This window comes from Micrococcus lacusdianchii (assembly GCF_023155805.1).
GTDB lineage: Bacteria > Actinomycetota > Actinomycetes > Actinomycetales > Micrococcaceae > Micrococcus > Micrococcus lacusdianchii.
In genome coordinates this window covers 107308-151418 of the sequence record NZ_JAKNUW010000006.1, presented here as the reverse complement: position 1 = coordinate 151418, position 44111 = coordinate 107308, and the positions used below count along the sequence as shown (strand labels likewise).

Here is a 44111-nt window from a genome sequence, read left to right as displayed (position 1 = left end):
GGCGCCCACGGCCCGGCTCGCGGCGGCGGCCGCCTGGCTGCACGCCCGGGCCGGGGCCGAGCAGGCCCGCGCCGGGCGGATCACCACGGCCACGCTGCCGGCCGCGCTGGGCGCGCGCGTCGCGCGCCTGTGGTGGCCGGATGACGCCGAGCTGGAGGCCGTCCGATGAGCCTCGCCGACGTCAACCCGGCGGACACCGAGCGCGCCGTACGCATCGACCTGGCGGCCGTCCGGCACAACGTGGGCGTGCTGCGGGAGCGGATCCGCCGCCCCGACGGCAGCCGGCCGCTGCTGACCGCCGTCGTCAAGGCTGACGCCTACGGCCACGGCGGGGTGGCCGTCGCGCGCGCCGCCGCGGCCGCCGGCGCGGACCGGCTCGGGGTGGCCCACGTGCGCGAGGCCCTGGCCCTGCGCGCGGCGGGGGTGCCCCTGCCCGTGCTCGCGTGGCTGCACACCGGGGCCACGGACTTCGCCGCCGCGGTGGAGGCGGAGGTGACCCTCGGCGTCTCGGGCTGGGACCTCGACGCCGTCGCCGACGCCGTCCGCGGGCTGCGGGCCCGTGGCGGGGCCGGACCCGAGGTCCGCGCGGTCCTGCATCTGAAGGCGGACACCGGCCTGGGCCGCCACGGCTGCACGCCCGAGCGGTGGCCCGCCTTCGTGGCGCATGCTGCCGAGCTCGAGGCCGCGGGCCTCGTGCGGGTGGAGGGCGTGTTCTCCCACCTCGGCGTGGCGGACGAGCCGGACCGGGCCGCCGAGACCACGGCGCAGCTGCTGCGGTTCGAACGGATGGCCGCCGAGGCCGCCGAGGCGCTCGGCCACCCGCTGCTGCGGCACCTGGCCAACACGCCCGCCGCCCTCGCCCGGCCGGACACGCACCTGGACATGGTGCGCGTCGGCCTGGGCCTGTACGGGCTCTCCCCGTTCGCGGACGTCACCGCCGCCGAGTTCGGACTGCGCCCGGCCATGTCCCTCGTCACCGTCCTGGCCAACGTCAAGGCCGTCCCCGCCGGGCAGGGCGTGTCCTACGGGTTCCGCCACGTCACGGCGGAGCCCACCACCCTCGGGCTCGTGCCCCTCGGCTACGCCGACGGCGTCCCGCGCGTCGTCGAGGGCACGCGCGTCCACGTCGGCGGCCGGACCGTCCCCGTGGTGGGCCGCATCGCGATGGACCAGTTCGTGGTGGACCTCGGCCCGGACGCCGCGGACGCGCCCGGCGACGCCGTCGAGCTGTTCGGACCGGCCTCCGGCATTCCGGTGGAGGAGTGGGCCGCGGCCGCCGGGACGATCAACTACGAGCTGGTGACCCGCATCGGGGGCCGCGTGGACCGGCAGCACGTGGACCCCACGCCGACCCAGGAGGCCCGCCCATGAGCGACCACGCGATCCCCGCCCCCGGCCCGACCCTGCCGGAGCCCGTGCTGACGGCGACGGTCCCGCTCGAGGGCGCCGACGGCACCCGGGCGTTCGGCCGCGCCCTCGCCGGGGTGCTCCGCGCCGGCGACGTGCTGATCCTCACGGGCGACCTCGGCGCGGGCAAGACGACCTTCACCCAGGGGCTGGCCAGCGGATTCGGCGTGGCCTCCGGCGTGGTCTCGCCGACGTTCGTCCTCTCCCGCGTCCACCCCGCCCCGGCCGACGCCCCGGCGGGCACCCCGGACCTCGTGCACGTGGACGCGTACCGGCTGCGCTCGGCGGGGGAGCTCACGGACCTCGACCTGGACGCGAGCGTGGACCGCTCCGTGACCGTCGTCGAGTGGGGCCGGGGCATGGCCGAGTCCCTCGCCGGGTTCCCCGAGGACCCGGACGCCTCGTGGCTGGACATCGAGATCGTCCGGGCCCGCGGGGGTGAGGACGCCCCCGCCGCCTCCGCGGGGGAGGGCGAGGACGGCATCGTCACCGACTTCTCCGACGAGGACGGAGGCCAGGCCGAGGAGCTGCGTTCGGCCGTCGTGACCGGCCGCGGCCCGCGCTGGGCCGGCGTCGTGCTTCCGTAGACTGGCCGCCATGGCCCTGCTCCTCGCGATCGACTCCTCCGCCGCCGCCTCCGTGGCCGTCCTGCGGGACGGCGAGCCGCTCGCCCGCTGGTCCACGGAGGACACCACGAGCCACGCCGAGGTCCTGGCGCCGGCCGTGCGCCGGGTGCTGGGCGAGGCCGGCGTCACCGGCACCGCGCTGGACGCGCTCGCGGTCGGCGTCGGCCCCGGACCCTTCACGGGGCTGCGCGCGGGCCTGGCGACGGCGGCCGCCCTCGGCCTGGCGTGGGACGTGCCCGTGCACGGGGTCCGCAGCCTCGACGCGCTCGCCCACGCGGCCGGCGTCGACGCCTTCCGCCACGGGATCGAGGAGTTCGTGGTCGCCACGGACGCCCGTCGCCGCGAGGTCTACTGGGCCCACTACGCGCAGGTCGGCGGGCAGCCGACGCTGCTGCACGGCCCCTTCGTCTCGCCGGCGGACGAGGTCACCCCGCTGCCCGTCTACGGCGCGGGGGCCGGGCTCTACCCCGAGGCGCTGCGCGCGGTGCCGGGCTGGGAGTCGGCCACGCCGTCCGCCGTCGGGGTGGGGCAGGTGGCCGAGCTCGCCCTGCGGCGCGGCCGCGGCCTCGTGCCCGCCGAGCCGCTCTACCTGCGCGAGTCCGACGCCAAGGTCCCCGGCCCCCGCAAGCGGGCGGGCGCGTGAGCCCGGCCGAGCCGGCCTCAGCCGGCGACGGGCGCCCCGCCGAGGACGGGCACGGGCTGGCGCCCGGGTACCTGCTGCGCCCCATGACCGTGTGGGACATCCCCGAGGTGCTCGCCCACGAGGCCACGCTCTTCCCGCTCGACGCCTGGCCCGCGCACTTCTACGAGGAGGAGCTCGCCCAGACCGGCCCCGCCGGCGGACGGGACGCGCACGGCCGCCCGCCCACCCGGGACTACCGCGTGGTCGTCCGCGACGTGGACGCGCCCGGCTCCGCGGACGACGACGGCCCCGCCCCCGGCGAGATCGTCGGCTACGGCGGGATCATGGTGGTCGGCGACGTCGCCGACGTGCAGACCGTGGGCACGGTCGCGGCGGCGCAGGGGCGGGGGATCGGGGCGGCCCAGCTGCGCTGGATGGCCGCGGAGGCCGCGGCGCGCGGTGCGAGCTCGCTCATGCTCGAGGTCCGGGCCTCCAACGCCGCCGCCCGGCGACTCTACGCGCGCCACGGATTCGAGGAGCTGCATGTGCGCCGCCGCTACTACCCGGGCGGCGAGGACGCCGTGATCATGCGCAAGGCCCTGTGACCGGGCCGTTGCGGTTAGAATGTGACTTGAGACATATGGCCGTCTGTCGTGGTCCAAGCACTTAGGAGACTCATTGGAGCCCAACCATCGTTATTCAACTGGGATCGTCATCACCGATTCATCGGATGTCAAGATTATGGGAGGCTCAATCTCGGGGATGCATCGAGGGGTCGACGTGAGCCGCTCGAGCGAGGTCGATATATCAGGAATGCGAATCACTATTGACCCGGCGAACGAAGGGCCGGTGGAGGAAGACCCTTCGGATGGCCTCTAGACGAGGGTGGCTCGCCCAGAACCGTGATGCCCTATTCACGGCCCTAGGGCGTGTTGCTAAAGGAGGGTAGTCAGCCAGTGCAGTGTCGCTGCGAGGCTGAGCCCGGCGTGATAGTTCCGGGCGTACTTGTCCGAACGCATCGCGATCCCTCGCCACTGCTTGAGCCGGTTGAAGCACCGCTCCACGACATTGCGTCCCCGGTAGCGCTGGCGCTGGTCTTCACCGAAGTCGATCGACCGGCCCGGGCGTCTGCGCCGGTGCGTGATCTGATCGGCCCGCTCGGGGATCGTGGCCGCGATGCCATGCCGGCGCAGCCAGGCCCGGTTCGCCTTCGAGGGGTAGCCCTTGTCTGCAATCAGGCGGTCAGGCCGTATCCGGGGCCGCCCACGGGCCCCGGCAACGCTGATCTGCTCCAGCGTGGTGGCCAGCATCGAGGTGTCCGCGACCTGCCCGCCGGTCACCACGAACGCCAGCACCCTTCCCTTGCCATCACAGACCAGATGAGACTTCGTCGTCAGACCGCCGCGGGAGCGACCGATGGCATGATCAGCCGGCTCGTCCGCTGATCTCTTGTCGTTCATCCAGGCCCCCTGTGGGGCGGGGCAGGGTCGCCCCGTGCTGGTGGACGCGCACGATCGTGGAATCGATCGAGGCCACCCAGTCCAGCTCGCCAGCCTGCTGTGCCATCGACTGAGTACGCTCGAGCACCTGCTCCCACACGCCCTGTGCGGCCCACCGGTTGAAGTTCTTGTAGATCGTGTTCCAGTTCCCGAACCGCTCGGGCAGGTCCCGCCACGGAGCCCCGGTGCGGAAGCGCCACGCGGTGGCCTCGACCACCGCGCGTCGATCCACCGGAGGACGCCCGGTGGTCTTCGGGGCAGGGAACAGTGGGCCAATCACAGCCCAAGCCTCGTCCGAGATGACATCACGCGACATGACCCCAGACTCGCGCATCCACGTCCCCGAACCCTTTAGCAACACGCCCTAGGGATTCTGGGGCCTTTTTTAGTCGGTCTGGTTACTGGCCAAATGCTCGAGGCGCTGATTTTCGGGGCCCTACTGATTGTCTTGATAATCGTGTGTCGATGGATGGTGCCCAGCGCGCGGATGGCGAGGAAAGAATCGGACGTCCCTACTGGTAGGAGCAAGAGTGACTCTCGCGCCGCGATTTCGGTCAAAGACTCCGCAAGTGCTCGTATCGAGAACAACAAAATCACCGGGCCGGGCCCTGCAATCCAGGCGGTGCGTTCGAAGGATGTGCATATCGCCCGAAATGAAATCGAAAAGACGGATTAGCCGAATCCGCCGCAAGCCCCTGTGACCGGGCCGCTCACTAGACTGGAGCCCATGCCCACCGCCACCGTAGCCCCCCTCGTGCTCGGCATCGAGTCCTCCTGCGACGAGACCGGCGTCGGCGTCGTCCGCGGCACCGCCCTGCTGGCCCACGAGGTCGCCTCCTCCGTCGAGGAGCACGTGCGCTTCGGCGGCGTGATCCCGGAGATCGCCGCCCGCGCCCACCTCGAGGCCCTCGTGCCCACGATCCGCCGCGCCCTGGACGCCGCCGACGTCACCCTCGCGGACCTCGACGCGATCGCCGTCACCTCCGGTCCGGGTCTGGCGGGCGCGCTCATGGTGGGGGTCGCGGGGGCGAAAGCGCTCGCCACGGCCCTCGGCACGCCCCTCTACGGCATCAACCACCTCGTTGCGCACGTGGGCGTCGGCATGCTGGACGGCGTGCGGCCCGCGCAGTGGGACGACCTGCCCGCGGACCTGGGCGCGCTGCTCGTCTCCGGCGGGCACACCGAGATCCTGCGCGTGGGCCGGATCAGCTCCGAGGTCGAGCTGCTGGGCTCGACCATCGACGACGCGGCCGGCGAGGCGTACGACAAGGTCGCCCGGCTCATCGGGGCGGGCTACCCCGGGGGCCCCGTGATCGACCGGCTCGCCGCCCAGGGCGACCCGACGGCCTTCCGCTTCCCGCGCGGGCTCACCGCGGGCAAGTTCGTCGGCAGCGCCGAGGAGCCCGGCCCGCAGCGGCACGACTGGTCCTTCTCCGGGCTGAAGACCGCCGTCTCCCGCGCCGTGGAGCAGTTCGAGGCCCGCGGCCTCGAGGTGCCGCGCGCGGACATCGCCGCCTCCTTCCAGGAGGCCGTCGCGGACGTCATCACCGCCAAGGCCGTCCGCGCCTGCCGCGAGCACGGGCTCACCCACCTGATGCTCGGCGGCGGCGTCGCGGCGAACTCGCGCCTGCGCGCCCTGCTCGCCGACCGGTGCCGCTCCGCCGGCATCGAGCTGACCGTCCCGCCCGTGAACCTGTGCACCGACAACGGGGCGATGGTCGCCGCGCTCGGCGCACGCCTGGTGCGCGACGGCGTCGCCCCCTCCGACGCGTGGTTCGGCGCGGACCCGGGACAGCCGGTCGAGGTCGTCAGCGTCTGAGCGCGCCCGGCCTCTTGCGGCCACGCCCACGCGTTCCGTAGACAGGGCCCATAACCGGTCATGATCACCCCCGCCCCGAGTCCATCTCCGCCGCCGTGGACGAGCAGATGCTGGAGGACTTCCTCAATCAGCACCTGCTCGGCTCCCGCTCCGGTGTGAAGGCGTTCCGCGCCGCCGAGCAGACCTGGGCCGGCACCCCGCAGGAGGCCGCGCTGTGCCGCCTCGGCGACGCCGTCCAGGACGACCAGGACCGCCTCGAGGCGCTCATCGGCGAACTGGGTCTCCGCACCCCGCTGGTGGACCGGGCCGCCGGCGCGGCGGCCGAGGTCGGCGGACGCCTCAACCCCGTGAACGCGCTGCGCACGCGCGGCTCCGGCTGGACACAGGTCGAACTGGACCTGCTGCAGGGGATGCTCCAGGCCAAGCTCTCTATGTGGCGCGTCCTCGAGCAGCTGGCGCCGCACCTGCCGGCGGTCGATGCCGCCGAGATGCGCGGGCTGTGTGAGAAGACCGCGGAGCAGCGGCGTGGGGTCGAGCGCATCACCTCCGAGACCCTCGCGGGCCGGTTCCTGGCCGGCTGAGGCCCGGGCTACTCCTCGCCCGTCTGATGCTCCCCGGACCGACCGCCGTGCACCTCGGCGGGCAGCTCGTCCACCGGCGCGACGACGACGTCCTGCAACTTCCAGTCCAGCGCGGCGATCGCGTCCCGCAGCGCGCAGCAGCGGCCCACCGTCACGTCCGCGCCCTCGTGCGGCACCACGAACATCTCGACGTGGAACACGTGGCCCTCGTCCCGGACGCGGGCGCCCGCGTGGCGCACCCACGGCTCCGCCCAGGCGACCCGCTCGGCACGGTCGATGAGCGGGTGCGGCCGGGCGCCGTCGATCGTGGCCGCGCGGCGGTTCGCCAGGTTCGTGACGGCCTCCTTGAGGTTCTTCCAGCCGTCCAGCACGATGCTCACGCCCACGAAGATCGCCGCAGCGGAGTCCGCCCACCACCAGCCCAGGCCGATGCCGGCCACGCCGACGATGGTGGCCACGCCCGTCTGCCAGTCCGCCTTGTTCATGTCCGCGTCCGCGTACAGCACGCGGTCGTGGAGCTGCTCGGCCAGCTTGAGCTTCTTGTGGCCGAAGATCATGGGCCCGGGCACGGACAGGGCCATCACGGCCATCATGAACCAGCCCTGCCACACGGTGTGCCCGAACAGGTCGAACGTGCCGATGGGCGGGTGCTCCGCCAACTCCCGCCTGCGCGGCCTCCTCGCGGACCGCTGCCGCTCCACCGGGATCGAGCTGGTGGTGCCGCCCGTGGCGCTGTGCACGGACAACGGGGCCATGGTGGCCGCGCTCGGGGCGCGCCTCGTGGCCGACGGCGTCGCCCCCTCGGACCTGGCCTTCGGCGCGGATCCAGGCCAGCCGGTGGGCCTGGTCAGCCTGCCCTGACCAGCGGCGATGTCCCGCAGCCCGGCCGCCAGACCTTGCACGGGCGGCGTCGCCTGCGTAGACCGGAGGGCATGACCCAGACCCGCCGCATCGACGACGACACCCTCTCCGACTACCTCGTCCAGCACCTGCTGGGCTCCCACAGCGGGGTGAACATGTTCCGGGCCGCGGCCAGCACGTGGAAGGGGACCGAGCACGAGCGCGCCCTGAAGGACATCGCCGGGCAGATCCTCGAGGAGCAGGAGCGCCTGGAGCGCCTCATCCGCGAGGTCGGCGGCCGGGTTCCGGTCTCGGCCCGGGCCGTCGGCGTCGCCGCGCGGGTCGGCGGCCGGCTGAATCCGGTGAACGCGCTGCGCTCCCGCGGCAGCGGGTGGACCCAGGTGGAGCTGGACCTCCTCCAGGGCGCCCTCCAGGGCAAGGCCGGCATGTGGCACGTGCTCACGGATCTCGCCCCCCACGACCCCCGGATCGACGAGTCCGAGATGCGCGAGCTGTACGACGCCGCCCAGCGCCAGCAGGCGGAGGTCCAGCGGATCGCCGCGGCCGTGCTCCAGGAGCAGTTCCTGCGCGCCTGACCCGGGCTCCCACCGGGGGAGGACGGCCACGAGGGCGTGGGGCGGGGAGGACCTACTCGCTCCCCTTGGACTGCTCGTCGCCCCGCGTGCCGCCGCGGACCTCCTCCGGCAGCTCGGCGACGGGCACCACGACCACGTCCTCGAGCTTCCAGTCGAGTGCGGAGATGGCCTCCCGCAGCCCGACGCAGCGGCCCACGGTGACGTCCGCGCCCTGCTGCGGCACCACGAACATCTCCACGTGGAACACGTGGCCCTCATCTCGGACGCGGGCGCCCGCATGGCGCACCCACGGCTCCGCCCAGGCGACCCGCTCGGCACGGTCGATGAGCGGGTGTGGCCGGGCGCCGTCGATCGTGGCGGCGCGGCGATCCGCCAGGTTCGTGACGGCCTCCTTGAGGTTCTTCCAGCCGTCCAGCATGATGCTCACGCCCACGAAGATCGCCGCAGCGGAGTCCGCCCACCACCAGCCCAGGCCGATGCCGGCCACGCCGACGATGGTGGCCACGCCCGTCTGCCAGTCCGCCTTGTTCATGTCCGCGTCCGCGTACAGCACGCGGTCGTGGAGCTGCTCGGCCAGCTTGAGCTTCTTGTGGCCGAGGATCATGGGCCCGGGCACGGACAGGGCCATCACGGCCATCATGAACCAGCCCTGCCACACGGTGTGCCCGAACAGGTCGAACGTGCCGATGGGCGGGTGCTCCGCCGTGACCAGGCCCAGGATGGAGTCGCCGACGAGGACCACGCCCATCACGGACAGGGCGACGGCGGCCACGAGGTGCCCCACCCCGACGGACCGGTGAGAGCCGTAGGGCCGGGCCCGCGTCGGGGCCATGCGGGCCACGCGCAGGGCGACGAGGAACGCGATCGGCGGGATCAGGGAGAGCAGGTCCTCGATCCACGCGGCACGCATGGCCTGCGAGGAGCCCATCACGATCGCCACGAGGACGATCGTGACCACGATCACCCCCAGCGTCGCCCATTCGAGCCGCTTGGCCTGCTGGACCACGCGCTCGATCTCCGGGGACAGCTCCGTGGCGCCGAACCGGCGCCCGCTCGGCCCCGTCTCCCGGGTGTCCCGCCGCGTCATCGGGCCTCCTCCGCTGCGCGCTGGTCGAAGTACGCCTCGAGGGCCGTGAGCATCTGATTCTCACCCAGGGGCACGGCCATCACGAGCTTCACCGACTCGCCGTCCGGGCCCTCCGCCTCGGCGTAGTCGCGGGTGATGCTCCCGTGCGACGTCCACGGGAACTCCTTGGTCAGCCCGCCGACCACGAGGTCGAGGTCGCCCTTCTTGAGAGCCGTCATGAGCGCCTCCTCGCCCGAGACCGTCCACTCGATCGTGGCGTTCCGCTCGGCGGCGAAGGCCCGGACGAGGTCCGGCTCGCTGCCGCGGGGCTCGGGCCCGGTGGCGTCCACGTAGGGCGGATGGTGGGACGCGCCGACGCGCAGCACCCCGCCCGTGACGCGGTCCAGAGTGCCGTCCGGGTCGGCGGGGTAGCCGGAGGACGTGCAGGCGGCCAGTCCGGTCCCCGCCGCGGCGAGGACAGCGGCGAGGACGGAGCGTCGTGTGGCCGGCATGGCCCTCATTCGATGGGGGAGTGGGATCGATGGCCTGCGTTGCCGAGGCCCTCGCGCCCGTCCAGGTGGTCGAGGACGAGGCGGACGGCCTCGCGGGCGTCGGTGCTCGGACGCCAGCCGGTCGCCCGCCGCAGCGCGGACGTGTCCATCACCGGGACTGCGGCGGCCATGTCCACCCAGCCGGGGTCGGTCGGCTGGAGGCGCGCGCGGTAGGTGAGCGCGGCCAGGGCCCGGAACACGCCCACCGGCAGCTCCAGGATCCGCTTCGACCCCAGCACGGTCCCCATGGTGTGCGCGTCCAGCACCGGGTCGGCCGCCACGTTGAACGGGCCTCCCGCGCGATGCGCGATGACCTGCCAGTACGCCTCCGCCACGTCCTGGGCGGTCAGCGCCTGGAAGCGCAGGCCCAGCGGGAACGGCAGCAGCGGGGTGCGCAGGCGCGCCACCAGCGGGGCCGGCACGAGGTCGCCGAGGAAGTAGTCCTTGATCTCGGGGCCGGCGCCGGCCTGGAAGATCAGCCCCGGGCGCAGGCGGGTGACCAGCATGCCGGGGTGCTCCCCCTCCACGTCGTCCAGGATCGACTCCACCTCGGCCTTCTGCGAGGCGTAGTGGGACGTGGGGGTGCCGGTGGTCGGGTGGGACTCGTCGACCGGGCGGTCCTTGGGCCCCGGTCCGTAGGCGCCCACCGAGGACGCGTAGACCAGGTGCGGCACGCCGGCGGCGGCGGCCGCCTCGAACACCCGTCGGCTGCCCTCCACGTTGACCGCGCGCAGGTGTGCGCGGTCCCGGTTCGGGCGGATGACCCACACGAGGTCGACGACGGCGTCGACCCCGCGGAACAGCTCCTCCAGGAGCGGACCCGCCGCCGGCTCGCCGATGTCCAGGCGGTGCCACTCGACGCCATCGTACGGGGCGCCGCCCCGGTCCGGGCCGCGGCGGCTCACCCCGACGATCTCCGTGGCCTCGGGCGCCTCGTGCAGCCGGTGGAGCAGAGCCGTGCCGACGTTGCCGGTGGCACCCAGGACCACGATCCTCACGGCTTGAGTACCACCTTGATGCACCCGTCCTGCTTCTTCTGGAACGTCTCGTACATCGCCGGGGCGTCCTCGAGCGGGGCCGTGTGGGTGGTGAGATCCAGCACGCCGAGCGGGTCGGACGGGTCGTCCACGAGCGGCAGCAGGTCGTCGATCCAGCGCTTCACGTTGCACTGGCCCTCGGTGAGGGTGATCTGCTTGTCGAACATGGTCAACATGGGCATCGGGTCCTGCATGCCGCCGTAGACGCCGCTCAGGGACACCGTGCCGCCGCGGCGGACGGCGTCGATCGCGGTGTGCAGCGCGTTGAGGCGGTCCACACCGGAGGTCTTCATGGCCGCCCGGCCCACAGGGCCGGGCAGGATCCCCACGGCCTGGTGCGCGGCCTTGGCCACGGGGGAGCCGTGGGCCTCCATGCCCACGGCGTCCACGACGCCGTCCGGGCCGCGGCCGCCGGTGGCCTCGCGCAGCAGCTCGGGGACCTCGCGGCCGCCCCAGCCCTGCATGTCCATGACCTCGACGCCATGACGCGCGGCCATGTGGCGACGCTCGGCGACGGGGTCGACGCCGATCACGCGGTAGCCGAGGTGCACGCCGATGCGGGAGGCCAGCTGGCCGATGGGGCCGAGGCCGAGCACGGCGAGGGTGTCGCCCTTAGAGAGGTTCGCGTACTGCACGGCCTGCCACGCGGTGGGGACCACGTCGGAGAGGAACAGCCACTGCTCGTCGGGGCCGGTGTGGGGGACCTTGATGGGCCCGTAGTCGGCGTGGGGGACCCGCAGGTACTGGGCCTGGCCGCCGGGCACGGAGCCGTAGAGGCGGGAGTAGCCCAGCAGGGCCGCGCCGGAGCCCTGGGAGCGGACCTGGGTGGTCTCGCACTGGGACTGCAGCCCGCGCTCGCACATCCAGCAGCGGCCGCAGGCGATGTTGAAGGGGATCACCACGCGGTCCCCGGGCCGGATGTGGGTGACGGCCGAGCCGACCTCCTCCACGATGCCCATGGGCTCGTGGCCGATGACGTCCCCGGCGTCCATGAACGGGCCCAGCACCTCGCAGAGGTGCAGGTCCGAACCGCAGATGCCCGTGGAGGTCACCCGGATGATCGCGTCGGTGGGCTCCTGGATCCGCGGATCCGGGACGTCCTCGACCGAGACGCTTCGCTTCCCCTGCCATGTGAGTGCTCGCATGGACGTCATGCTAGGCGGTGCAGGCCGCCGGGGTGAAGGCCCGGGGCGCGGCGCATCCGCACTGGTCAGGCCGGGGAGGCGGGGGCGGACCGCGGGCTCAGGGCCGGGCGTCGACGCGCAGCGAGCGCAGGGTGCGTCCGGCGGCGTCGAGGACGACGGCGCGCAGCGGGGCCACCGTGTCGCCCGCGTCCGCGCCCTCGGCGGGGGGCGCGGCGGCCGCCTCGCGCTCCACCCTGCGCTGACGCTCGGCGGCGGTGCCGTCGGCCATCATCGTGCGCACGTGGGCCAACTCGGCCTCGCACTCCAGCTCGCGGGCCACCGGGGCCAGACGGTCCAGTTCGTCAGAGAGGTGCTCGGCCACCGGAACCGTGGTGCCCGCGGCGTCCATGATGACCTCGGCCTGCATGCCGTAGCGCGCCGCCCGCCACTTGTTCTCCGCCACGTACCAGGGCGGGAGGATCGCCGGCGGCTCCTGGCCGCGCTCGAGACCGGCGGAGAGGTCGTGCACGAGGCACTGCGTGAGGGCGGTGACGGCGGCGATCTCCTCGATCGTGGCCATGCCGTCGCACGCGCGCATCTCCACCGTGCCCAGGCGGGGCACGGCGCGCACGTCCCAGCGGCACTCGGTCGCGTCGTTCACCATCCCCACCTGCACCATCTGCTCGAGGCACCGCTCGAAGTCCCGGTAGTCCTCGAACTGGTGGGGCAGCCCCGCCGTGGGCAGCTGCTGGAACACCTGCGTGCGCTGGGACTGGTAGCCGGTGTCCCCGCCGGCCCAGAAGGGGGACGAGGCGGACAGCGCCAGGAAATGCGGGAAGCGGTTGACCAGGCCGTTCACCACCGGCATGGCCTTGGAGACGTCGTCCAGGCCCACATGCACGTGCACGCCGAAGATCAGCATCTGCCGCCCCCAGTACTGGGCGATCTCCACCACCTGGTTGTAGCGGTCCTTGTCCGTCACGGGCTGCAGGTTCGGATCCCCGAACGGGTGGGATCCCTGGCAGTACAGGTGCATCCCGCGCCGCTCGGCGGCGTCCAGGATCCCGGAGGCGATGCCCCGCAGCTCCTCGGCGGCCGAGCCCACGGTCCGGTGCACCCCCGTGACCAGCTCCACGGTGTTCTGCAGCATCTCCGCGGTGACGTGCGGATGCTCCTCCTCGGGCCCCAGCCCCGCGGTCTGCAGCGCCTCGGCGATGACGTCGGGTGCCTCGGCGCGCAGGTCGCCGGTGGCCGCGTCGACAAGGGCGAGCTCCCACTCGATGCCGAGCGTGGACTGCGAGGAGGCGGCGAAGGGAAGGGTCATGGCGTCATCCTAGGGTGGAGCCATGGCCCGTTCCCAGCGCCCCGCCCGCTCCTCCCGCCCGCGCCGCCCCCGGACGGACGGCGCAGGCCGGGCCCCCGGGCCGCGCGCGGCCGACTCCGCCACGGACCCGACGCGCCTGGGCCCCGTCCTGGAGCCGGAGGGGCGCGCCCTCCTCGACACCCTGGGGGACGTCTCCGGGCAGGACCTGCTGGCCCTGTCCTCCCGTCTGCGGGCTGAGGGTCATCCGCCTGAGCGCGTGGCCGCCGTCCTGACCCAGGCGGGGCTGCGCGCGAAGGGCCGCGCCCGGCTGGGCGACGACGTCGACCGCCTCCTCCTCACCCGTGACGGCCTCGAGCAGGCCACACGGCCCGTGGTGGCCGACCTGCACGCCGCGCGCCTGCATGCGGCGGGCGTGGGCCGTGTCGTGGACCTCGGCTGTGGACTGGGGCTGGACGCCCTCGCCTTCGTGCGGGCTGGGCTCACCGTGGCGGCCGTGGAACGGGACCCGACGGTGGCCGCGGCCGCCGCTGCGAACCTCACCCCGCACCCGGGGGCGCGCGTCGTCGTCGCGGACGCGGTCGCCTGGGCCGCCGAGCACCTGGGCCCCGCCGACGACGCCGCCTCCGCCGTGTGGCTCGACCCGGCCCGGCGGCGGATCGCCGGGGCCGAGCGGGAACGCGTGTTCGACCCCGAGGCGTTCTCCCCGCCGCTGTCCTTCGTCACATCCCTGGCCGCCCTCGGGCACACCGTTGGGGTCAAGCTGGGCCCCGGGATCCCGCACGAGGCCCTGCCCGCCGACGCCGAGGCGCAGTGGATGAGCGTGGACGGGGACGTGACCGAGGCCGCCCTGTGGTTCGGGGCGGCCCGGCGTCCCGACGTGCGCCGGGCCGCGCTCGCGGTGGACACCCGTGCGCCGGACGGCCCGCGCACCGCCGAGCTGACCAGCCCCGGCGGCGAGGAGGCGTCGCCGGCGGTGGAGGCCGTGGGGGAGGAGGGGATGGCCGGGCTCGTAGGGCAGGTGCTGATCGAGCCGGACGGCGCCGTGATCCGCGCGCACCTGGTGACGGACCTGGCCGTGGCGATCCGCCCGGACGTGCGCCTGCTGGATCCGCACCTGGCCTACCTCGTGGCCCCGGACGCGCCCTGCCACCCGCTGGCCCGACGGTACCGCGTGCTCGCCGTGCACGACCTGGACGTCAAGGCCCTGCGCCGGTGGGCGCGGGAGACCGGCGTCGGCCGGCTGGACGTCAAGAAGCGCGGGGTGTCCGTCACCCCGGAGGAGCTGCGGCGCCGGGTGCTCGGCGGCGGGCGCCGTGCGGGGGACCGGCACGCCACGCTCGTCCTGGCCCGCGTGGGGGACCGTCGGCACGCCCTGGAGGTGGAGCCGCTCGACGACGGCGCATGACGCCGGATGACGGGTCCGAGAGGGGCGACGGACCCCGGTCCGGGGAATAAGTGAGGCTCGTGTACGGTAATCTTTTGAGGCATGCCTCACCTGACCTGAACGCCGCCCGGCACTGGCCGGCCCCGACTCCGTGACGCCGCCGGCGTCCGGGAGGAGACACCCCATGCGCATTCGCACCCGTGCCCCGCGCCGTCGCGCCCTCGTCCTGACCTCCGTGGCCGCCCTGGCCCTCGTCGGCTGCTCTGCCGGGGGCTCCGATGCCGGCTCGCCCGCCTCGGGCTCCTCCGCCGCCGGCTCCCCGGCCTCCAGTGCCGCGGGCTCCGCATCACAGGCCGGAATCGCGGGCGGGACCACCGTGACCGACATGTCCGGCGCGCAGGTGGCGATCCCCTCCGAGGTGGACTCGGTGATCACCACGGACAACCGGACCTTCCGCACCCTGGACGAGTGGGGTGTCGAGCTCTCCGCCGCGCCGAAGCAGCTGATGTTCCGGGGCGAGGGCGGCCCCTCCTACCGCTCCGACGACGCCGTGGCGGACATCGGCAACCACCGCGAGCCGGACATGGAGGTCTTCGTGACCGCCGAGCCGGACGTGGTGTTCAACGGGCAGCGCTTCGCCGACCGCAAGGCGGAGATCGACGAGCTGACGGGCGAGGCCGCCGTCGTGGACACCGACATCCCCGCCGAGACGCGCGTGGACGAGGGCCTCAAGGAGCTCACCACGCTGCTGGGCGAGTCCACCGGCCACCAGGAGGACGCGGAGGCCCTCAACGCGGACTTCGACGCCGCGATCGCACGCGCCGAGGAGGCGTACGACCCGCAGCAGACCGTCATGGGCTTGATCGCCACCGGCGGCGACCTGTCCTACGTGGCGCCCGGCACCGGCCGCGCCATCGGCCCGATGTTCGACATCCTGGGCCTCACCCCGGCCCTGGACCAGGACGGCTCCTCCAACCACCAGGGCGACGACATCTCGGTGGAGGCCATCGCCGAGTCGAACCCGCAGTGGCTGATCGTCATGGACCGTGACGCCGCCACCGGCGAGGGCAACGCCACCGCCAAGGAGCTCATCGAGCAGTCCGAGGCCCTCAAGGACGTGCCCGCGGTCAAGGAGGGCAACATCGTCTACCTGCCGCAGGACTTCTACGTGGCCGAGGACATCCAGAACTACACCACGGTGATGGAGGACCTCGCCGACGCGTTCGACGGGGCCAAGTGACCGATCTGCGCCCCCGCGCCGCCGCCGCCCGGACCCCGCTCGCCGAGCCGGGGCCGGGCGACCGCGTGTGCTGGGTGCCCCCGGCCGTCCTGCGCCCGCAGCGCACCCGCTGGCAGCGGACCTGGCCCCTGCTGGTGGGGCTCGCGATCACCGTGGGGCTCGTGGTGCTGTCCCTGAACGTCGGGGCCTTCGACCTCGGCGCCGAGGGCGGGGCCGAGATGTTCTGGATCACGCGCGTTCCTCGCACCGTGGCTCTCGTGCTCGCCGGAGCCGCCCTGGCGCTGTGCGGGCTGATCATGCAGCTGATGACCCAGAACCGGTTCGTCGAGCCCAGCACCACCGGCACCACCGAGTGGGCAGGGCTGGGTCTGCTGACCACCATGGTCCTCGTCCCCGGGGCGGGGATCGTCGTCCGCATGGTGGGCGCGGTGCTGTTCGCGTTCGTGGGCACCACGGTGTTCTTCCTGTTCCTGCGGCGGGTGCGGCTCAGCTCCTCGCTGATCGTGCCGATCGTGGGCATCATGCTGGGCGCCGTGGTGGGCGCGGCCTCCACGCTCCTGGCCCTGCAGACGGACATGCTCCAGCAGCTGGGCGCCTGGTTCGCCGGCTCGTTCACCTCCGTGGTGCGCGGCCGCTACGAGCTGCTGTTCCTCGTGCTCGCCGTGACGGTGGCCGTGTTCCTGATCGCCGACCGGTTCACCGTGGCCGGCCTGGGCAAGGACATCGCCACCAATGTGGGCCTGGACTACCAGGCCGTGGTGTTCACCGGCGTCGCCATGGTCTCCGTCGCGACGGGCGTGATCACGGTGGTGATCGGTGCGCTGCCCTTCCTGGGGCTGGTGGTCCCGAACCTGGTCTCGATGGTCCGCGGCGACGATCTGCGCACCAACCTCCCGTGGGTGGTCATGGCCGGTGTCTGGACCGTGATCGTCTGCGACGTCCTCGGACGCACGCTGATCGCCCCGTTCGAGATCCCGATCTCCCTGATCCTGGCCCTCGTGGGCGCCGCGGTCTTCCTGACCCTCCTGCTCAGGCAGGCCCGCCATGGCTGAGCGCACCCCCTCTCCGGCCGGCGTCGCGCGCCTCCCCGTCGACGGCGCACCCGCCCAGCGCCGCACCGGCCCCTTCCGCACGGCGCGGGACCGGCGCCGCTACCGGCTCGTGGTGGCCGCCCTGGCGGTCGTGGGGCTGGCCTCCACCGCGGGGATCCTGCTGTGGGGCAACGAGGCCGAGCCGGGCTCCCGTGCGTTCTGGCTGATCGCCCAGATGCGCGTCGGCTCGCTCGCCGTGATCGCGCTCGTGGCGCTGTGCCACGCGTTCGCCACCGTCAGCTTCCACACCGCCACCGGCAACCGCATCATCACGCCCTCGATCATGGGGTTCGAGGCGCTCTACATCGCCGTGCAGACCACCGTGGTGTTCCTCCTGGGAGCGGCGGGAGTCTCCGCCGCGACGGGCGTGGGCCCGTTCCTCGGCCAGGCCCTGCTCATGGTGGCGGCGGCCACCGCGCTGTACTCGTGGCTGCTCTCCCGCCCGTACGGGAACGTCCACCTGATGCTCCTGGTGGGCGTGGTGCTCGGCGGTGGGCTCGGCGCGCTCTCCGGCTTCCTGCAGCGGCTGCTCGACCCCAACGCCTTCGACGTGCTCTCCGCCCGGCTGTTCGGCAACATCTCCAACGCCCGCACCGAGTACGTGCTGGTAGCCGCGCCGATCGTGCTGGCCGCCTGCCTCGCGCTCTGGCTGCGCGGGCGCCGGATGGACGTGATCGCCCTCGGACGGGACGTGGCCGTCAACGCGGGGCTCGGCCATCGGCGGGAGCTGATGGTCACCCTGCTGCTGGTCTCCGTGCTGATGGCCGTGACCACCGCGCTGGTGGGGCCGATGACGTTCCTGGGGTTCCTCGTGGCCACGCTGGCATACAGCCTGGTGGAGACCTCGAGCCATCGGCGGCTGCTGCCGGTGGCCGCGCTGGCCGGCTACGCCGTCCTCGCCCTGGCCTACTTCGTGCTGCGGCACGTCTTCTATGCCGGGGGAGCGGTCACCGTGGTGATCGAGCTCGTCGGCGGCATCGTGTTCCTGGTCGTCGTGATGAGAAAGGGCCGACTGTGATCGAACTGCGCGGCGTGACCAAGCGCCACTCCGACGAGGTCTGCATCGGTCCCGTGGACCTGACCATCCCGGCCGGCGGCATCACCGCGCTCGTGGGTCCGAACGGGGCGGGCAAGTCCACGGTGCTCACGATGGTCGGGCGGCTCCAGGACGCGGATGAGGGTCGGATCGAGGTGGCCGGGCGGGATGTGACCCGCACACCCAGTCGGGAGATCGCGAAGACCCTGTCGATCCTGCGCCAGGAGAACCACTTCATCACCCGGCTGACCGTGCGCCAGCTCGTGGCGTTCGGCCGGTACCCGCACACCCGCGGTCGGCTGACGCTGGAGGACGAGCGGTACGTCTCCGAGGCCATCGACTTCCTCAACCTCGGCCCGTACGAGACCCGCTACCTGGACCAGCTCTCCGGCGGTCAGCGCCAGCGCGCCTACGTGGCCATGGTCCTGGCCCAGGACACCGAGTACGTGCTGTTGGACGAGCCGCTGAACAACCTGGACATGCAGCACTCGGTGCAGATGATGCGCCAGCTGCGCCGGGCCGCGGACGAGTTGGGCCGCACCGTGGTGATCGTGATGCACGACATCAACTTCGCCGCCCACTACGCCGACCACATCGTGGCCATGGGGGACGGCCGCGTGGTGGAGACCGGTTCCCCGGCTCACATCATGCGCCCGGACGTCCTGGAGCGCATCTTCAAGACCCCCGTCGACGTCGTCGACGGCCCCCAGGGCCCGCTGGCCGTCTACTACTGATCGGGCTGGGCGGCGCGGGGGAGGGGTAGCCGTCACCGCCTGCGCCCTCGCCCCGCCGACCCGGGTTGTGGTCACGACGCGCCGTGCGGGCCGTGGCTGAGACGGCGCGTCGTGACCACAACGTGCGGAGTGCGCGAGCTGCTGCGGGACCGGGCGGCGTGGGCGGGATCGCCGGCGCTGACCGGACCTCGTGCTCGACGTCGTCCTCCCGTCACGGTCCGCCCGGGCCATCGGTCTGCTCGAGCCGATCCCGCACCAGACCGATGACCCGCCGGTACCCCTCCCGATGGTCAAGGCGGTTCACCCGCAGGGTCGGACACCCCCGGGCCAGCAGCCACGCATCCCGGCGTGCGTCCGCGGCCTGACGTTCCGGCGTGAGGTGCGACTCGCCGTCGTACTGGAGGGCGACATCCGCCTCGGCCACGTACAGGTCCACCTCCGGGCAGTCCCACTCCTCGGCGCGCGGACGGGCCTGCAGGTGCGGCTCGGGGAGCCCCGCATCGACGAGCGCGAGCCGCAGGAAGGTCTCGTAGGGCGAGTCCGCCCCCACGCGCATGCGCTCCAGGACCGCCCGCGCGGTGCGCACGCCGTGGAACGGGCCCAGCTCCCTGAGCGCGGACTCCAGTCGAGCGGGCGTCGGGCGGGCTGACGCCGCCCGTTCTCGGTCCAGGGGTGGCGGACCGCGTGGTCCGCGGCGGCGACGACATCGGCCAGGTCCCACGGATCGTCCAGGACGCACAGGTCCAGGACGGTCCGCTCGAGGCTCGTGACCCGCAGGCCGAACAGCTCCACCACGTGCGACGCGGGCAGCGGACGACGCCGGGCCCGCACCTCCGGCACCCGGATCCGCCCCGACCCGGAGGGCACCGTCACGTCCAGCGGCGTGGGCAGGGGACCCGGGCGGCGCGGCGAGGGAAGTCCGTGCAGGTGGGCGGCCGTGGCATGGGAGAACACGACCTGCGGGCGGGAGCGCTGCAGGGCCCACAGGTGCTGGCCGGGGCGTCCGTGCTCGGGCTCCGGGAGGCCGACGGATGCCCAGTCGGTCAGCGGCCGGTCGGTGCGGCGGTACATGGCCGGCCCGATGCGCTCCACGTCCGTCCGGCGCAGCCGCTGGACGGGCAGGCTCATGGCCCGTGCGTCGGACCGGAGGAACACGGCGGGCAGGGGTGGCAGCGGGGACGGAGGGACGGGAGGCATGCGCCGATCCTGCGGCGGCGTCGGTGTCTCCGGGGATTGGGGCGGCCCCGGTGGGGATCCGCGTCGGGCAGTGGTCGGGTGTGCAGGAGGCGGCGCAGATCGCGCCGGCACTGTCAGGGCCAACCGGGCGCACCGCCGATGACGTCCGGGCCCACTCCGCCGCCCGCCGTTATGGTCACGACACGCCGTCCGGGACAACCGGGATGCGGCGCGTCATGACCACAACGTGGGGTGGGGGAGCGGGTGGGAGTGAGGGGAGTCGGTTGGGCGGGCGAGGCCCAGCCGGGATAGTGGACGCGGAACGAGCGGAACGGCTCGTCCGCCCACGGCGCACCTCTGGCAGTCGCTTGGTGAGAGTGCCAGGGCCGCGCTACAGTCGGTTCTGGCACTCGGGGGTACCGGGTGCCAAGCCCGAGGACGGGCCCCGCGGCACCGCGACGACGCAGGGTCCCCGCACCGAGGCACCCCCGACAACGCGACCATGCGCGACGCCGGCACCGCCCGCGTCCGCCGACGAACACAAGGAGTGTGCAGCATGTCCGTCTCCATCCAGCCCCTCGAGGACCGCATCGTCGTCCGCCCGCTCGAGGCCGAGCAGACCACCGCCTCCGGCCTGGTCATCCCGGACACCGCCAAGGAGAAGCCGCAGGAGGGCCAGGTCGTGGCCGTGGGCCCGGGCCGCGTGGCCGAGAACGGCACCCGCGTGCCGGTCGACGTCGCCGAGGGTGACGTGGTGCTGTACTCCAAGTACGGCGGCACCGAGGTCAAGGTCGGTGGCGAGGAGTACCTGGTGCTCTCCGCCCGCGACGTGCTGGCCGTCGTCACCAAGTGACCCCGCCGCGACGGGCCCGGTGAGCGGCGCGCACCGCACCGGTGCGCGCGCCCCGGGCCCCTCGCGTCCCCGCACCCCCTGACTCCCCGAACGAAAGGAGCGTCCGTCATGGCCAAGCAGCTGGCTTTCAACGACGACGCACGCCGCGCCCTCCAGGCCGGCATCGACAAGCTCGCCGACACCGTCAAGGTGACCCTCGGCCCCAAGGGGCGCAACGTCGTCCTCGACAAGGCGTGGGGCGCCCCCACGATCACCAACGACGGCGTCACGATCGCCCGGGAGATCGAGCTGGACGACCCGTACGAGAACATGGGCGCCCAGCTCGCCAAGGAGGTCGCCACCAAGACCAACGACATCGCGGGCGACGGCACCACCACCGCCACCGTGCTGGCCCAGGCCCTCGTGAACGAGGGCATGCGCCAGGTCGCGGCCGGCGCCGCCCCCGGCGAGGTCAAGCGCGGCATCGAGGCCGCCGTGGCCGCCGTCGAGAAGCGCCTCCAGGAGAACGCCCGTCCGGTGGAGGGCAAGGAGGTGGCCCACGTGGCCGCCATCTCCGCCCAGAACGACGAGGTCGGCGAGCTCCTGGCCCGCGCGTTCGACACCGTCGGCACCGACGGCGTGATCACCATCGAGGAGTCCTCCACCACCTCCACGGAGCTGGACGTCACCGAGGGCATGCAGTTCGACAAGGGCTACCTGTCCCCGTACATGGTCACCGACGCCGAGCGTCAGGAGGCCGTGCTCGAGGACGCCTACGTCCTGATCAACTCGGGCAAGATCTCCAACGTGCAGGAGCTGCTGCCCCTGCTCGAGAAGGTCCTCCAGGCCAACAAGCCGCTGTTCGTGATCGCCGAGGACGTCGAGGGCGAGGCCCTGTCCACCCTCGTGGTCAACAAGATCCGCGGCACCCTGAACGTGGTGGCCGTGAAGGCTCCGGGCTTCGGCGACCGCCGCAAGGCCATGATGCAGGACATCGCGATCCTCACCGGCGCCCAGGTGGTCTCCCCGGACCTCGGCATGAAGCTCGAGCAGGCCGATCTGGACGTGCTCGGCTCCGCCCGTCGCGTCACGGTGACCAAGGACAACACCACCATCGTGGACGGCGGCGGCGAGGCGGCGGACGTCGAGGCCCGCGTCTCCCAGATCAAGGCCGAGGTGGCCGCCACCGACTCCGACTGGGACCGCGAGAAGCTCCAGGAGCGCCTCGCCAAGCTCTCCGGCGGCATCGGCGTGATCCGCGTGGGCGCCGCCACGGAGGTGGAGCTCAAGGAGCGCAAGCACCGCATCGAGGACGCCGTGTCCTCGACCCGCGCCGCCCTCGAGGAGGGCATCGTCGCCGGCGGCGGCACCGCCCTCATCAACGCCCTCGCCGTCCTCGATGAGGACGCCGACGTCCAGGCCCTCACCGGCGATGCCGCCACCGGCGTGGAGATCGTGCGCCGGGCGCTCAAGCAGCCGCTGCGCTGGATCGCCCAGAACGCGGGCGAGGACGGCTACGTGGTGGTCTCCAAGGTCGCCGAGCTGGAGCCGAACCACGGCTTCAACGCGAAGACCGGCGTCTACGGCGACCTGATCGACGACGGCGTGATCGACCCGGTCAAGGTGACCCGCTCCGCGCTGGCCAACGCCGCCTCCATCGCGGCCCTCGTGCTGACCACCGAGACCCTCGTGGCGGACAAGCCCGCCGAGGAGGACGAGCACCAGCACTGAGCCGGCCCCGGCCCGTCCGGGCCGGGACCGCTCCCCTCGACGACGCCGCCCCCGCACCTTCCGGCCGGAAGGTGCGGGGGCGGCGTCGTCACCGGGGAGGGGAGGGGCGGCTCAGCCGCGCCGGTCGTCCTCCTCGAGGTACTCGCCCGTGGTGTAGTCGTAGTCCACGGGGTTGCCGTCCTCGTCGGTGCGCCGGTACCAGTCCGTGACCTCAGCCGCGGTGGAGTCGATCTCCGCGCCCACGGCGTACTGGCTGCCGGTGGGGACGGGCTCCACGGCCAGGGTGAAGTCGTCGCCGTGGTCCTCGATGCCGCGCCGCACCGCCTTCTGCAGGGCCGCCCGTTCGTACTGCTCCCGGAGGGCCTGCGGGTCGTGGCGCAGCTCCCGGTAGAGGGCCACCGCCATGAGGACGATCACCACGGAGAACGGCAGGGCCGTGACGGTGATGAGGTTCTGCAGGCCCGTCAGCGCCGTGTCGCCGCCGGTGAGGAGCATGACGACGGCGATGCCCGCCATGCACAGCGCCCAGAACGCGGTCACCAGGCGGTTCGGCCGGGGCGCGCCGCGCTGGGACAGCTGCGAGTTCACGAGGGAGGCGGAGTCCACCGTCGTGATGAAGAAGATGGCGAGCATGACCATCACCAGCGGCGCGATGAGCCGCGCGCCCGGGAACTGGTCCAGAACGGTCCAGAAGATCTCCGCGGGGGCCGGCATCGAGGCCGCCGTGCCGTCGGGGGCGATGGCCCCGCGCTCGCGCTGCAGCCAGATGGTGGTCCCGCCGATGACGGTGAACGCCGCGATGATCACGGACGCCGGGATGAACAGCGCGCCCAGGACGAACTGGCGGATGGTGCGGCCGCGGGAGATCTTCGCGACGAACACGCCCACGAAGGGCGCCCAGCTGACCCACCAGGCCCAGTAGAACGTGGTCCAGGGGGAGAGGAAGGCCTGCATCTCCGGCCCCTCGGCCATGCTGGCGCCGAGCATGTCCGGCATCTCGCCGGCGTAGTCCATGAGGACGCCGGGGATCACGTTGAGGATGCACGCGGTGGGCCCCACCACGAAGAAGAACACGGCGAGGGCCAGGGCCAGCACCATGTTGACGTTGAAGAACCAGCGGATCCCGCGGGCCACCCCGGAGACGGCGGAGGCGATCGTCCCGATGGTCAGCAGGACGATGATGACCATGGCCAGCAGGTTGCCCCCCCGGGGACCAGCCGGTCACGATCTCCACCCCGCGGCCGATCTGCAGCGCCCCAATGCCCAGGGACGCCGCGGTGCCGAAGAGGGTGGCGATGATGGCGAGGGAGTCGATCAGGCGGGCGCCGAACGAGTCGGTGCGGTCGCCGCGTCCGAACAGCGGCATGAGGATGGAGCTCATGAGCGGCACACGTCCGCGTCGGTAGGACACGTACGCCACCGCGAGGCCCACCACGGCGTAGATCGCCCACGCGTTGACGCCCCAGTGCAGGGCGGCCTGGGCCATGGCCCCGGTGACGGCCGCGTCGCTGGCGGCCTCGTAGGCGCCGGGCCGCGGGGAGAGGTGGTAGGAGAGCGGCTCGTAGGGGTCGAATATGATGATGCCGATGCCGATGTCCGCGGCGAAGAGCATGACGGCCCAGGAGGCGTGGAGTACTCGGGCTTCTCGCCGTCCAGGCCCAGGGTGATGTCCCCGTAGCGGGAGAAGGCGATGGCCAGCAGGAACACCACCATGCCGATCGCCAGCAGGGAGAACAGCCAGCCGAGGTTGGCCATGACCCAGGACAGGGCCGCGCTGGAGACGGCCAGGACGTCGTCGGGTCGGGTGACGCTCCAGGCCACGAATCCCAGCACCAGGGCGCCGACGACGAGGAGGACGACCTTGTCCACGCGGTAGCGGACCTGCTGGTCCTCGATCGAGACGCCCGGCACGAGGGCCGGGTGGATGCCGTGCTGGTAGGTGACCTCGTGCACGAACCGGCGCAGCCGGGTGCGGGTCCGCGAAGCCGGGGCGGGGATCGCGGGGCCGGAGCGGTCCGGGGACAGGTGGGAGGCCTGCTGCGGTGGGGTGCCCATCCGTTCAGGGTAGGCCCGCGCGTCCGGGTCCCGGTCGGCTGAGGCCCCGGGCGGGGGCGTCATGCGAGAGACGTGACCTCCCTCATGCGGCCGGCCAGGCAGGCGGGGGTTCATCAGTTGAGAGATTGAGGCTTCGCTCCCTATGATCGTCCTAGAGGGCGCTCAATGGAAGGTGCTGGCACCCGTCGGCCTGCACGGTGCCCTTTAATCCTCCCGATTGGAAGTATTATGACTGCTCAGAACCCCTCCCGCCGCCATGTCACCAGCGCCCTGGCCTGGGGTGCTCCCGCCGTCGCCGTCGCGATGAGCGCACCCGCGCGTGCCGCCTCGATGCCCGGGGCGCCCGCCACCATCCAGGTCGATACGCCCATCACGCGCTGGAGCGACTTGATCCGCTACGCCGGCTTCATTGCCCAGGGTGTCGTGGTGACCATCAGGGACGCCAACGGCTTGCCCGTGCCGAACCAGCCGGTCACCCTCACTATCTCCAACTACCGGGGTAACGAGAACTCGTTCTACTTCGTGTCCGACCGGGCGGTCAGCTCAGACGACGCCCTGGCCACCACGCGCCCCTACAGCAGTGGCGTCGGCGCCACCATCACCCTGACCACGGATGCCAACGGCCAGGTGGCGCTGGACGACGGGACCACGGGGTACCTCCGCAAGGGCTCCGACGGCACGAGCCAGGGCACCACCTTCATCGTGACCTCTGGCGACGCGTCCACCACCTTCGTCCTGACGAACTCCACCCAGGCGGGCGGCAGAGAGCCGGGCATCGAGGTCGCCTGACCGACGACCGCGCTCACGGGTACGGCCGAGCCCCCCTGGTCTCCAGGGGGGCTCGGCGGTCTCATCGCCGGGGCCCAGAGTCCTGCGAGCCGACGAGCTCCTCGCGGGAGCCGTTCGTCCGGGCCGCGCGGGCCTCGACGATCTCCTCCTCGTCCTCGCCGAAGATGTCGCCGCGCGGGGCGTCGTAGCGGGAGCGGTCCAGGATGCCCTCCTGGGAGGCCACGAGGGCGGGGATGAGGGCCTGGCCGGACACGTTGAGGGCGGTGCGGCCCATGTCCACGATCGGGTCGACGGCCAGGAGCAGGGCCATGCCCTCGAGGGGCAGCCCGGCGGTGGACAGCGTGAGCGTGAGCATCACGGTGGCGCCGGTGGTGCCGGCGGTCGCGGCCGAGCCCAGCACGGACACGAGCGCCACGAGGGCGTACTGGCTCAGGCTCATGTCGATCCCGTAGAACTGGGCGATGAACACGGCGGCCACGGCCGGGTAGATCGCGGCGCAGCCGTCCATCTTGGTGGTGGCGCCCAGCGGGACGGCGAAGGAGGCGTAGCCGGTGGGCACGCCGAAGTTGCGCTCGGCCACCCGCTGGGTGACGGGCAGCGTGCCCAGGGAGGAGCGGGAGACGAAGCCGAGCTGGAACGCCGGCCACACGCCGGTGAAGAACTGCTTGACGGAGAGCCCGTGCAGGCGCGCCAGCAGCGGGTACACCACGAGCATCACGAGGGCCAGGCCCACGTAGATCGCCACCACGAACTTGGCCAGGGTGCCCATCGTGGACCAGCCGTAGGAGGCCACGGCGTTGCCCAGCAGGCCGATGGTGCCGATCGGGGCCAGGCGGATGATCCACCACAGCAGCTTCTGGATGATCGCGAGCACCGAGCGGGAGAACGTGAGGAACGGGGCGGCCTTCTCGCCGACCTTGAGTGCGGCCACGCCCACGACGATCGCGATCACGAGGATCTGCAGCACGTTGAACGTGGGGGAGGAGGCCAGCGCGCCGTCCTCGCCCGCCGTGGTCTTGACGGTCAGGCCGAGGAAGTTCGCCGGCACCAGGGAGGTCAGGAAGTCGAGCCAGCCGACGTCCTTGGCCTGGTACGACGCCGGCGCGGTCTGGCCGGTGCCCACGCCCGGCTGCAGCACGACGCCGACGGCGAGGCCGATGAGCACCGCGATCAGGCTCGTGATGGCGAACCAGAGCAGGGTCTTGGCGGCCAGGCGGGCCGCATTGGTCACCTGGGCCAGGTTGGCGATGGAGGCGACGACGGCGAAGAAGACCAGCGGGACGACCGTGGCCTTCAGCAGGCTGATGTAGATGCTGCCGACGGTGGCCAGCGTCTCGCCGAGCCACGTCGGGTGCTCGGAGGTGTGCCCCGTCGCGCGGGCGATCAGGCCCAGGACGAGGCCGAGGACGAGGGCGGCGGCGATCTGCCAGCCGAAGTTGGACGTCTAGGCGGGGAGCCGGCGTCGGGACGCCGGTGCGGGGGAGGACTGTGCGGTGCTCATCCGGGGAGGTTAGGCGGTCTAATACCATGACACCGAAACGGATTGCGCCATGTGACGTCGTGGTGACGTCCGTCTCGCCCCCGCGTGGCCCAGCGCGGGGGCCCTGTGACGTGGCCCGCACCCGGATCGCCGGTTTGACCCCGGGCATAGAATCGCGGAAACACCCGTCCCGAAAGGCGCCTTCGTGACCAACACCAGCACCGGTCCCAGCCCCGAGCCCGTCCACTCCTCCTCGGATCCCTTCGGCTTCTTCGGCCTCACCTATGACGACGTCCTGCTCCTGCCCAACGCCACGGACGTCATCCCCGCGGACGCGGACCCGGGCACCCGGCTGACCCGCAACATCCGCTTGAACATCCCCATCGTCTCCGCCGCCATGGACACCGTGACCGAGGCTCCGCTGGCGATCGCCATGGCGCGCCAGGGCGGCATGGGGATCATCCACCGCAACCTCTCCGTGGAGGACCAGGCCCGCCACGTGGACACCGTGAAGCGCTCGGAGTCCGGCATGATCTCGGACCCCGTGACCATCGGCCCCAAGGCGACCCTCGCGGAGCTGGACGGGCTGTGCGCGCAGTACCGCGTCTCCGGCCTGCCGGTGGTGGCCGAGGACATGACGCTGCTGGGCATCATCACCAACCGGGACACCCGCTTCATCCCCCATGAGGAGTGGGAGACGCGCACGGTGGACACGGCCATGACCCGCATGCCGCTGGTGACCGCCCGGGACGGCATCTCCCGCGAGGAGGTCCTCACGCTGTTCTCGAAGAACCGCGTGGAGAAGCTGCCCCTGGTGGACGACGCCGGCCGCCTCACCGGCCTGATCACCATCAAGGACTTCGACAAGGCGGAGAAGTACCCGGACGCCGCGAAGGACGACGAGGGCCGCCTGCGCGTGGGCGGGGCCGTCGGCTTCTTCGGCGACGGCTGGGAGCGTGCCATGGCGCTCGTCGAGGCGGGCGTGGACGCCCTCGTGGTGGACACCGCCAACGGCCACACGCACGGCGTGCTGGACATGATCGCCCGCCTGAAGAAGGAGAAGGCCGCCGCCCACGTGGACGTCATCGGCGGTCAGGCGGCCACCTACGCCGGCGCCAAGGCGATCGTGGACGCCGGCGCGGACGCGGTGAAGGTGGGCGTGGGCCCGGGGTCGATCTGCACCACCCGTGTGGTGGCCGGCGTCGGCGTCCCGCAGATCACCGCCATCTACGAGGCCGCGAAGGCCACGCGTCCGGCGGGGGTCCCGCTGATCGCCGACGGCGGCCTGCAGCACTCGGGGGACATCGGCAAGGCCCTCGTGGCCGGCGCCGACTCCGTGATGCTCGGCTCCCTGCTGGCCGGCACCGCGGAGTCCCCGGGCGACCTGGTGTTCTACCAGGGCAAGCAGTTCAAGGCCTACCGCGGCATGGGCTCGCTGGGGGCCATGCAGACCCGCAACGGCACGCGCTCCTTCTCCAAGGACCGCTACTTCCAGGCGGACGTCCCGGACGAGGACAAGCTGATCCCCGAGGGCATCGAGGGCCAGGTGCCCTTCCGGGGTCCGATCGCCTCGGTGGTCCACCAGCTCGTGGGCGGCCTGCGCCAGACCATGTTCTACACGGGCGCGGCCACGGTGGAGGAGCTGAAGGAGAACGGTCGCTTCGTGCGCATCACCGCGGCCGGGCTCAAGGAGTCCCACCCGCACGACATCATGATGACGGTCGAGGCCCCGAACTACCGCTCGCGCTGACCACACCCCGCCGGCGGTCCCGCCCCGGCGCCCCCTCAGCGGAGGGCGCCGGGGCGGCGTCGTCCTCGCTGTCGCGTCCGGGCCCTGGGATAGGCTGATCGGGTGACGAACCAGATCGAGATCGGACGAGGCAAGCGCGGCCGCCTGGCCTATTCCTTCGACGACGTCTCCGTGGTGCCCGCCCGGCGCACGCGGGACCCGAGGGACGTGAGCCTGTCCTGGCGCATCGACGCGTACACGTTCGACATGCCCGTGATCGGCGCGCCGATGGACTCCGTCATGAGTCCGGCCACCGCCATCGCGCTCGGCCGCCTCGGGGGTCTCGGCGTGCTCAACCTCGAGGGCCTGTGGACCCGGCACGAGGACCCGGAGCCGCTCCTCGAGGACATCGCTGCGCTCGAGGCCGAGCCCGGCAGCCCGGAGGTCACCCGCCGCCTGCAGGAGATCTACGCGGCGCCCGTCCGCGCGGAGCTGATCACCGAGCGCCTCGCGCAGATCCGGGAGGCCGGCGTCGTAGTGGCCGGCTCGCTCACACCCCAGCACACTCAGCAGTTCTACAAGACCGTCCTGGCGGCGGGCGTGGACCTGTTCGTCATCCGTGGCACCACCGTCTCGGCCGAGCACGTGTCCGAGGCGCAAGAGCCGCTGGATCTCAAGCAGTTCATCTATGAGCTGGACGTGCCCGTGATCGTCGGCGGCGCGGCCGGCTACACCCCGGCGCTGCACCTGATGCGCACCGGCGCGGCCGGTGTGCTCGTGGGCTTCGGCGGGGGCGCCTCCAGCACCACCCGCCGCGCCATGGGCATCCGTGTGCCCATGGCCACCGCCGTGGCGGACATCGCCGAGGCCCGGCGCGACTACATGGACGAGTCCGGCGGACGGTACGTGCACGTGATCGCCGACGGCGGTGTGGGCACGTCCGGGGAGATCGTCAAGGCCCTGGCGATGGGCGCGGACGCCGTCGTGCTCGGCGGGGCGCTGGCCCGCGCCACGGAGGCCCCCGGCCGCGGCTGGCACTGGGGCCTCGAGGCCGCCCACCCCGAGCTGCCGCGTGGGCACCGCACCCGGGTGGGCCAGGTCGGCCCGCTCGAGGAGGTCCTGTGGGGGCCCGGCCATCACACCGACGGCACCTCCAACCTGATGGGGGCCCTCAAGCGGGCCATGGCCACGTCCGGGTACACAGAGCTCAAGGACTTCCAGAAGGTGGAGGTGCTCGTCACCCCCTCCGGAGCCTCCTGAGCCGTGCTCCGCACCGCGCTCAAGCCCGTCTGGCTCCTCAGCCTCCTGCTGGCCCTGGTGGCCGCCACGGTCTTCGTCCTGCTGTCCCGGTGGCAGTTCCAGGCGGCGGAGACCAACGCTCCGCCGCCCCGCTCCCAGACCGAGAACGCGGTGCCGCTGACCTCCCACCTGCGCCCCGGCGAAGCGCTGACGGCGGCCGCCGCGGATCAGGTGGTCTCCGCCCGCGGCGAGTTCCTCCCCGGGACGGACGTGCTGGTCGGCCCGCGCCTGTCCGACGGGCGCGAGGGCTGGTGGACCGTCACCGCGTTCCGCGTGGCGGACGCCCCCGGCGTGCAGACGATCCCCGTGGTCCGCGGCTGGTCCGCGACCGCGGACGTCCTCGACCCGGCCCCGACCGGCGAGGTCACCGTGGCCGGGCGCCTGCTGCCGCCGGACGGCCCCCTGCCCCGCTCGGACGACGCCGGGGACACGGCCGGCCGCCCCGCGTACGCCACGCTGTCCCCGGGGCAGCTCGTGAACGTGTGGGACGTCCCGTCGTACGCCGCCTACGTGGCCGCGTTCGCGGTCACCGACGCCACGGGTGCGGAGGTGGGCACCCGCGCAGCCGAGGGCGGGCTCGAGCCGGTGTGGGTGGCGCCCCAGCCGGAGGAGACCCAGGTCATCTGGCTCAACGTGTTCTACGGGGTCGAGTGGATCCTCTTCGCGGGCTTCGCCCTGTTCCTGTGGTGGCGGTTCGTCCGGGACGACCACCAGCGGGAGCTGCGCGAGGCCGAGCTGGACGAGGAGTGGGCGGCGCGCTGGCGCGCCGAGGAGCTCGCCCGGCGTCGTGAGCAGGCCCGCCTCCGCAAGGAGGAGGCGCGCCGGGCCTATGCCGCCTACCACGGCGCCCCCGACGACGACGTGCACCGCACGCAGGACGGGCCCGAGGGCCTGAGGAAGGAGTCCCGGCCATGACCGGATCGCATCCCCGCCCGGAGGCGGGCACCCCCGTGGACCCCGACACGCTGCCGGACCCCGAGGACATCACGGAGGCCGACCTGCCCGCGCCGCCGCCCCGGCCCGGCCGGGAACGACGCCGGTTCGCCGGGACACAGCAGCAGATCCGCTCCGCCACGCGCCTGTACGTGGTGTGCTCGTGGATCACCGGCGTGATGCTGCTGCTCCTGGTGGCGGAGATGGTCTTCAAGTACGGCCTCGGGACGGAGCTGTACGCCGGCGGCACCACGGTGGACGGGGTGCCCAACACCCTGGGGCTGCACCCCGAGGACTCCGTCACCGGCGGGGTGAACCTGTCCCTGCTCATCCTGATCGCCCACGGCTGGATGTACGTGCTGTACCTGCTCGCGTGCTTCCGCCTGTGGTCCCTCATGCGGTGGTCCCCGGTGCGGCTGCTCGCGATGGCCGGCGGCGGCGTGGTGCCGTTCCTCTCGTTCGTCGTGGAGAAGCGGATCACCCGCGTCGTGCGTGAGGAGATCGCCCGCCACCCCGAGGCCGCGCGACGCTACTGACCGCCCGGCGGCCCACGGCGGGGCTCGTCTATCCTTGACGGGTGACCCAGACCGACCCCCACCGTGACCAGCCCACCCCGCTGCACGACGTCCTGCCCACCGTCCTCGTCCTGGACTTCGGTGCCCAGTACGCCCAGCTGATCGCGCGTCGTGTGCGCGAGGCGAACGTGTACTCCGAGGTCGTGCCCGCGTCCACCCCGGCCGCCGAGATCCTTGCGCGCGAGCCCGCGGCCCTGATCCTCTCCGGCGGCCCGTCGTCGGTCTACGAGGACGGCGCCCCGCGCCTGGACCCGGCGCTGCTCGAGGCCGGCGTGCCCGTCCTCGGCCTGTGCTACGGGTTCCAGTCGATCGCGCACGCCCTCGGCGGCGTGGTGGCCAAGACCGGGACGCGCGAGTACGGCTCCACCCGTCTGGAGACCGCGGCGGGGGACTCGGTGCTGTTCTCCGGCCAGGACGCGGAGCAGGTCGTGTGGATGTCCCACGGCGACGCCGTCACCCAGGCCCCCGAGGGCTTCACCGTGACCGCCACCACCGCCGGCGCCCCGGTCGCGGCGTTCGAGGACCGCGAGCGGCGCCTGTTCGGCGTGCAGTGGCACCCCGAGGTCGGCCATTCCGAGCGCGGCCAGGAGGTGCTGCGCAACTTCCTCGTGGACGGCGCGGGCCTGGGCCAGGACTGGACCGCCGCGAACGTGATCGAGGAGCAGGTGGCCCGCATCCGCGAGCAGGTCGGCGACGCGCGGGCCATCTGCGGCCTGTCCGGCGGCGTGGACTCCGCGGTGGCCGCCGCGCTCGTGCAGCGCGCCATCGGCGACCGCCTCACGTGCGTCTACGTGGACCACGGCCTCATGCGGGAGGGGGAGTCCGCCGAGATCGAGAAGGCCTTCGGCGAGGCCCACGGCGGCGCCCGCCTCGTGATGGTGGACGCCCGGGAGGACTTCCTCTCCGCGCTGGCCGGCGTCACCGACCCGGAGGCCAAGCGCAAGATCATCGGCGAGCGGTTCATCCGCACCTTCGAGAAGGCGCAGGCGGACATCGTCCTGGAGTCGGCCGAGGACCCCCACGCGACGGACGTGAGGTTCCTCGTCCAGGGCACCCTGTACCCGGACGTGGTCGAGTCCGGCGGTGGCGACGGTGCCGCGAACATCAAGTCCCACCACAACGTGGGCGGCCTCCCGGACGACATCGAGTTCGAGCTGTGCGAGCCGCTCCGCGAGCTCTTCAAGGACGAGGTCCGCGCCGTGGGCGCCGAGCTGGGCCTGCCGGACGGGATCGTCCACCGCCAGCCCTTCCCGGGCCCGGGCCTGGGCATCCGCATCATCGGCGAGGTCACCCAGGAGCGCCTGGACCTGCTGCGTCGGGCGGACGCGATCGTGCGCGCCGAGCTCACCGCCGCCGGGCTGGACCGCCACATCTGGCAGTGCCCGGTGGTGCTGCTCGCGGATGTGCGCTCCGTGGGCGTGCAGGGCGACGGCCGCACCTACGGCCACCCGGTGGTGCTGCGCCCCGTCACCTCCGAGGACGCCATGACCGCCGACTGGGCGCGCATCCCCTCCGAGGTCCTGTCCCGGATCTCCAACCGCATCACCAACGAGGTGGACGGGATCAACCGGGTCGTGCTGGACGTCACGAGCAAGCCCCCGGGCACCATCGAGTGGGAGTGAGCGGGGCTCCCGTCAGGACGCGCACCGACCGCCGAGACAGCACAGGAAGGACACCCAGGACGTGACCGAGCAGGAGTTCCCGCGGCTGGCCCGCGCCCGCGCCGCCGCCCGACCGGCGGAGCAGGAGCGGCCCGACCCCGCCACGTGGGTGGCCTCCCTCGGCTCCGGCGCGGAGTCGGACACCATGCTCCGGTTCGCGCCCTCGGCGGCCAACGCCGTCGACCTGACCGGTGCGAGCACCTCGGGGCTGTCCCAGCTGCTGCTGGGCCGGCGCACCCGCCTGTCCACCCTGCTGCCTGCGGGCCCCGACCTGGACGCCGCGCAGGAGGTGGCCATGGCGCTGCGCGCCACGGTGCGCCGCCTCGGCGAGGAGCGGGGGATCGACGTCGGCGCCCTCGCCCTGGGCGTGGCCACGTGGAGCGCGCACGAGGACAGCCGCCGGGAGCGGCGCACCGCCCCCGTGCTGCTGGCGCGTGTGGCGTTCACCGTCCGCAGCGGCGCCCGCGGTCGCGACGAGGTCGAGGTGCAGATCACCGAGCCCGCCCGGCTGAACCCGGCGCTCGTGCGGAACCTGCGCCGGCACCACGGGATTCGGCTGGACCCCGAGGCCTACCGGCAGGCGGCCTACGCCACCGCGCGCATCGAACCCGGCCCGGCCCTGGCCCTGCTGCGCGAGGAGGCCGCCGCGCTCACCGGGCTCGAGGTCTCCGAGCGGCTCCTCGTCTCCACGTTCGCCGACCTGGGGGACACCGCCTCGCTGCCCGAGTCCCTCGACCGCCTCCCCGTGGTCCAGGCCCTCTACGACGCCGGCACCGGCATGGTCCCCCGTCCCGAGCCGTTGGACCCGAGCCCGGGGCCGGACGAGGACGCCGTCGCCCCGGTGGACGAGCGCCTGGTCCTGGACCTGGACGCCTCCCAGCGCCGCGTGGTCGAGCACGCCGCGTCGGGCCGCTCCCTCGTGGTGGACACCGCCCCCGGCACCGGGCAGACGCAGACGGCCGCCGCGCTCGCGGCCCGCCTGGCGTGGGAGGGCCGCCGCGTGCTCGTCGTGGCGGAGCGCTCCGCCGCCCTGACGGACCTGCACGCCCGCCTCGACGAGGTCGGGCTGCGGGACGCCGTCCTGGACGTGCCGGCCAACGCCGACCCCGAGGACCTGCGCCGCCAGCTCGTGGCCGCCGTGCTGCGCGCCGAGCGCGCCCAGGCCCCGGACCGGGCCGCCGCGGACGCCGAGCTCGTGGAGCTGCGCCGCCGCCTGCGGGAGCACGTCGACTCCCTGCACCACGTCCGCCCCCGGTGGGGGTGCTCGCCGTTCCAGGCCATGCAGGCCCTCGCGGCGCTGACCTCCCTGGAGACCCCGCCGGCCACCACCGTCCGCCTCAAGCGCTCGGTGCTGGACTCCACCGTGGACCGCCACGCCGTGGCGCAGCAGCTGGTGCGCGCCGGCGAGCTCGGCGCGTTCGACCGGGACGCCACGCAGAGCCGCTGGTTCGGGGCGCGGGTGCGCAACGTGCAGGAGACCGAGGCCGCCGGGGAGCTCGTGGAGCACCTGGCCGCCACCCTCCACACGACCCGTCGTGCCGTGGACGCGGCCGCCTCCCAGGCCGGCCTGCGCCGGGCCCGCACGGTGGACGGCTGGGCCGAGCAGTCGGACCTGTACGCCCGGGTGGAGCGCATCCTGACGGCGATCAAGCCCGAGGTGTTCTCGCTGGACGTCCCCCAGCTGGTGGCCGCCACCGCCTCGAGCCAGTGGCGGAGGAACAACATGGTGGAGATGTCCTCCGTGGCCCGCTCCCGTCTGCGCCGCACCGCGAAGGACGTGGTGCGGCCGGGCGTGCAGGTCCCGGACCTGCACCAGGAGCTGCTGGAGGTGGAGGCCGTCCTCGCGGACTGGGCCGCCCAGGCCGCGGACCCGTCCTCCCTGCCGATGGTCCCGGACCAGGCCGCCCGCGGGCGCCGGGCGGTGGCCGGCGTCGCCGACGCGCTCGAACGCCTCGAGCGCGTGCTGGCCCCCGAGGCCACCGCGGAGGCCTCCCTGACGGCGACGGACGCGGACGACCTGATGGCCGCCGTCGACGGCCTCGTGGCGGACCGGCCCACGCTGGCCACCCTGCCCGAGCGCACCCTCGTCCTGGACGAGCTGCGGGACCACGGCCTCAACGAGCTGCTCGAGGACCTGCACCGGCGGGAGGTCCCCGCCGACCGCCTGGCCGCCGAGCTCGAGCTCGCGTGGTGGCAGTCCGCCCTCGAGGCCATGATCTCCGGGGACGACTTCCTGGCGATGATGAGCGGGGACGACCTCAGCGCCGTCGAGCGCGGCTACCGCGCGGCGGACCGGGCCCTGCTGGACTCCGGTGCGGACCGCCTGGCCGCCGAGCTGGGCCGCCAGTGGAAGGAGGCCCTCCGCACCTACCGCGCGGACGCGGCCGTCCTGCGCTCGCTGCTGCGTCAGGGCCGGCCGGACGTGGAGTCGCTGGCCACCATCACGCCCGAGGTGCTGCGCCCCCTCGTGCCGATCGTCACCACCTCGCCGATGGCGCTGACCGAGTTCCCGCCGGAGTGGGAGGCGGACGTGGTGCTGCTGCTGGAGGCGGACGCCACCGCCCTGGCCTCGGTGGTCGGCGCGCTCACCCGGGCCCCCCAGGTGGTGGCCCTCGGTGACCCCGCCATCGGCCGGCCGCAGTCCTTCCAGGTGTCCGTGGACCCGACGGCCACGGCCGGCCCGCTGCGTCCCCTGCGCTCGGCCCACCAGGCCCTGGCCGAGGTGCTGCCGTCCGCGGCGCTCGGCCAGGTGCATCGCCCGCTGCCGCGGGGGATGGTCCGGCTGATCTCCCGCCTCGCGTACGACAGCGCCGTGGACTGCCTGCCCACCGCGGCCGAGTTCACCGGCCGGGACCGTACCGTCACGGCGGAGTACCTGCCGGAGGGGACGGGCATCCCCATGACCGGCGGGGACGTGGTCGAGTCCACCCCGGCGGAGATCTCCCGCTGCGTGCAGCGGGTCTTCGAGCACGCCCGGGACCGTCCGGAGGAGTCGTTGGCGGTGATCACGGTGTCCGAGCAGCACGCCCGCCGTGTGGCCGCCGCCGTGCTGGCCACCGCGGCGCAGGCGCCGTGGGCGGCGGACTTCCTGGCCCGGGGCCGGGGGGAGGGGGACGACCGCGAGCCGTTCGTCATCGCCCCCGTGACGCGGGCGTCCACCATCACCCGGGACGCCGTGATCCTCAGCCCCGGCTACGGGCGCACGCCGCACGGGCGCGTGGTCCATCACTTCGGCGCCCTCTCCGACCCGGACGGCGAGCGCATGCTCACCGTGGCGCTCACCCGCGCCCGGACCCGCATGCACCTGGTCTCGGCGCTGCGGGCGGAGGACCTCGAGGAGGACCGGCTCGACGGCGGGGCCCGCGCGTTCCACGGCCTGCTCGGCCTCCTGCTCTCCGAGGCGGACGCGGGGCGGCCGGGGCGCCTGAGCGACCCGCTGCTGACGGACCTGCGCGACCGCCTCGAGGACCACGGGGCTCACACGTCCCCGCACCACGGCGGGGTCATGGACCTGGCGGTGGCGGACGTCCGCGGCCCGCGGGGCCGGGCCCGGCCGCTGGCCCTGGTCAGCGACGGCGGCGAGGCCTACCGCGAGCTGTCGGTGCGGGAGCGTTCGCGTCGCCTGCCGGAGAGGCTCGAGTCCCTCGGCTGGGACACGGACACGCTGTGGGCGATCGACGTGTTCGCGGACCCCGAGTCCGTGGCGGACCGCCTGGCCGACCGGCTGGGCCTGCCCCTCGAGGACCCGGAGGACGTGGACGGGGACGACGGCGAGGATGCCCGCTGAGCCGCGGCGACGCGGTCCGCGTCGGGCGGACGCCCCCGGCACCGGCCCCGCGTCCGCCGACGGCCCCGAGCCGGTGCTGGCGTCGCGGACCGGCGGGGGCGCTCCGCCCCGGGGCGCGAGCGCGGCGGCGTCCGCCACGGTGACGGGCGCTGCGACGCCGCGCGCCGGACGGGCCCTGCCGGCCGACCCGGCCGAGGCCGAGCACGACCGCTGGCTGCGCGAGCAGCGCCCGCCCCACTGGGGCTGAGCGCGGCGGACCCGGGGACCGCGGGTCAGTCGGCGGAGCCGCCGCCGGAGGTCGTCGTGGCCGCGGACCCCGAGTCCGAGCCGGACGCGGCGCCGCCCGAGGAGGCCTTCGCGCCGTCGCCGCCGCCCGTGCCGCCGCGCGAGTCGGTGCGGTAGAAGCCGGAGCCCTTGAAGCTCACCCCCACGGACCCGTACTGCTTCCGCAGGACGCCGCCGCACGCGGGGCACTCGGTGAGCGCGTCGTCGGAGAAGGACTGGACGGCGTCGAAGGCGTGGCCGCAGTCCTTGCAGCGGTAGGCGTACGTGGGCATGGAGCACCTCTCGGACGGGCGGGCGCGCGGGGCGCCCGCGCGGTGGGACGGGGTGCCCCGATGCTACTGCGCGTCGGGCAGGTGCACGGTGCCGGCGGGGCGCCCGGCGGCGGTGAGCCACGTCAGCCCGTCGGCGGTCAGGACGCCGTCCACGGGCCGGTCGGTCGGCTCGAAGGGGACCTCCCCGGCGGGCAGCAGCTCGTGGCCGAAGACGTGCGCCACCACCGGGACGGACCCGGGGAGGCCGGCGAGGAAGCGGTCGTAGTAGCCGCCGCCCTGCCCCATGCGCATCCCGGACCGGTCCACGGCCAGGGCCGGCGCCAGCACCAGCACCGCCTCGGCGAGCACCTCCGGGCCGTGGCGGGGACCCGTCGGCTCGTCCACGGGGGCGTTCGCCGCCCGGGCCACGGGGACCTCCGGCGTCCAGTCCGCCCAGGACAGGCGCCGCGCCGGCTCGATCACGGGGACCAGCACGCGCGCGCCGGCCTCGGTCAGACGGGCCCGCAGCGGGCCGGTGTCCGGCTCGGAGCCCATCGGGAGCACCGTGGCGACGACGGGGGTGCGGCCGGCCTCCCGGGCCGCCGCGAGACGGGGGGCGAGCCACGGCCACAGGTGCTCGGCCGCCGCCTCGGCCTGGCGGGTGCGCTCGGCGGGGTCCAGGGCCCGACGCGCGGCGCGGTGCCGGGAGCGCAGCGCCGCCTTGGCGGCGGCGAGGGCGGCGTCGCCGACGGCGGGGAAGGGGTCCGGGCGGAAGGGGTCCATGCCGCCATCATGCCGCCTCGTAGGATCGGGGCCATGAACGTCTCCGGCTCCGTCTGGCCCGTGGCACTGCGCCACGGCACGCTCACGCTGCGTCCGCTGCGGCGGTCGGACCGGCGTGCGTGGGAGGAGCAGCGGCGCGTGAACGCCGCCTGGCTGACCCCGTGGGACGCCACGAGCCCGGTGCCCGGAGCCGGCCCCGCGAGCTTCGGCCAGATGGTCCGGTGGCACGGTCGCCAGGCCCGCGCGGGGACGTCCTACACCTGGGGCATGGCCCTGGACGAGGACGGCCCGGGACGCGACCGCCTCGTGGGTCTCGTGAGCCTGGGCGGGGTGCAGCTGGGCTCGGTGATGTCCGGGGCGGTGGGCTACTGGGTGGACCGCCGGGAGGCCGGGCACGGGCTGACCCCGACCGCCGTGGCCATGGTGACGGACTGGGCCTTCCGCGGGCTGGGACTGCACCGCGTGGAGGTGAACATCCGCCCCGAGAACGAGGCGAGCCTGCGGGTGGTGCAGAAGCTCGGCCTGCGGGAGGAGGGGCTGCGGCGGGCGTACCTGCACGTCGACGGCGCCTGGCGGGACCACCGCAGCTTCGCCGTCACCGCGGAGGAGGTCCCCGAGGGGCTCCTGACCCGGTGGCTCGACATGCACCCCCGCACGGGGTGAGGCCGGTCACCGAGGCCCGCGCGGGCCGGTAGGCTGGAGTCCTCCGCCGGCGTCGACCGGGGTCACGCCGCCCCGCTCCCGCACGCCCGCCGTCCCAGAGCTTCCCAGGAGGACACCATGACCGCCTCGCCTGCGCCCCGCGAGCCCGCCGTCCATGAGCCCGAGGCCGGGTTCCAGGTGCACTGGGACCGCACCTCCCTGTTCCTCGTGGGCGCGGTGTCGCTGACCGTCGCGGTCGTCACGGCCCTGTGCGCCCTCGCGGGCCTGCCCACGGCCGGGGTGGCCGGCTGGTCCCTCCTGATCACCGTCGCCGCGGTCGTGGGTCTGCGCGTCCTGGCCGTGCGGGACCTGCGCCGGCTCGAGGCGGAGTGGGCACGGACCTGCCCGGATGCCGTCGAGGCGGAGGAGGAGACCGCGGAGCTGCCGGTCGTCGCGGACCCGGAGCGCGACCGCCGCACCTTCGCGACGCTCCGCGCGTTCGAGGACGAGGCCGACGCCCCGCGGCTGGAGGACGTGCCCGTCCCGGCGCGTCCGGCCGCCCCGGTCCGCTTCGCCGTCCCGTTGGCCGGCGTGGTCGTCCCGTCCGTGCCCCGCCCCACCTACCTGGACGCCCCCGAGGTCGAGCGGCCCGTCCCGGCGCCGTACGTGGCCGAGGAGGCGCCCCGCTCGACCGCGCGACTCAAGGACCCGGTGCCGGTGGTCGAGCGCGAGGAGCACCTCAGCGCCACGGCCGAGCAGGACATCGCCGCCCTGGACCTGGACAACGTCCTGGCCCGGCGCCGCGCCTCCTGACCCGACCGGGTCAGTCCTCGGCCACGCCCAGGCTGCGGCGGACCTCGTCGGCGTCCCGGCGGACCCGGGCGGCCTCCTCGTGGTCGCCGAGGGCCGCCAGGCACCGGTGCAGGCCCGTGAGGGCGCCCAGACGCACGAGGTCCGAGGCCGTGGACTCGTGGACCAGGCGGAACAGGGTGGCGGCCTGCTCGGGACGGCCGTCCTCGGCCACCACGTAGGCCGCGAACAGCTCGGCCTGCGCGGCGCCCTGGGCGTCGCCGGCGTCGTGGAACATGTCCGCCGAGGTCAGTGCGGCGGATACGGCCTCGTCCCCCTGGTGCAGCGCCCACAGGGACCGGGCCCGGGTGTCCAGGTAGTCCGCGCGCTGCCACGGGGTGCCGGTGCGCTCGGCCAGGGCGATCGCCTCGTCCAGGAGGGCAAGCCCGTCCCCGCGCCCGGTCTCGCAGCGCAGGTAGCCCAGGGCATGCAGCGCGGAGGCGAGCACGGCCGGGTCCTCGTCCGCCGCGAGGCGGGCCTGCTCCACGGCCCGCTCGAAGAGCTCCAGGGCGCCGGCCCGGGCCACGTCCCCATGGTCCCGGTGCGTCAGGGCCCCGGCCGCCAGGAGGGTGTGCGCGGCGTCGGCGTGCCGGCCGCACCCGGTGAACAGGTCCGCGGCCTCCCGCCAGTGGGGCAGGGCGTCCGAGGGACGGTCCTGCTCGTGCAGCGCGTGCCCCAGGTCCACGAGCGCCCGGGCCCGCTCGGCCTCGTGCCCCTCGGCGGCCTCGCGGCGCACGAGGCCCTCCAGCACGGGCTCGGCCTCCTCGGCCCGGCCGGCGGCCACGAGCTGATGACCCCACCAGTAGCTCAGGCTCGCCGCCTCGGGGGCCTCCGCCTTCTCGGCGTGCACCGACGCCAGCCGCCAGGCCGCCACGGACAGGTCCTGCCGGTCCGGGTCGTGCCCGGCCACCCGCCCCACGAGGGCCGCGGCGGAGGCCGCGCCGCGCCGCAGCCCGGCCCGGGCCATCTGCTCGGCGGCCCGCAGGGCGAAGTCCAGGGCGGCGTCGTCGCGGTCCTCGCCGTGCGCCGCGAGCGCCCGCACGAGCGTGGCCGAGGCGCGCGCCACGGCCGCGCAGGGCAGCCGCAGCACCCGGACGGCCGCCTCCTCCGCGGCCCGGGTCTCCCCCCGCCACAGGTGCAGGCGGGAGCACAGCAGGTGGACGTCCGCCTCGGCGCCGACGCCCAGGGCGGCCCCCGCCGCGCGCTGCCGCTCCAGGGCCGTCAGGGCCTCGTCCGCCGCCGTCAGGGCGGCGTCCAGGTCGGCGGCCTGCACGCGGTGCGCGCACAGGGCCAGGAGCGCGTCGGGCAGGACGGTGTCCGCGGGGTCGGCGGCGGCGCGGTCGCGCTCGTCCTCCACGACGCCGGCCAGCACGGTGGCCTCAAAGTCGTCCGGCTCGCGCAGCAGGGCCGCTCCGAGCTGGACCTCGAGGTCCGCCTGGCGGGGTCGTCCGAGGGAGCGGAGGAGGTCGGCGCGTTCGGCGGTCCACCGCGCGCGCTCCTCGGTGTCCCGCGCGTGGTCGGCGGCCGTGGCCAGCAGCTTCAGCAGGCCGAGCCGGACGGACGGGTCCCCGCCTCCGGCGGCGTCCAGCCCCGTCCGGGCGTGGGCGGCCGCGTCCGGGGGATCCTCCCGCAGCAGCGCCTCCAGGGCGCGTTCGCGGCGGCCGGGCGCGTCGAGGGCGCCGTCGGGATCGGCCGGGGCGACGAGCGGTCCCTCGGCCTGCCGCAGCAGGCGCTCCACGACGGCGAGGGGGTCCCTCCCGGCGAGCGTCTCGCCCGGGTGCGGGGCGGGGTCCTGCACGGCGGTCTCCTTCGGGTCGCGTCGACGGGGCCCGACGTCGGGCCCGGTGCGGGCCGGTGCCTGGCGGCGAGCCGTCCCGGGGACCGCCGTGGCCGTCCCCGGGCGATGCCCCAGCGTAGCCAGCGGCGGGCCGGCGTCGGACGCTCGATCGGCCGTGTTCGCCGCCGGGGGACGGGGCCGGGCGCAAGCCGGGCTCGTAGACTGGGCCGACCCCGCACCGCCACCCCGGCCGCCTCCTCCACCCCGGCCCCGACCCCAGGAGTCCTCCCGTGTGCCCTGCCCCGCCGAGCGAGCCGGCCGCCGCCGCCGCCCCGCCCGCCCCGGACGGCGTCTTCCAGACCCGGGCGGGCTCGTACGCGCTGATCGTGGCGGAGGGCGCCGTGCTGCTCTCCGCGTGGCGGGGGCCGCAGGGGATCGTGTGGACGCTGCCCGGCGGCGGCATCGAGCTGGGGGAGAGCCCCGAGGAGGCGTGCCTGCGGGAGGTCGAGGAGGAGACCGGCCACACCTGTGAGCTCACCGGCCTGCTCGGGGTGACCACCGGCACCGTGCCCGCCGAGCGTCGTCTGCGCGGCGAGGGCGTGCCGCTGCTGACCGTCCAGGTGCTGCACACCGCACGGCTCACCGGCGGGACGCTGCGGCCGGAGACCGACGGCTCGTCCGTCGACGCGCGCTGGTTCCGCCTGGACGCGCTCGACGACGTCCCGCTCTCCGCCTGGGTGCGTCGCGCCCTGGAGCTGGCGGGGCTGCCCGTCCCCGCGGAGCCGTCCCGATGACCCCCCTGCCGCCCGTCCCGGCCGGCCGGCTCCGCGGCCGACGGGGCCTGGCGTTCGGTGCGACCCTCGCCCTGGCCCTCGGGACCGCCGGGTGCGGCACCGAGGACCCGTCCGCGTCCGCCCCGTCCACGGGGGAGCCCGTGCGGGTGGTCCACGGGCCGGGGCAGGCGGAGACGGCGGCGGCCGCCGTCGTCGCCCGTCACCTCGCCCGGGCCGGGCACCCCGTGACCGTCGCGGACCAGCCCGAGGCCGCCGCGTGGTCCGCCGCCGGCGGGGACACGGTGGCGATCGTGGACACGCTGGCGCTGGCCCTGGCCGCCGACCCCGAGGCCGTGCTGCCGCAGGAGGACCCGGAGGACGAGGCCGCGCGCGCCTCCGCCGTCCCCACGCCGAGCCCCGCCACGCTGACTCCGCTCGACCCGGACCTGCCGCCGCGGGTGCCCGCCTCGCCGTCCGCGGCCGCCGCGTCGCCCACCCCGCTGGCCGACGTCGGCCCCGCGGCGGACACCGAGGCGGTGCGGGCGATCGTGGATGCCGTCCTCGCGCGCGCCGCGGCCGGCGGGGCGGTGGCCGTCCCGCCGTCCCCCTCCGAGGGCGCGTCCCCCTCCGGGGGTGCGTCCTCGTCCGCGGCGGCGGCGTCCGCGCCGCCGGACGCGCCCCGCGTGCTCTCCTCGTCCGCGGGCGAGCTGCGCCTGGCCCCGATCCTCTCCGCGGGCACCGCGGCGCGCCTGAAGCTGGACTCCGTCGACGACCTCAACGGTCGCTGCGAGGAGCTGGCGGCCGCCCTGCCGGCGGCGCTCGCCGGCGGCCCGGGCGGGGAGCGGGCGGCCGCCCTGCTCACCGCGCGTCTGGACGCCTCGGCCGGCTGCCGTCCCGCCGAGTGGAGCGTGCAGGCGGACCCCGCCGGGCCCGCGCTCGTGCGGGACGAGGTGGGACTGGCGATCGACCACAGCGTCGACCCGGACGTCCCGCCGCACGGGCTGGCGGTCCTCGAGGACGGCGCCGGCGTCCTGCCGGCCGGGCGGGTCGCCGTCGTCGGATCCCCGCGCGCCCTGGACGACGGGGTCGAGGCGGCCCTGCAGGAGGTGATGACGGCCCTGGACGAGGACGGTCTGCGGGACCTGGCGCGCGTCAGCACCGGCCCCGACGCGCTCTCCCCGGACGACGCCGCCCAGTACTGGCTGGTCACCGAGGGGCTCGAGGAGGCGCCGGAGGACTGGGTGGTCCCCGTGGACGGCTGGTTCTGAGTCGCGCGGACACACGGGGCGTCACGGGCGCCTGCGCGGTGCCATGATGGGGCGCATGGCTTCCACCGGCGCCCCCCGCGAGATCCGTCAGTCCTCCAAGCTGCTCAACGTCCGCTACGACGTGCGCGGCCCCATCCTGGAGGAGGCCCAGCGCATGGAGGCCGCGGGCCACCGGATCATGAAGCTGAACATCGGCAACCCCGCCCCGTTCGGCTTCGAGGCCCCGGACTCGATCCTGCAGGCCATGTACCAGCACCTGCCGCACGCCCAGGGCTACTCGGACTCCAAGGGCATCTACTCCGCCCGGACCGCCGTGTCCCAGTACTACGAGTCCCGCGGCATCCGGGACATCTCCGTGGACGACGTGTTCGTGGGCAACGGCGTGTCCGAGCTGATCTCCATCGTGCTGCAGGCCCTCGTGGACGACGGCGACGAGGTCCTCATCCCGTCCCCGGACTACCCGCTCTGGACCGGCGCCACCACGCTCTCCGGCGGCTCTGCCGTGCACTACCGGTGCGTCGAGGAGGAGGGCTGGGAGCCCGACCTCGAGCACATGGAGTCGCTCATCACGGAGCGCACCAAGGCCGTGGTGGTCATCAACCCGAACAACCCCACCGGCGCGGTCTACTCGCGCCAGGTGCTCAACGGCGTGATCGACCTGGCCCGCCGGCACAACCTGGTCCTGCTGGCGGACGAGATCTACGAGAAGATCACCTACGAGGGAGCCCGCCACATCAACGCCGCCGGCCTGTCCGACGACGTGCTCACCCTGACCTTCTCCGGCCTGTCCAAGGCGTACCGGGTGGCGGGCTACCGCTCCGGCTGGGTGGCCGTGTCCGGGCCGAAGCACCGGGCCCGC

The 44111-nt window shown here is 74.1% G+C and carries 39 protein-coding genes and 3 pseudogenes (1 of these 42 running past the window's edge); 28 read left to right on the top strand and 14 right to left on the bottom strand.

Features of this window, described 5'->3' with window-relative positions; translation table 11 throughout:
- The first annotated feature begins 165 nt into the window (after positions 1 to 165).
- From alr to MA879_RS05785, 4 genes are read left to right on the top strand one after another with little or no spacing between them, the layout of a single operon-like run.
- Positions 166 to 1371 (top strand): alanine racemase, encoded by a 1206-nt coding sequence (gene alr / locus MA879_RS05800; RefSeq protein WP_248124096.1) that lies wholly within the window; start codon positions 166 to 168, stop codon positions 1369 to 1371.
- Complete coding sequence (gene tsaE / locus MA879_RS05795) at positions 1368 to 1994, top strand: tRNA (adenosine(37)-N6)-threonylcarbamoyltransferase complex ATPase subunit type 1 TsaE (protein WP_049160271.1); 627 nt, start codon at positions 1368 to 1370, stop codon at positions 1992 to 1994. The genes alr and tsaE overlap by 4 nt, the downstream gene beginning before the upstream one ends.
- Before the next feature lie 10 nt (positions 1995 to 2004).
- The gene (gene tsaB, locus MA879_RS05790) at positions 2005 to 2676 is read left to right on the top strand and encodes a tRNA (adenosine(37)-N6)-threonylcarbamoyltransferase complex dimerization subunit type 1 TsaB (RefSeq protein WP_248124095.1); all 672 of its coding nucleotides are present in this window, start codon (positions 2005 to 2007) and stop codon (positions 2674 to 2676) included.
- A complete protein-coding gene (locus MA879_RS05785) occupies positions 2673 to 3260 on the top strand; it encodes a GNAT family N-acetyltransferase (protein WP_248124094.1) in 588 nt (195 codons plus the stop codon). The genes tsaB and MA879_RS05785 overlap by 4 nt, the downstream gene beginning before the upstream one ends.
- 330 nt (positions 3261 to 3590) lie before the next feature.
- Here MA879_RS05785 and MA879_RS05780 read toward each other — a convergent pair.
- Positions 3591 to 4488: pseudogene (locus MA879_RS05780) on the bottom strand (IS5 family transposase).
- Positions 4489 to 4881: 393 nt separating this feature from the next.
- Between MA879_RS05780 and tsaD the strand changes: the two are divergent.
- Positions 4882 to 5973, top strand: a complete 1092-nt coding sequence (gene tsaD / locus MA879_RS05775) for a tRNA (adenosine(37)-N6)-threonylcarbamoyltransferase complex transferase subunit TsaD (RefSeq protein ID WP_248124093.1) — start codon at positions 4882 to 4884, stop codon at positions 5971 to 5973.
- A gap of 95 nt (positions 5974 to 6068) precedes the next feature.
- Positions 6069 to 6554 (top strand): hypothetical protein, encoded by a 486-nt coding sequence (locus MA879_RS05770; protein WP_248124092.1) that lies wholly within the window; start codon positions 6069 to 6071, stop codon positions 6552 to 6554.
- 8 nt (positions 6555 to 6562) lie between these two features.
- Here the strand turns inward: MA879_RS05770 and MA879_RS05765 are convergent, their stop codons facing one another.
- The gene (locus tag MA879_RS05765) at positions 6563 to 7213 is read right to left on the bottom strand and encodes a cation efflux transmembrane domain-containing protein (protein WP_418001222.1); all 651 of its coding nucleotides are present in this window, start codon (positions 7211 to 7213) and stop codon (positions 6563 to 6565) included.
- Here MA879_RS05765 and MA879_RS05760 point away from each other — a divergent pair.
- A pseudogene (locus MA879_RS05760) lies at positions 7197 to 7415 on the top strand (tRNA (adenosine(37)-N6)-threonylcarbamoyltransferase complex transferase subunit TsaD); the annotation flags it as partial. The gene MA879_RS05765 and the pseudogene MA879_RS05760 overlap by 17 nt on opposite strands.
- 71 nt (positions 7416 to 7486) lie before the next feature.
- Positions 7487 to 7990, top strand: a complete 504-nt coding sequence (locus tag MA879_RS05755; protein WP_248124091.1) for a hypothetical protein — start codon at positions 7487 to 7489, stop codon at positions 7988 to 7990.
- A 52-nt stretch (positions 7991 to 8042) separates the two neighbouring features.
- Here the strand turns inward: MA879_RS05755 and MA879_RS05750 are convergent, their stop codons facing one another.
- The 5 genes from MA879_RS05750 to MA879_RS05730 all read right to left on the bottom strand — a co-directional run bounded on the left by MA879_RS05750 (position 8043) and on the right by MA879_RS05730 (position 13092).
- Complete coding sequence (locus tag MA879_RS05750; protein WP_248124090.1) at positions 8043 to 9077, bottom strand: cation diffusion facilitator family transporter; 1035 nt, start codon at positions 9075 to 9077, stop codon at positions 8043 to 8045.
- Positions 9074 to 9568 (bottom strand): transporter substrate-binding domain-containing protein, encoded by a 495-nt coding sequence (locus MA879_RS05745; RefSeq protein ID WP_248124089.1) that lies wholly within the window; start codon positions 9566 to 9568, stop codon positions 9074 to 9076. Before MA879_RS05745 ends, MA879_RS05750 begins: the two co-directional genes overlap by 4 nt.
- A gap of 5 nt (positions 9569 to 9573) precedes the next feature.
- Positions 9574 to 10605, bottom strand: coding sequence for an NAD-dependent epimerase/dehydratase family protein (locus tag MA879_RS05740; RefSeq protein WP_248124088.1), 1032 nt, complete (start codon positions 10603 to 10605; stop codon positions 9574 to 9576).
- Positions 10602 to 11789, bottom strand: coding sequence for a zinc-dependent alcohol dehydrogenase (locus MA879_RS05735; protein WP_248124087.1), 1188 nt, complete (start codon positions 11787 to 11789; stop codon positions 10602 to 10604). The genes MA879_RS05740 and MA879_RS05735 overlap by 4 nt, the downstream gene beginning before the upstream one ends.
- A 97-nt stretch (positions 11790 to 11886) precedes the next feature.
- Positions 11887 to 13092: a glutamate--cysteine ligase gene (locus tag MA879_RS05730; RefSeq protein ID WP_248124086.1), complete on the bottom strand. Its 1206-nt coding sequence runs from the start codon at positions 13090 to 13092 to the stop codon at positions 11887 to 11889.
- 22 nt (positions 13093 to 13114) lie between these two features.
- Here MA879_RS05730 and MA879_RS05725 point away from each other — a divergent pair, with 22 nt between their 5' ends.
- The 5 genes from MA879_RS05725 (at position 13115) to MA879_RS05705 (ending at position 18577) form a co-directional block, all read left to right on the top strand.
- On the top strand, positions 13115 to 14497 hold the full coding sequence (locus MA879_RS05725) for a class I SAM-dependent methyltransferase (protein WP_248124085.1): 1383 nt from the start codon (positions 13115 to 13117) through the stop codon (positions 14495 to 14497).
- A 163-nt stretch (positions 14498 to 14660) separates the two neighbouring features.
- A complete protein-coding gene (locus MA879_RS05720) occupies positions 14661 to 15716 on the top strand; it encodes a siderophore ABC transporter substrate-binding protein (RefSeq protein WP_248124084.1) in 1056 nt (351 codons plus the stop codon).
- Positions 15713 to 16768 carry an ABC transporter permease gene (locus MA879_RS05715; protein ID WP_248124083.1) on the top strand — a complete coding sequence of 352 codons (1056 nt, stop codon included), beginning with the start codon at positions 15713 to 15715 and terminating at the stop codon, positions 16766 to 16768. Before MA879_RS05720 ends, MA879_RS05715 begins: the two co-directional genes overlap by 4 nt.
- Complete coding sequence (locus MA879_RS05710) at positions 16761 to 17825, top strand: iron chelate uptake ABC transporter family permease subunit (protein WP_248124082.1); 1065 nt, start codon at positions 16761 to 16763, stop codon at positions 17823 to 17825. Before MA879_RS05715 ends, MA879_RS05710 begins: the two co-directional genes overlap by 8 nt.
- Positions 17822 to 18577 carry an iron ABC transporter ATP-binding protein gene (locus MA879_RS05705; RefSeq protein ID WP_248124081.1) on the top strand — a complete coding sequence of 252 codons (756 nt, stop codon included), beginning with the start codon at positions 17822 to 17824 and terminating at the stop codon, positions 18575 to 18577. Before MA879_RS05710 ends, MA879_RS05705 begins: the two co-directional genes overlap by 4 nt.
- A gap of 211 nt (positions 18578 to 18788) precedes the next feature.
- Here the strand turns inward: MA879_RS05705 and MA879_RS05700 are convergent, their stop codons facing one another.
- Positions 18789 to 19163: an endonuclease domain-containing protein gene (locus tag MA879_RS05700; RefSeq protein ID WP_248124080.1), complete on the bottom strand. Its 375-nt coding sequence runs from the start codon at positions 19161 to 19163 to the stop codon at positions 18789 to 18791.
- Positions 19164 to 20309: 1146 nt separating this feature from the next.
- Between MA879_RS05700 and groES the strand changes: the two genes are divergently transcribed.
- The gene (gene groES, locus MA879_RS05695; protein WP_248124079.1) at positions 20310 to 20606 is read left to right on the top strand and encodes a co-chaperone GroES; all 297 of its coding nucleotides are present in this window, start codon (positions 20310 to 20312) and stop codon (positions 20604 to 20606) included.
- 108 nt (positions 20607 to 20714) lie between these two features.
- Positions 20715 to 22316: a chaperonin GroEL gene (gene groL / locus MA879_RS05690; RefSeq protein ID WP_248124078.1), complete on the top strand. Its 1602-nt coding sequence runs from the start codon at positions 20715 to 20717 to the stop codon at positions 22314 to 22316.
- 111 nt (positions 22317 to 22427) lie between these two features.
- Here groL and MA879_RS12525 read toward each other — a convergent pair whose 3' ends face one another.
- Both MA879_RS12525 and MA879_RS12520 read right to left on the bottom strand, forming a co-directional pair.
- Positions 22428 to 23504 (bottom strand): BCCT family transporter, encoded by a 1077-nt coding sequence (locus MA879_RS12525; protein ID WP_335342035.1) that lies wholly within the window; start codon positions 23502 to 23504, stop codon positions 22428 to 22430.
- 88 nt (positions 23505 to 23592) lie between these two features.
- Positions 23593 to 24371: pseudogene (locus tag MA879_RS12520) on the bottom strand (BCCT family transporter); the annotation flags it as partial.
- 228 nt (positions 24372 to 24599) lie between these two features.
- On the opposite strand from MA879_RS12520, the gene MA879_RS05680 reads away from it, so the two are divergent.
- A complete protein-coding gene (locus MA879_RS05680; protein WP_248124077.1) occupies positions 24600 to 25160 on the top strand; it encodes a hypothetical protein in 561 nt (186 codons plus the stop codon).
- A gap of 61 nt (positions 25161 to 25221) precedes the next feature.
- Here the strand turns inward: MA879_RS05680 and MA879_RS05675 are convergent, their stop codons facing one another.
- Entirely contained in the window at positions 25222 to 26583 is a 1362-nt protein-coding gene (locus MA879_RS05675; protein ID WP_248124102.1) for a dicarboxylate/amino acid:cation symporter, read from the bottom strand.
- Between the two features lie 262 nt (positions 26584 to 26845).
- On the opposite strand from MA879_RS05675, the gene guaB reads away from it, so the two are divergent.
- The 7 genes from guaB to MA879_RS05640 all read left to right on the top strand — a co-directional run bounded on the left by guaB (position 26846) and on the right by MA879_RS05640 (position 36871).
- Positions 26846 to 28390, top strand: a complete 1545-nt coding sequence (guaB, locus tag MA879_RS05670) for an IMP dehydrogenase (RefSeq protein WP_248124076.1) — start codon at positions 26846 to 26848, stop codon at positions 28388 to 28390.
- Positions 28391 to 28492: 102 nt separating this feature from the next.
- Positions 28493 to 29629, top strand: coding sequence for a GuaB3 family IMP dehydrogenase-related protein (locus MA879_RS05665; protein WP_248124075.1), 1137 nt, complete (start codon positions 28493 to 28495; stop codon positions 29627 to 29629).
- Between the two features lie 3 nt (positions 29630 to 29632).
- Positions 29633 to 30583: an SURF1 family cytochrome oxidase biogenesis protein gene (locus tag MA879_RS05660; protein ID WP_248124074.1), complete on the top strand. Its 951-nt coding sequence runs from the start codon at positions 29633 to 29635 to the stop codon at positions 30581 to 30583.
- The gene (locus MA879_RS05655; protein WP_248124073.1) at positions 30580 to 31137 is read left to right on the top strand and encodes a DUF3817 domain-containing protein; all 558 of its coding nucleotides are present in this window, start codon (positions 30580 to 30582) and stop codon (positions 31135 to 31137) included. The genes MA879_RS05660 and MA879_RS05655 overlap by 4 nt, the downstream gene beginning before the upstream one ends.
- Before the next feature lie 41 nt (positions 31138 to 31178).
- Positions 31179 to 32798, top strand: a complete 1620-nt coding sequence (guaA, locus tag MA879_RS05650; protein WP_248124072.1) for a glutamine-hydrolyzing GMP synthase — start codon at positions 31179 to 31181, stop codon at positions 32796 to 32798.
- A 61-nt stretch (positions 32799 to 32859) separates the two neighbouring features.
- Entirely contained in the window at positions 32860 to 36624 is a 3765-nt protein-coding gene (locus MA879_RS05645; protein WP_248124071.1) for a DUF4011 domain-containing protein, read from the top strand.
- The gene (locus MA879_RS05640; protein WP_248124070.1) at positions 36614 to 36871 is read left to right on the top strand and encodes a hypothetical protein; all 258 of its coding nucleotides are present in this window, start codon (positions 36614 to 36616) and stop codon (positions 36869 to 36871) included. The genes MA879_RS05645 and MA879_RS05640 overlap by 11 nt, the downstream gene beginning before the upstream one ends.
- Positions 36872 to 36896: 25 nt before the next feature.
- On the opposite strand, the gene MA879_RS05635 is transcribed toward MA879_RS05640, so the two are convergent.
- Entirely contained in the window at positions 36897 to 37181 is a 285-nt protein-coding gene (locus tag MA879_RS05635) for an FmdB family zinc ribbon protein (protein ID WP_248124069.1), read from the bottom strand.
- Between the two features lie 63 nt (positions 37182 to 37244).
- The gene (locus tag MA879_RS05630; RefSeq protein ID WP_248124068.1) at positions 37245 to 37943 is read right to left on the bottom strand and encodes a 5-formyltetrahydrofolate cyclo-ligase; all 699 of its coding nucleotides are present in this window, start codon (positions 37941 to 37943) and stop codon (positions 37245 to 37247) included.
- 33 nt (positions 37944 to 37976) lie between these two features.
- Between MA879_RS05630 and MA879_RS05625 the strand changes: the two genes are divergently transcribed.
- Together MA879_RS05625 and MA879_RS05620 are read left to right on the top strand one after the other, a co-directional pair.
- A complete protein-coding gene (locus tag MA879_RS05625) occupies positions 37977 to 38606 on the top strand; it encodes a GNAT family N-acetyltransferase (RefSeq protein WP_248124067.1) in 630 nt (209 codons plus the stop codon).
- Positions 38607 to 38723: 117 nt separating this feature from the next.
- Positions 38724 to 39398 (top strand): hypothetical protein, encoded by a 675-nt coding sequence (locus MA879_RS05620; protein ID WP_248124066.1) that lies wholly within the window; start codon positions 38724 to 38726, stop codon positions 39396 to 39398.
- 10 nt (positions 39399 to 39408) lie between these two features.
- Here MA879_RS05620 and MA879_RS05615 read toward each other — a convergent pair whose 3' ends face one another.
- Positions 39409 to 41232, bottom strand: coding sequence for a hypothetical protein (locus MA879_RS05615; protein WP_248124065.1), 1824 nt, complete (start codon positions 41230 to 41232; stop codon positions 39409 to 39411).
- Between the two features lie 269 nt (positions 41233 to 41501).
- Here MA879_RS05615 and MA879_RS05610 point away from each other — a divergent pair, with 269 nt between their 5' ends.
- The 3 genes in view from MA879_RS05610 to MA879_RS05600 are tightly spaced (at most 55 nt apart) and all read left to right on the top strand, a layout consistent with a single transcriptional unit that may run on beyond the window.
- A complete protein-coding gene (locus MA879_RS05610) occupies positions 41502 to 42005 on the top strand; it encodes an NUDIX hydrolase (protein ID WP_248124064.1) in 504 nt (167 codons plus the stop codon).
- Positions 42002 to 43252 (top strand): type 2 periplasmic-binding domain-containing protein, encoded by a 1251-nt coding sequence (locus MA879_RS05605; RefSeq protein WP_248124063.1) that lies wholly within the window; start codon positions 42002 to 42004, stop codon positions 43250 to 43252. Before MA879_RS05610 ends, MA879_RS05605 begins: the two co-directional genes overlap by 4 nt.
- A gap of 55 nt (positions 43253 to 43307) precedes the next feature.
- Positions 43308 to 44111: the 5' portion of a pyridoxal phosphate-dependent aminotransferase gene (locus MA879_RS05600; RefSeq protein WP_248124062.1), read on the top strand. It continues 438 nt past the right edge of the window; the window shows 804 of its 1242 coding nt (coding positions 1-804); it begins with the start codon at positions 43308 to 43310; its stop codon lies beyond the right edge, outside the window.

Coding starts and splice junctions, on each gene's coding strand:
- alr (WP_248124096.1), top strand. CDS start 166: ATGAGCCTCGCCGACGTCAACCCGGCGGACACCGAGCGCGCCGTACGC.
- tsaE (WP_049160271.1), top strand. CDS start 1,368: ATGAGCGACCACGCGATCCCCGCCCCCGGCCCGACCCTGCCGGAGCCC.
- tsaB (WP_248124095.1), top strand. CDS start 2,005: ATGGCCCTGCTCCTCGCGATCGACTCCTCCGCCGCCGCCTCCGTGGCC.
- tsaD (WP_248124093.1), top strand. CDS start 4,882: ATGCCCACCGCCACCGTAGCCCCCCTCGTGCTCGGCATCGAGTCCTCC.
- MA879_RS05755 (WP_248124091.1), top strand. CDS start 7,487: ATGACCCAGACCCGCCGCATCGACGACGACACCCTCTCCGACTACCTC.
- MA879_RS05750 (WP_248124090.1), bottom strand. CDS start 9,077: ATGACGCGGCGGGACACCCGGGAGACGGGGCCGAGCGGGCGCCGGTTC.
- MA879_RS05745 (WP_248124089.1), bottom strand. CDS start 9,568: ATGCCGGCCACACGACGCTCCGTCCTCGCCGCTGTCCTCGCCGCGGCG.
- MA879_RS05735 (WP_248124087.1), bottom strand. CDS start 11,789: ATGCGAGCACTCACATGGCAGGGGAAGCGAAGCGTCTCGGTCGAGGAC.
- MA879_RS05730 (WP_248124086.1), bottom strand. CDS start 13,092: ATGACCCTTCCCTTCGCCGCCTCCTCGCAGTCCACGCTCGGCATCGAG.
- MA879_RS05725 (WP_248124085.1), top strand. CDS start 13,115: ATGGCCCGTTCCCAGCGCCCCGCCCGCTCCTCCCGCCCGCGCCGCCCC.
- MA879_RS05720 (WP_248124084.1), top strand. CDS start 14,661: ATGCGCATTCGCACCCGTGCCCCGCGCCGTCGCGCCCTCGTCCTGACC.
- MA879_RS05710 (WP_248124082.1), top strand. CDS start 16,761: ATGGCTGAGCGCACCCCCTCTCCGGCCGGCGTCGCGCGCCTCCCCGTC.
- groES (WP_248124079.1), top strand. CDS start 20,310: ATGTCCGTCTCCATCCAGCCCCTCGAGGACCGCATCGTCGTCCGCCCG.
- groL (WP_248124078.1), top strand. CDS start 20,715: ATGGCCAAGCAGCTGGCTTTCAACGACGACGCACGCCGCGCCCTCCAG.
- MA879_RS12525 (WP_335342035.1), bottom strand. CDS start 23,504: ATGGTCATCATCGTCCTGCTGACCATCGGGACGATCGCCTCCGCCGTC.
- MA879_RS05680 (WP_248124077.1), top strand. CDS start 24,600: ATGACTGCTCAGAACCCCTCCCGCCGCCATGTCACCAGCGCCCTGGCC.
- MA879_RS05655 (WP_248124073.1), top strand. CDS start 30,580: ATGACCGGATCGCATCCCCGCCCGGAGGCGGGCACCCCCGTGGACCCC.
- MA879_RS05640 (WP_248124070.1), top strand. CDS start 36,614: ATGCCCGCTGAGCCGCGGCGACGCGGTCCGCGTCGGGCGGACGCCCCC.
- MA879_RS05635 (WP_248124069.1), bottom strand. CDS start 37,181: ATGCCCACGTACGCCTACCGCTGCAAGGACTGCGGCCACGCCTTCGAC.
- MA879_RS05630 (WP_248124068.1), bottom strand. CDS start 37,943: ATGGACCCCTTCCGCCCGGACCCCTTCCCCGCCGTCGGCGACGCCGCC.
- MA879_RS05625 (WP_248124067.1), top strand. CDS start 37,977: ATGAACGTCTCCGGCTCCGTCTGGCCCGTGGCACTGCGCCACGGCACG.
- MA879_RS05620 (WP_248124066.1), top strand. CDS start 38,724: ATGACCGCCTCGCCTGCGCCCCGCGAGCCCGCCGTCCATGAGCCCGAG.
- MA879_RS05605 (WP_248124063.1), top strand. CDS start 42,002: ATGACCCCCCTGCCGCCCGTCCCGGCCGGCCGGCTCCGCGGCCGACGG.